We start from the raw sequence: 57,671 nt of genomic DNA on the forward strand, positions 1-57,671 counted from the left end.
TGGACCATCTGAGTTGAACTCTGTTACAATACGATAAATCCGGTCTGGATTTTTGTGGAATGTATCAAAGCTCAGATGATAGTAAACCAATGTAAAGATTAGCAGACTACAACAAATACCAAGTGCCAGCCCCAGCACATTGATGACTGTATAGGTACGATTTCGTTGCAGATTACGTAGCGCTATTTTGAAATAGTTGCGAATCATAGGAAAAGAGAGTAAATGTTGTATGAAGTACTAAAAAATAGCATGGTCTATTCTGTAAGACCATGCCTGACAATTATTCTGTACGTAATGATGTAACCGGATTTGCCAATGCTGCTTTGATTGCCTGAAAGCTGACCGTTAACAACGCTATTAGTAATGTAGTAACACCTGCTCCCACAACTATCCACCAGGACAAGTCTGTCCGGAATGCATATGTCTCCAGCCATCGATTGGTCGTATACCAGATAAAAGGAACAGATACAACAAAGGCGATCAGAATCAATATAGCAAACTCCTTATATAAAAGTTGGAGTATTTCAGGGATGGAAGCTCCCAGTACTTTTCGTATACCTATCTCTTTAGTACGTTGGACTGTTGTAAACATGGCTAGTCCAAACAATCCCAGACAGGCAACCAGTATAGCCAGAGAGGTGAAAAATCCAAATACCTGTCCAAACCGCTGATCAGCCTTGTATTGTTCATTGAAATGTTCATTCAGGAAAAAATACTCAAACGGATTACCTGGGAAAAATTGTTTCCAGCTACTTTGGATAGAGGCAATAGACGCATTGATCTGATTGGCCTCCAGCTTGATAGAGAAGTATCCACGTACATCCGGTATAAGGCGTATTACAAGCGGTTCATAGGTTTCGCGCAAAGATTGCTGATGGAAATTGTCTACTATACCTACAATGGTATATACCTCTCCCCAAAAGTCGATCTGATTTCCAATTGCTTGTTTAGGGTCCGTAAAGCCTAGTTGCTGGATACCCATTTTGTTGAGCATAACCGCTTTGGGATCTGTACCGAAGTCTTTGGCAAAGTTACGACCTGCTACTATTTTCAGATCATAGGTTTTCAGATAATCATAATCCACTCCAATGACCCGATATTGTTTACCTTGTTTTTCGTCTGCACCATGCAACTTTATTCCACCCGCATTCCAGTCGACAGGTTGACCTGGAATGGTAGTAGATGCCGTTATGCTCTTGATAGTGGACTGACGTAATAACTCATTCTTAAAGGCTTCCAGCTTACGCATATACGTAGAGTCTGTACCAATGATAGGAGGATTGATAACCAAGGTCTGATCAATGTTCATACCTAGTTTCTGCTCCCGCATAAACTGAATTTGCCGGAATACGGTAGCGGTACCTACCAGCAAAAACAGAGAAGCTGCAAATTGAAACACAACCAGGCCTTTTCGTAAGGCAATTCCCTGACGGGTAGTCACCATGCGACCTTTAAGAACGGCAACTGGTTTAAATGCTGAAAGCACAAAAGCAGGGTAAAGGCCAGAGAAGAATGTACCTACAACGAACAATATCAATAGAGAGAGCCAGAATGTACCGCTGATAAGCAATGAAATACTCAGATGTTGACCTGATAATGCATTAAATAAAGGTAGTACCAGAACAACCAGTCCCAGTGCCAGTATAACAGCCAAACCATTTAATAATGCAGATTCAAAAAGAAATTGTGTAACCAATTGAGATCGTTGTGATCCCACAGATTTGCGTACACCGACTTCTTTTGCCCGATTTATCGCTCTGGCAGTTGCCAAATTGATATAATTGACCCATGCAATCACAACTATAAAAAACGCGATACCCAATAGTAGATATACTGTAGTCCCATCTCCATTGGCCTCGGCTTCCATCATATAGTGAGAATAGAGGTGGATGTCTTTTAACGGCTGAAGCAGATAGATTGCCGCTGAATTGTATTTTTTATGATCTTCTCCTGCCAGTTTGTCTACTACACCCGGAAACTTTTTTTCTAAGGCTTTGGGATCTGTTCCTGGTTTCAGTAACAGGTAACTGAGACAACCGTCCCATTGCCAGGCTGTTTCGGGAGTATTGGGTTTAATCTGATTGATAAATGTTTCATAAGAAAGCAACATATCTGCTTTCAGGTGGGTATTATCCGGAAGATCTTTGAAAACCCCTGTAATTTTAAAGAGACGATCCTGATTCAATCTAAGATCCTTACCCATAGGATTGGTTGTACCGAATAATTTTTGAGCAAGAGACTCTGAAATGACAGCTGTATTGGGTTCTTGTAAGGCTGTCTTTGCATTACCGCTTAGTAATGGGTAAGAGAAAAGTTTAAAAAAAGACTTACTGGCAAAGTATACTCTTTCAATTTTAATGATATTCCCATCTCTATTTACAATTTTAGTCCCTGTTCTGACCAGCTTCACATAATCTTCTATTTCGGTGAATGCATCCTTAAAAGAGTTTGCTGCGGCAAAGGCTCCGGCAGCCCATTCAGTAGAAAGCTTTCCTTCATTGTAACGATCTTGCTTGATGCGATAGATACGATCTCCTTTGGTATGAAAGTTATCATAGCTTAACTCAAAGTCAACATATTGTAATATGAGCAGACAAGCGGCAATACCAATAGACAAGCCAATAACATTTATAAATGAAAATGCTTTGTGTCTGGATAGATTTCGGAATGCAATGGTAAGATAGTTCTTAATCATAAGTTGGTAAGTTGTAGTATGTTGGAAATTCTAAGATGTAGAATACTAACAATGTAAAATGAATGGGATTTGCTACTCTTATCTTACTATCCCAAAGACTTATTGTGAAAGATATTATTTCCCTGTCATGAGTTTTTGCTGAATGTGCAAATCATCCCGTTTTACAAAAGTGATAGGCACAAATTTCTGAGTTGGAGATCCAATGTAATAGAGGGTCCAGTCTTGGTCGTAATGCTGCAACATATGTCGTATACATTCTGCTCTGTCTATAACAGGTACATCACACTCATCCCAGTAGAATAATTCTATCCGATAATGAAGTTGTTGTTTCTGACCATTGATGCTTACTTCTATTTCAATCTCTTGTTTGCCTGGAGTGGAAGGGATAGGAATCGCTATATGTGCCATGTGAGGAGAGTATTTAATCTGGAAGAATTCATTGTATTTTGTCCAATATAAGTGCAGTGCTTATACTCCACTTATATTGGACTTAAGTTAATTTATATATAGGCTTGCTCTGGATGTTAATCAGCTATTATTCAGATCGAAGGCTTTTTATCGGATTAACGAGGGCAGCTTTGGCTGCACGATAGCTGAGTGTAATCCATGCAATCAACAGCGTAATAATGATGGCAATCACAAATGCTCCAACACCCATTGAAATACGATATACAAAATTGTCCAGCCAGTTGCTCATCAGATAATAGGCAACAGGAATAGCAAGGGCAAAGGCAATAGCGATTAGAATGATAAATTCTTTGGATAATAATCCAATGATATTAACTATTGAAGCTCCCAGCACTTTTCGGATACCGATTTCTTTTGTTTTCTGAACTGCGAGGAATGAGACAAGTCCATATAATCCCAGACAGGAAATAAAAATGGCTAGTGTAGCAAAAATTTTATAGGAAAGAGCCAATTGATTTTCCTGATGATAGTAGTGTTCAATAGTTTCATCAAAAAAATGTCCCTGAAACACATACGCACCAAAGTTCTTTTCCCAGGTAGCTTTTATCTGATCAACTGTCTGATGCAGGTGGTTTGGATGTATCTTAACACCGGCTGTATAGAAGTTTCGTTTGGAAGCTATGATAACCATAGGTTTCATCTCGTCTCTGGCTGAGTTGGCTTTAAAATCTTTTACAACTCCTACAATAGGTTTCCAGGATTCCCGACCCATACGTAAGGTTCTGCCAATGGCTTCCTGAGGGTCTTTTACTCCTAGTTTTCGGAGCAATGTTTCATTTACTACGATTTCTTTTGCTGTATCACTCTCAGAATATCCTTTTCCTGCTACAAACGTGAGCCCATAGGTTTTGAAGTAATCGTAGTCAGCATATTTAACGAAAGTATTAAAGTCTGCATCTGTAGCTGAATTGTTATAGGAAAAGTTACGTCCCCAGTTGTTATTGGATGAGGGGGGATCATTGGCAAGACTGACTGATACTACAGCTGGATTTTGAAGCAATTCTCTTTTAAATCCTTCAAAGTGAGTCCGATTCAGGCTATCATCCGGATTGATATTAACAACATAGACAGCTTCTTTGTTGAAACCAAGATCCAGATCCCGGATAAAATTCATTTGAGTAATGGCTATCAGGGTACCAATGATCAGAACCTGAGAGATGGAAAACTGTAGTACCACCAATCCTCTGCGTAATGGAATGCCACCAATGTTACGGGTGGTAATTTTATTTTTAAGTGCTTGAGATGGCTCAAAACCAGATAAAATAATAGCTGGGTAAATACCAGACAACAAGCTAACAATAATGGTTACCAGAATGATAAATGCAATGATGATAGGATTCTGAAGGAAAGGTATATTTTCTGGTACATTAGATATTTCACGTAGAAACGGAAGTGCCAGACGCGCCAGAATAATTGCCATCACCATTGCAAATACGACAATAAGAGTCGTTTCTCCCAGAAACTGTCCGATCAGTTGCAATCTGTTACTTCCCAATACTTTGCGTATTCCAACCTCTTTGGATCTGTTTACTGCCTGAGCGGTTGCCAGATTGATAAAGTTGATACAAGCCATTACCAGAATCAAAATACCAATAAACGAGAGTGTAAGTAATGTGCTTTTGCTGGTCATATGATCACCCAGATTTTCATACTGGGTATCAAAATGGTTTTCACTCAGTGGTAATAATCTGTGAATCGTTTTTGCATTGCCTGTATTAGAATAGTGTTTATCACTAAATTTCTGTAAAGCTTTCTCCAGATTGGTGGCTGAATATTTTTCAGGAAGCAGAAGAAATACTTGGTGACTGCTGCTGGTGCTACCCCAGTTATCTTTTACATAGCCATGAGTAGGGGACGTTTTAAACGTTTCAAAAGAGACTAATACTTTAAATGGAAAGTCTGTGTTTTGAGGAGCATCTTCTATAACACCTGTCACTTTCAGGGTTATTGCATTGTCAAGTTTTAAATAGTTACCTGGAGCATCCTGCCATCTGGTAAAATACTTTTCAGCCTGGGTACGGGTAAGAACCACTGTGTTTGGATCCTTTAAGCTTGTGTAAGCATTGCCTATAAGCCATTGTGAGTCAAAAATGTCAAAAAAGGCAGGTTCTATAAAAACAACTCCGATATCTTCTATAAATTTCTTTTGGGAAAGATTATCTTCTGGCTGATTGCCGAGTAGTGTGATCTGACTTCCATAGATACTGTTTATAGAAGCTATTTTTTCGATTTGAGGCATATCCAATCGTAAAGCATCAGGTGCTGGGGTAGGAGCGCCCGGATTACGTCCTATATCGCCACTTGGATATTTTTGATCTGTTGCCAGTCGGTAGATCCGGTGGAAGTTTTTGTGGAATGTATCATAGCTTACTTCAAACTGTACAATGGTAAAAATTAACAGACATGCAGCAATGCCGACAGCTAATCCCAATATATTGATAGTAGTATAGCCTTTACTGCGGAATATATTGCGTAGGCCAATGACGATGTAGTTTTTGAGCATAGGTTTGGAAATTGAAAGTGCACTCATCTCTACTTTGATAATGCCAATCCATATGCCAAAATGAAAAACGTACGTATTTTCTCTGTAAAGGGTACTATAAATAAAAACAGGTGTACGAATCTGAACGTAATTGTCCGTTTCCGTACACCTGAAAAATAAGGTTTTATATATTATTATCCGTTACTAGCAGCAGTTTCGCTTACTTTGATTTTATCTTCTTTCTTCACGCCGGATACTACCTCTATATTTATGCCATCTGAAATGCCTGTTTTAACAATGCGTTTTTCGAATTTCTGAGGAGCCGTTTCTACCTCTACAAACACACTGTCTTTCTTGAATTGTAACAGACTTTCTTTGATTGCCAGCACCTGATCTTTTTTGTCCAGAACAATATCTGCATTGGCACTATAGCCTGCACGAATGAATTCGTTTTCAGGTAATACGACCCGTGCTTTTATTTGAAACTTGATAGCGCCTTCTTTGGTAACCCCTTTCGGTGATATATAATACAGGTTAGCCTGGTATTTTTTGTCTTCAATAGCACCAATTGTCATAGCGAGTTCCATACCTTCTTTAAGCTTAGCTACTTCGGCTTCGTCTACTTCTCCTTCAAAGATCAGACTTTTCATGTCTGCTACAGTAGCAATAGTAGTACCTTCATTGAAGTTATTGCGTTCGATTACCGAAGTACCCACTTTCACAGGTACATCCAACAGCATACCGCTAATTGTTGAATAGATAATATTGGAAATCTCACTTTTACGCAATGAACTTCCACTTTTTAGAATATGTAACTGGTTAGCTGCTGCATCTACTGCCTGTTTTTTTAGGTTGTAATCTGATAGATAACGGCGATATTCCTGTTCGGCTACTACTTTCTGATCATATAGCTGCTGAAATCTGTCAAACTCTTTTTTAGCTTCATTCAACTGAATTTTAGCTTGTTCGAGTGTATTTTCAGCCTGGTTAATATTGGCAAGGTTAGGAACAATCTTAATCTTGGCAATAGGCTGGCCTGATTTAACAGTTTGTCCTGCCTCTACAAATAATTCCTCTACGATACCTGAAACCTGTGGCTTTATATTTACTTCTTTCAGAGGTACGATAGAACCTGTTGCTATTGTTTTCTTCGTAATGCTGGTTACAAACGGTTTTTCTGTTTTATAGACTGTTGGAGTGGTCTTGGATTTATTATAAAAATAAATTCCCAGCCAGACAGATCCACCTACCACTATTAAACCTAAGATACTGTAAATGATGCGTTTCATAGTCACTGAAAATAGTTAATGGCTTGTCAAAGTTATCAATGAAATGGGTTGTCGAAATGATTAATTGATGAGTGGTTGAATGGGTCAATGATCTATCTAAAATCAGGTCTTTACTCTGGAAGACCTGATTTTAGATAGTTGCTTATTCATCTCGTAACGCAACCACAGGATCTACCGCAGCAGCTTTGGTAGCTGGTACCATACCAATTAGGGCACCACCTATGATCAGAACAGCTGTAGCTGTAAGTGCCATAGTAAGATCAACTTCCGGATTAGCAAAAAATCCTCCTTCCGCATTATTCTTTTTAAGAAGGTAGTTAATACCTGCAATAATACCTGTACTGGCTAATAAACCCATATATCCGGCAACGGTGGTAATTACTATTGTTTCCTGTAAAATCATGCTGATGATTGAAAAAGGTGTGGCACCTAAGGCTTTTCGTATTCCGATTTCTTTTGTGCGTTCTTTGACAACTATCAACATAATGTTACCTACTCCAATGACACCTGCAATGATGGTGAATATACTTACAAACCAGCTGAAAGAGCGAATAATCATAAACAATCCCTGAACCTGCATGTATTCTTCCTCGACATTTGCTGAGCCGATTGCCCGAATATCATCTGGGTGTATACGATGTCTGCTCGCTAAAAGGCGTTTAATCTTTTGTTCTACACTTGCTGCCGGAACCCCTTGTTTGGGTACAAAGGCAAACCAGCCAATTTTATTAACCAGATTAAAGGTTTGCTGTAAAGCGGTATTACACACAAATATTTCTTTGGATGCTTGCATAACTTCTTCAGCCTGAGTGCTTCGCATGGTATAGACACCAATCACCAGGAAAGGAATACCTCTGATTTTAATATATTTACCCTCAGGATTTGCATCTTTTCCGAATAATACATCCCGTACTGTAGTACCAATCACAGCTACTTTACGTCTGTCCTGAATATCTTTTTCATTGATATATCGACCCTGTATCATACTGTAGGGACGTACTTTGAAAAAATCAGGATAATCACCATATACTTCATACGAAGCACTTTTTTGCTCATACACTACCGCAAAGCTACCTCCCAGATTCAATCGCGGTGCTACTACTGCCAGTTCAGGAATATTGTTGCGAATAGCATCTACATCGTCATTGTTAAACTGAACAAATCGACCTGGCTGAAGACCTTTGTAGGCCATACTGGTGCGTTGACCCCAAACAAAAATGGCATTTTTGGCTACATCAAATTGCCCTTCTATGCCATTTTCAAATCCACGGCCACTTCCAAGCAGAATTACCAGCATACCAATACCCCAGGCAACACCCAATCCGGTAAGTATAGTGCGTAGTTTATTTTTGCGGATGGTAGAATAAATTTCCTGCCATTTGTCAATATCAAACATAGCCAGCTCCTTTCTGTTCATTCCTATATAGGGAACGAGTTAACGCTGGTAAAAACACGTTTATCATTTTATTTCTGAATAGAAGGGTAAGGGTAGGAAAGATACTAATCTGCTCGTAAAGCTTCAATCGGTTTGATATTCGCTGCCTTCATGGCAGGAAATAGTCCTGCTAATGCACCTGCAATTACCAATACACCAATTGCAATAAAAATCAGATTGAGATTGACTACCGGATAGGTGAAATAACGAATCTCATTTTTAGCTTGTGTAATAAAATAACCTATGAGTTCAAGCATTCCAACACCAGCCAGAAAGCCAAGATAACCAGCTACAGAGGTGATAATGATTGATTCCTGAATTACCAGACTCACAATAGAAAAGGGTGTAGCACCTATTGCTTTTCGAATTCCGATCTCTTTTGTTCGTTCTTTGATAATAATGAGCATGATATTGCTAACCCCCACAATACCGGCAATCAGGGTACACATGCTGATAAACCATACAAAAGCTGCGATACCATCAAACAATCCCATAAAACGTTCAAAGTTTTCTTCGTTGTTGTTAAGGTTGACTGCTTCTTCATCCTTAACATCAAACTGATGTTTACCAGCAAGTAATTGCCTCACCTTTCCTTGTACTTCGCTTACCCGAACGCCTTTTTCAGTAGTAAGGGCCATGGTATGTACACGATTATATAAGTTGAACGTACTTTGCAGAGTTGTAATCGGCATAACTGAACGTTCTTCCAGTCTGCCTTGTTCGCCTTTATTGGTAAACACACCTACAACCTGAAAATAAATGCCTGCAACTTTATTAGAATCTGTTTTTTGGGTATTGGCAGTATTGGTTGTGGTGGTGGTAGTTGTCTCTTCTTTCTTCTTTTCTTTTAGTACCATCACTTTAACATACTTTCCTACTACCTCATCCAATGGCGCATCTGCTCCAAATAATACTTCTTTGACACGTTTGCCAATCACCATCACCTTTCGGCGTTCTTTCATATCCAAAGGATTGAGGTTGCGACCTGCTGCGATTTTAGAACCATTAATATCCAAGTAATCGCGATTTACCCCATGTATCTGGTATGAGCCATTTTTATCTTTGTAACTGATTGTGTATTCACCCCAGAAAAATGTTCGAGGGGCTAGTTTTTCAACTCCATCAACCTGATAATTGATAGATTGAGCGTCATCATTGGTGAATATTACCTCACGACCTGGCTTCATTCCTTTATATGGAAGGGATGTTTTGCCACCCCAGATCCAGAGACTGTTTTTGGCTTCATCGGCAAATTCACGTTCAATTCCATGCTGCATCCCATTGCCGGCACCCAGCAACACCACCAGCATAAATATCCCCCAGAACACACCAAATGCCGTCAATATCGTACGCAGTTTATTCTTGCTCATCGTCGCGAGAATTTCCTGCCATTTATCTAAATCAAACATAGAATACCTCCCTCTGACTCTTATGAAGGAAAGAGATTTTAAGATTTTTATATAGTAGTAGATTGAAGAATGTAGATTAATCTATCAGGAGCCTTTGCAGAGTTTGATAGATTCTTCGAATTTACGCACCATTTCCTGCACCAGCTTTTCATCCTTGGTGGACAGACTCAAGGAAGTATTGTCGTCGTCTTTTTTATTACCTTTTTCGTCTTTCATGTTGAAAGAACCTGAAATAGAATTGTCATTGCCAAAGCCCATATCCATCTTCATTTTGTCTGGGGGGACATTGAGCATCAAGGTGTAGTTACCATCTTTTTCTTTTTTGTAACTTACCTTAGTGACGTCTTTTAACAACCAGTTGAGATGAAATCCCATTGAAAAGTTATCTTCTTTGCTATCAGTTACCACATTCATTGCCATCTGGCAATTGGTAAATTTAAAATCAGGCTTGGTTTCTTTTTCACCCGATTTTTTGTTGTCTTCTTTTACTAATGTATTCAGCATTTTCTCCAGCCATTGTGTGTTTTTTTGTAAGGCAGGACTTTGTGCCTGAACAAATGAGGCTGATAAGAGAAAAAATGCAAATGTGAAGAGTGTCGGTTTCATAGATGTAGTGTTTGTGATAGAAAGGCTACAGGGTTTGTGAAGCCCTGTAGCTGGGTACAGATTATTTAATAGCGGTTTCGATCGCAATAGCAGGTTCGTGTGTACTCATTTCATGTGCTTTACCATCACTGAGAATAAGTCCGTCTTTGAGTCGGATAACTCTGTCTGTTTGCTCTGCAATGTCATGTTCGTGGGTTACAATAATGACGGTCATACCTTGTCGGTTTACGTCTTTAAACAACTCCATTACTTCATAGGATGTTTGTGTATCCAATGCCCCTGTAGGTTCGTCAGCCAGGATTACTTTCGGTTTGGAAATAAGGGCTCTGGCAATTGCAACCCGTTGACGTTGACCACCTGACATCTCATTAGGCATATGTTCAGCCCATTCCCGTAAACCTACTTTATCAAGGTATTCCAATGCCAGTTTGTTGCGTTGTTTGCGGCTGACTTTTTGATAGTACAAGGGCAATGCAACATTCTCCATTGCATTTTTGAACGAAAGCAGATTGAATGACTGAAATACAAATCCAATAAACTGATTGCGGTAGTAAGCGGCTTTGGCCTGTGATAAGTTTTTATCAATCAATTGTCCTGCTAATGAATAGGCTCCTTCATCATGGTTGTCCAGAATTCCCAGAATATTCAACATGGTGGATTTTCCGGAACCTGATGATCCCATTATTGATACGAGTTCTCCTTCCTCAATGGTTAGATCTATGCCTTTTAAGACATGCATTTTGTTCTGTGCCAGTGAGTAATACTTGTGGATGTTACGTAGTTTTATCATAGTCAGTAGTGTGATAAGACATGTATGTTAGACTATTTTTAGCTGCTGATTTATCCTTTATGGAAATAAAAAGCTATGGTAACCCATTTTTAGAATAAATATTATGTAATGCAAGGTAGTGGGTTTACAATAGTGATATTTTGTTTTTGTATGGACTGTTTTCTATTTGGATGACTGGTTAGAAAACAGGATGAAAAAACGATTGTGTTGGATGAGAACAGTATTTTATTGTCTGTTATTCCGATGAGATGCAAAAGCCACACTAAAGGTTGCACTAAAACCGAAAAATTTTTCAGAAAAGATGATGCTTGGTTGGAGAATATATGTGAGTGGAAGCTTCTACCCATATTTTATATTCTGACAGAGATATAGATAGAGGACAGCTTACTTATATCTAAGGAGAACGTTTGATTGAGTGAAAAAATATTTTTTTGGAATGCAGCTAATTACTGAAAAGAAGTGTCTGGAAAATACAATCTTACAATTTAGATTAAAGAGAGCTATTCACTAAAAATCCTTTTAACAAGAATGAGAACAATCACTACACTAATGCTTATCATTAGTAGCTTCCTTTTTGTCAATATGAGTTGTGAAAAGGAAAATGAATCTATGAATCCTAGCCATTGTGTCAGGGGAACTGTTATTTATGATGCTTGTGCAGGTTTACGATTTGTTCAAATGGAGGGACCTATCATTGGGACACCCTGGCGCAATGGGAATAAAGTATGGGATAACGTAATTGCTACAAATTTACCCGCTGATATCAGAACGGATTCAACCATTTCTTTTGTCATTGAAAGACAAGCAAAAACTTTTAAGGATGCTTGTACAAATGACGGGTGGGCTTGTAATATGAATATCAGTTTGCCCGAAAAAATATACTGTGTTAAGAATGTAAATGGCTGTAAATGATTTTAACAACAACCCTGCTGATTCTGTTTACCGTTCAGATTGACTTTGGTTTAATTGAGATCTGTTTCTAGGTGGATGATTAGAATATTTTATACTTTCCTTATGAATTGTATAAATAAAGAAGCCAGAGTACTAACCTGGCTTCTTTGTTATTATAATTACTTTAATTTAAACAGCACTTAAGTCGCGGTATTTTGCTTTCACAAACATGTATACTCCATAGGCTACCAAGCCTAACGCCACTATCACCAATAATATAGAGCCAAAAGGCGCTTGTTTTTCGATAAAGCTAAGTGCTTCTCCTGATCCTCCTGCTTCTTGTGGGTTAGCTTCGATAGCTGCTCTAAATAAAAAGTACGAAATAATACAGATCACAACCCCTCTGGCGGCATACCCAATTTTACCTGCTGTACGAAAGATTTCTTTTGCTCTGGCTGATAGTGCTCCATCTTTTACTTTCTTGGCAAATTTTTCAGTATAGGCTTTGTAAAACTGATGAATCGCTTTACCAAAGAAAATAATTGCTGCTAACATTACAATCCATTTTCCTGCAGGTACTTCCAGTGCTTTAGCTACCATACCTTGTTGTGATGAACCACTATCAGATGTATTTCCATTTATGATAATTCGAATAGTATAATAGCAAAGTGAGGCATAAAATAAACCACTGATAGCATAACCAACACGAGTGATCATTCGTTTACCTGAACGATCATTACTTTCCGGATCTTTTATAGCCTGATAGAGTCGCCAGAAAGAATACCCCAGCAAACCAATCGCTATAAGTCCTAATAGAATATAGCCATAAGGTTGACCTGCCAGAAATTTGATAGAATCTTTTGTGTCTGCTTTCTCTCCTCCCAGATTAAATGCTGAAAGTGTGGTTAATATACCCGCCAGGCAGTAAACAACTCCTTTTGTCGCAATTCCAGCACGAATAAGATTTTCTTTGATATCACGTGTGTGTTTCATTGCTGATCCGGACACTGAATGCATACCGATTGATTTTGTGTTAAACATAGTAGCTAAGTTTTAAAGTTTTCTTATGAGTTTGTGTATGAGATATTTATGATTTAGTGATGTGTACGAAAAAAGTGTACCTGTGCAATTAGACTGTGAAAGAGTGGTTATTTCTGTACCTTTTTACCCATAAACCTGTTTTTACAAGTTTATTGAGCATGAATGATCTGGTATGTTAAGACATGATTTCGTTGGAAGAAGTCCAAATCAGAATGAGATAAGGTAGGTAAAATTAAAAAGTTAGTAAGTCTATCGAATTGTCTTATTGGAGAGGCAAATGATTGAAGGAAGGTGCTAGGTAGATCTTTTGTTATATTTCTTTGTCGGCTAACTGAAAGTATGGTTGGCTGATAAATTGACTGGTATTCGGATATTTCTAAAAAGTGACTGGAACTCCAGTCACTGATGAATATGAACATATTTCCAGTCAAAGTTAAAAATGAACAGAGTTTGAATATTTTTGGAAAGTGACTAGTGTTCTGGTCAAAACAAAAAATGACTGGAATTCCAGTCATTTTTCAAAGTAATTTGATTTTTGTTCACTTCCCTTGTTGTGGTATTTTTTTCCGGTTGCTAATCTGTATATTACCAATCTGAATATAGTTCAGATATTTTCATCTTAGAGTAGTATACAAGAGGTGCATGATATGTATAGGCGTATTTTATCCTTCTTTCTGTTCTTTTTTATCTTTCTTGTCCTTCTTTTTGACAAAATTTCCCTGAGCATCAAATTTTAGTTCTTCTTTAAGCTGGTCTTTTTTAATTATGACTTCATATTCTTTTTTATTGTCTTTGCTCTCTTCCTGAAATTCTGTTTTGTCAATTTCGTAACCTGCATAATTTTTCTTCACATAATCACTGATTTTGGCAGGAACCTGTGCTTTACCAATGCGTTGTTTAGATTCTAACCAGGTACCTTCTGGTGAAAACTTTGCTTCTGCTTTTTTGTCTGATACCTTAAAGTCAGCTTCAAGTTTACCATTTTTAGTTTTCTTCCATTTGGTATCTGTAGCAGAAGGATATTTTTTCTTGAATGCTGTCATTACCGGAGCTGGAACATCTTTCTCTGTCAGGTCCTGAGCATTCGTAATTGTTATGCCGACAAATAGGGTAAATAGCAATAGGAAAATTGTCTTTTTCATGTGTTGTATTGGTTTATGTGTTGTACTTTTTAGAGGTAAAAAGATGAATCAGAAAAAAAACGTTTGCAAATATTTAATATCTTTTGGGCAATTACCTGTTTTAAAGACAAAAAAATCGTTGAGATAGTTTAAAAATCACTGCTCCTATAACCCCTATGAAAAAACAAGTATGTCTTCTTTTTTTCTTGCTTTTAGCTTCTGTTATTACTTATGGCCAGAGCCAGAAAATAATTGGTGGAGGAAATACAGTTACTCCCCGAATGCGTGTCATTGTTGACAATGATTTCAGTGGTGATCCGGATGGCTTATTTCAACTTGCTCATCTTGTACTATCACCGTCTGTGGAAATTCGAGGCATTATTGGCTCACACCTTAAAGTAGGAGACGGATTTGATAATTCCCAGACTCAGGCACAAAATGCATCGGCCAAAGCAAAAGAGCTACTGAGTGTAATGGGTGTAAAAAATAGATTTCCGATTGTAGCTGGATCTAATACTGCCATGCTTACGGATAGCACACCTGTAAAAAGTGAAGGAGTAGACTTGATTGTCAGAGAGGCTTTGCGAACAGATACAAAGCTACCCTTGTATGTACTTTGTGGAGCTGGTCTTACTGAAATTGCATCGGCCTTACTTACTTCTCCTCAGATATCGGAGAAGCTGACTCTTGTATGGATAGGAGGGTCAGAATACACAGATATTGCATTACCACCACCTAATTATTCCAGTCCGGAATATAATCTGAATATTGATATTGCTGCTGCACGAGTCGTTTTTAATCAATCACGTGTACCTATATGGCAAATACCCCGTAATGCCTATCGCCAGGCATTGCTTCCCTATTCACAATTGTTGCTCAAAGTAAAACCCCAGGGAAAAGTAGGAGGGTATCTGGCTGGTGTATTGGAAACTCTAATGGTTCGGATTCAGAAATATGTAAACATTGGCGAAACGTATGTTTTGGGAGATAGCCCATTGGTATTGCTTACTGCCTTGCAATCTTCTTTTGAGGCCGATCCTTCATCAAGCGAATATGTAGTACGTATGTCTCCTGCCATTACTACACAGGGTGCTTATCAGTTTAACCATCAGGGTCGAAATATCCGGGTTTATACCCGATTGGATATCAATCTGATGTTCAATGATTTCTTTGCAAAGCTGGAATGGAGTAAACTAAATGAGAAGTAGGTCTTTATTGTAGTATTATCAAAATTCTGATTGAAAGAAAAAAAATCAGAATTTTGATAATACTCTAAGTCTATGAGTTTTCTGATAATGGATGAACTCTACCAGAAAACTGATAATTATCAAAGCCAAACAAAATTCTGATCAAAATTTGTTTGGCTAATATATCTATTGAATAAAAATACTACTTATGGTAAAACAGATTTCGGATACATGTCTGTTTAATATCGAATCTGCAGATAAATGTAAAATGCCAGTATCGCTATCAGCAAACAAAGAGGAGAATAAAGACGTGTGTCGTAATAAGCAAATTGAGTATGTCTGATCTTTTTAAAAAATCCGACATACTTAAAATCTCCCATAGCCCGTACTCCAAATACTATTGCAATAGTCAGGTTGCCATAAATACACCACCGTTCAGAAACAAAAAATGGAGATGTACCTTTATAAATAGGTTGAATAGCCCAGATAGAGATAAACGAGGCTACCAATAGAGCCAATGCAACCAATAAGGTTGTTCCTATACCAGGTTTAAAAGCAAGTTCCTTATCAATTTCAGGAATAACCAGTGAAAGAAAAGATTGATTAGGTTGAAACAGGCCTTTTACTGCCCAGTAGATATGTAGTAAGGAAATAATAAGAAATAAAGAGGCATTTATAGTTTTAGCCAAACTAAAAAGATTTATACTAGACATACTACAGCGTTTTGTGAAAAGTGAGGGGTATTGAAAAATATTTCACATACCTTCTACATTATTTTTTGTGCGTTAATCCTGCAATTAAGCTGATTTGTAAAATATATTCGTAAAAAAACTGACTTTTTAGTATTATTTAGTCAGTAAGAATCCAGCATTGGATTTATTGAACTTGATTTTAGTTTTTGGTAGTTGAGTATCCGGAATGAAGAAGTTATATCCTCCATACTATTTTTTCATTGAATCGCATATCACTCTTACTTTTTCATAAACCCTAACCACCATGAAAACTATACTGATTGCATTGTTTTTTCTTCAGGCCACTTTTTCATTTGCTGAGACTCTTGCCGATGTCAAATTCAATAAGGGGTATGATAACATTACCGTTAGCAAATCGTCTAATCTTGTACTCAAGCTAAACCTTCAGAAGGGGGTACCTTACCAAGTCATTGTCTTACAACAGGGGATTGATGTAATGCTGATTCTGGCAGATGAAAAAAATCAAAAAATACAAGAGATGGACTCTCCCAATGGTCGGTTTGGATTGGAAATTCTGGAGTTTATACCCAAAGAGACGAAGCAGTTTACTGTGACAGTTCGTAAATTTGAGGAAGAGACTAATGCAGACAAGGGAGTGATAAGCTTTTATATTAAAAAGTTTACTCCCAAAGAAATAGCTCTGAAAAAGCAAACTGAAAAAGAACTTGCCATTGAAAATATCAAAAATGTACTAACACTGGATATAGATCACTTTTGGGAAGCTTTTGATAAACTTAAAACCTGCAAAAATCGTTGGGATAGTGTTATGTGTATCCAGAATCTATATCTGGACAGAGCAACTGATGGCCTAAAGGATTTCATAAGAGTCAGGAATTTTTCCGCTGAAGGATTCGTGAATACATTGGCAAAACTTCCCAAATACTATACTTCCGTACGTCCCTTTACCTATGAATCTAAAAAGTCAGAACCACTGATACAGGAAGTGTTTGATAAATTGAAGGATATCTATGGGAATTTTAAGTCTTTTAAGGTTTGTTTTGCTATAGGCATACACAATACGGGAGGAACTGTGTCAGATAGATTTATTCTGTTGGGAACGGAGATGATAACTGCCTGTAAATATGTGGATTTTTCAGAGCTGGGAGACAATTGGAAACCAAGTGATACACAGAAAGAACCTAACATTCCACTTAGTATAAAGGGAATTGTAGCACATGAATGTATTCATACGCAACAAAAGCACAAACTTAATTCCAATGCAATAGTATGTAATCAGCTTAATTCCTGTATTCATGAAGGGTCTGCCAATTTTATTGGAGAACTGCTTACTGGAACAACAAATTATTCTGCTGTCAACGAATATGGAGATTCCCATGAGAATATGTTATGGGATGAGTTTAAGTCAACTCTGTGCAATGGGAATGCGCATAATTGGTTGTACAATGGAAATACTGTGAAAGACAGACCAGCTGATCTGGGGTATTACATTGGGTATAGGATTTCTCAGGCTTATTATAATAATGCTTCTGATAAGCGACAAGCTATTATTGATATAATTGATATGGATGATCCACTCACATTTCTACAAAAGAGTGGATATGATCAACAAAAGAAAAACTAAAGCATAGCTTACTACTATCCTACTGATGTTTTGTGTGAGTGGATTGGTGCCTATACAGAGGCTTTTATCCACTCTTCAACTTTCAGGACTTCTGCTTGACGAGGAAAAATTTTTGTCATCAGAACCTGATGTACCTCAGCGTCTCGATCTTTACAAGCATCAGATAATACAGTTAACTGATAATCTTTATCAGCTGCTTCACGCACTGTTGACAACACAACGCCACTGGTAACTACTCCGGTGAGTACCAGATGCTGAATGCCTTGTGCACGTAATACAACCTCCAGATCACTACCTGTAAAAGCGCTGAAGCGGCGTTTGATTACTGTGATCTCTCCTGATAGCGGCGCAATAGATGGCTCTATTTTCAGCATATCTTCGGGATTAGTATTTGCCATTCGTTCTCTGGAAGCTGCAAAGCTTTTGTTCATCATGCTGATTTCAGGTGCTCCTGGCCGAAAGCCTACAACAACATAAATCACTGGAATAGTGTGCTGGCGAGCATGAGTAATGGCTTTGGCTACATTTGCAATCACAGGTTGTGAGTCTGGTAAGGAAGTAAGCAGCATTACCTGCATATCCATTACCAGAAGAGCTGTTTTGGAATTGACTTGTGTTGACATACAGATAGTAAATATTGGTTTAGAAATCTACAATATGGAGTCACGAATGCAAGGCTATCTCTGCAGAAGGTGCATCAACAGTTGGTGTAACGTCTGGTTTAAGCTTGGCTTTCTGCAACGAACGTATATGCAGTCCCCCAAGCAACAAAGCCAGAATGCCTTCTCCTAATACGGTTGCTTGTACACCAATATAATGAGAAATAGTTCCGATAAGTAATCCGCCAATAGGCAGAGCGCTGGAGTAAACCATTAGATACAGGCTGATTACACGTCCACGCATGGACGGAGTTACCTGAGTCTGTAAGATGGTATTGCTAATGGTCACCTGCGACATCATGCCAAAGGCCGCAAATGCAATGAAACAGAGTGCTAATGGATACCAGGGAGTATAGGCAAACAGAATCAGTCCGGCTCCCAGGATAAAAGTATTACGTGCCAGTATGGTATGGAGATCAGAGCCTGTCTTTAATGACGCCAGATAGAGAGCACCAATAAAAGCGCCAAGGCCAATTGCGCTATCTATCAGTCCAAAGGTAGAGGCTGTTCCTTGAAATATATCTTTCGCATATACAGGCATAAGTGTAGTAAAGGGTAATACCAGCAGGCTTACCAGTGCCAGCATCAGGAGAACAAAGCGAATGGCTGAAGTCTGATTAATATACTGAAATCCTTCTTTTAGCTCGCCCAGAATATTTTTTGTATGGGATTGGACTACATACGGTGGTAATTTCATCAATAGGAGTGAGGTGATTACTGCAATAAAACTAAATGCATTGAGGCCAAAACAAACTACTTCACCCAGATTTTCAATTGCAATCCCTGCAATGGCAGGCCCCAGTAGCTTGGATAAGTTGACCATAGATGAATTTAAAGCCACTGCATTGGACAGGTCTTTCTTGTCATCTACCATGTCATAAACCAGTGACTGGCGTGCTGGCATATCAAATCCATTGACGATACCCAGTATAACACTGAGAGATATGATTTCCCATACTGCATACTTCTGAAAATATACGACAAGAGTAAGCAGTATAGCTTGTATCATAGACAGAACCTGTGTAAGCAGCAGTACCCGATAGCGATTGTAACGATCTGAAACAACACCACCAATCGTAGAAAAAACAGCAGAAGGAAACAGCGTTGCAAACACACTGACCCCCAACATAAACTTTGACTGAGTTTGTGAGTAAACTATCCAACTGACGGCTGTCTTCTGCATCCATGTACCTAAAAGCGAAATAGATTGTCCTGTAAAATAAAGCCGGTAATTACGACTTCTGAAAGCATTAAAAGTACTTACGTTCATAGTTTATTAGTAGCTGGTTTGATTATTTATATAGATAATAATTAGTCATATTCCAGTAGTTTTTTCAAGGGGCCCAGTGCTTGGCGTAAAACTTCCTGTTCTTCGGAAGTACAGGTCGCTTGTAGTGCATGACTTAACCATTCATCTCTCTCATTTCGGCTGGCATTTAATAATGCTAGTCCTCCTTCTGATAGCGTTATGGTAATCTTCCTTTTGTCTGTTTCTGATGGAGTGCGGGTAATATAGCCCAGATCCGATAAATGATTCAGGATCTGTGACATTGACTGGGTAGTAACCTTTTCTATACGAGCGATTTCACTGGGCAATAATTCTTTATGTTCATCAAGTAACCGTATCACTGATCGTTCGGTAAGCGATAAGGTATCACGGCTAGGTGATTTGCTCCGTAACTTTTTCATAAGCCGGGTTACAACAGTTCGTAACTCGGTGGGGAGAGAACTCCCTTGTTGGGAAGAGACTAACGTAGGCATAGTAATAAAGTAAACTTGTTAAGTTACTTTACAAATTTAATGCCTGAACTCAATGAATTCAGGAAGATTTTTATAGTTTAGAAAAAGAGGTTGTTTAGGATAATTTATAAAAAAGCTCAATGAGCAGATTTTGTAGCGAGCCTCACTTTCCCACCATTCAGGTTGGCGTTATCAACAACCTGAATGATGGGAAAGTGGTCGTTGGTGATAACACCAACGATGGGAAAAGTGGCAGTACATGTATTTTTAGTTCTTATAGAACTCTATAATTATCTGCCTTTGCAACCTTATACAATTATCCTAAACAACTTCAAAGATAAACACTACAAGATAAATGGATTGGGAAGATTGATTTTAGAGAAAGAAAATAAAAAAGGGTTGTAAGTTTTTACTTACAACCCAATATTGAAATCTGCCTGCATCACAAGCTTGCCTTCTGTTTCTTCTTCTGATCCTGGAATCCTCAGACCTTTAATCTTGCCCGTTTTTCCTTTTGATAACAGGTCGTAGATATGTTTATCAGTTAGCTTCTTGCCTAACACTTCAAACGGTATCTTAAATCCACATACTTTAAAGTTCCCACATCCATAGGCACTATTACCCTTTTTCAGCAGATGCTCCTTGCATTTAGGGCATGTCAGGGCTTCAATGTTAATCTCTTCTTTGGGTTCTTTCGGCTTTTTAGGTTTGGCTTCTTTTTTTGCTGATTCTTCTTCCTCCACGAGAGCAGGTGTCGGAGTCGCCGCAATAGCAATCTGCCGGTACGCATTCCGTTTTACTTCATTGGTAAGGTCAATTACCATTTGGATCAACTCTGTTTTAAACGTTTCCAGTTCATAGTCTCCTTTCTCAATCTGACGCAGTTTTTTTTCCCATGTTCCTGTGAGCTCTGCACTTTTGAGAAGTTCGTTTTGAATTGTATCAATCAGGTCTATTCCCATCTGAGTTGCCAGCAGGGTTTTCTTTTTCTTCTCAACATAATTCCGTTTTATCAGTGTTTCAATAATGTTTGCCCGTGTAGAAGGTCGACCAATGCCGTTTTCTTTCAGAAGGTCACGCATTTCTTCGTTTTCTACCTGTTTTCCTGCTGTTTCCATTCCCCGAAGTAAGGTAGCTTCTGTATAGGGTTTGGGTGGTGATGTCTTTCCCTGGTGAATTCTGGGTGTATGTGGACCCGACTCCCCAACAGTAAATACAGGCATTACACGTTCTTCCTCCTCCTTTTTTTCATCTTTATCCTCTTCTTTCTTTTCTTCGTCTGTTTTCTTTGCTTTGGCTTCGTTTGCATATACCTCTCGCCAACCTGGTTCCAGAATTTGCTTACCAGTTGCTTTGAATTCCACTTTACCCACCACACCCAATACGGTAGTGTTCGAGATTTTACATTCTGGATAGAATACAGCAATAAATCGACGAGCTATCAGATCATACACGCGTTTCTCATCTGGGATCAACCCAGTAGGAAGCACATCTGTAGGAATGATAGCATGGTGGTCACTTACTTTGTTGTTATCAAATACAGTTTTAAGCTTAGGGATTGGACTGAGTAACAAGGGTGCTACAAGTGCCTGATAATATTGCATGCTGCGTAAAATACCTTCTACTTTGGGATGCAGATCTTCAGACAGATAGGTGGTATCTACCCGTGGGTAGGTAACAAATTTCTTCTCATACAGATTTTGAACGTGTTTGAGCGTAATCTCTGCAGAGAAACCATATTTCTTGTTAGCTTCCACCTGAAGGGCTGTAAGGTCAAATAAACGTGGATTGCCTTCCTTACCTTCTTTTTTCTCAAAAGATGTGACTGTAAAAATGGGATTAGCCAATAGGTATTCGAGGCCTTTCTGTGCCCTTTCCTGATTGTAGATACGTTCAATGGTAGCTGTAAATTCTACTTCACGATACAGCGTTTTCAGTTCCCAGTAATCAGCTGACTTAAAGGCATTGATCTCTTTTTGTCTCTGAACCAGCATGGCAAGGGTAGGAGTTTGTACCCGCCCTATAGATAAAACAGCTTTGCCATTACCGAACTTTGTTGTAAACAGGCGTGTCGCATTAATACCTAGTAGCCAGTCTCCAATAGCACGGGCACTACCGGCAGCATACAAATTGTCAAACTGACTGCTATCTTTCAGATTGGCAAAGCCATCTTTAATAGCTTGTTCTGTCAGAGATGATATCCACAGTCGTTTGACAGGGGCTTTGCATTTGGCTTTGTGTAGTACCCAGCGTTGTATCAGTTCTCCTTCCTGTCCGGCGTCACCACAGTTAATGACTTGTTCACAGTCCTTGAGAAGAGTTTCAATAACACCAAACTGTTTTTGAACTCCTGAATTATCAATGAGTTTAATTCCAAAATTGGATGGGATCATAGGCAGAGCTGACAGACGCCATGATTTCCATTCAGGGGTATAATCCTGGGGTTCTTTTAAGGTGCAGAAGTGTCCAAACGTCCAGGTTACCTGGTAGCCGTTGCCTTCATAGTATCCGTCTTTGCGTTGCTTGGCTCCTATAACTTCTGCAATATCTTTTGCTACACTGGGTTTTTCTGCAATGCAAACTTTCATTCAATCAATGTGGTTTTTCAAACACACAAAGGTCGCATTTTTTCAGGAAAAGGGGAAGTGGTGACTGAAATTAATCGATAGTATGAATAAATTTATTTGAGTTATGTTTAAACATAGTTTACCAAATATCTCTAACTGAAAGCTAGGGATATTTGGTTTTAGTTGGCTTAATCTGGAAGGGCAAACCCTGTTTGTACCCATTCAAATCCTTTTCCTTTTTTACGTACATGCCCTAATCCTGGCCAGGGTAAATGATAGGAAAACACCTGTTGTCGGCTCCTAGCAAGTTCTTCCAGTATGTTTTTACGGGTGGTTGCTGCAAGTCCAAAATCTGTGTCTCCATCAAATCCCCATTCCGGATGAGCAAATACCAGTACAGGAGAGTGTACCAGATCTGCTACATGTACAAGTTCTTGCCCCTCTGAAGATACTGTAGTAATTGTATGACCAGGGGTATGTCCAGGAGCAATTTTTAAAGTAAGGCAATCCAGTATTCGTGAACCATCTTCAAAAAGATGCAAATGAGGCTTTATTTTATCCAAAGTTTGTTTAGTCGTTTTTACAACCATAGTTTTCAATGCCTCATCTTTCATTTTACTTTTTGAGAAGTCAGGACTTGGAGATTGCCAGAATTCATATTCCAGTCGTGATAAATGGATGTTGGCTGATGGAAATGTTAGTTCGCCATTTTTACCCAACAGACCTCCCATATGGTCCGGATGACCGTGTGTAATGACAATATCTGTAATCTGACTGGGTTGAATACCTGTCTTAGGCAGATTTCGCAGTAACCATCCGGAAGAATCTCCCAAGATAGTACCACAGCCTGTATCCAGTAAAATAATCTTATCTACAGACTTGATAATCAAAATATTCACACCTAAATCAACACTATCTGGTAGGAAGTTTTCATCCAGTACCTGTTTTACCTGATTGGCTGGTACATCAGGGGCAAAGCTTGGCTGTACTTTCTTAAACAGAATATGTCCGTCTGTAACAACAAACAGTTCCAGTTTACCTAATGTAAAAGTATGAATACCATTGTTAACAGGTTGAGTAGCTCGTCTGATACCTGAGAATACAGATGATACGGGTAAGGTTGCATATAACCCCATCAAGAGTCCTTTTTTGAGAATCGTTCTTCGGTTCATGTTCTTTTTGAGTCAAAAGTATTTTCTTTGTATCCATTCGTCAAGTATGCACTTTTTGGGTACCTACATACTAATTGTATACTATTGTTGAAAATCAGAATGATATTTTTTTGATTAATTATGAAAGATTCCAAACGAGAGAGTATTTGTTCCGTTGATTATGGATTTCAACGCATTGGGGGTAAGTACAAGTGCCGGTTGATCTGGTATATTCATACACATGGAATTGTACGGTATGGTGTTTTGCGACGAATGGTAAAAGGCATTACACCTAAAATGCTGACACAGACATTACGAGAACTCGAGGAAGATAAACTGGTAATTCGGACAGTCTATCATGAAGTTCCACCTAAAGTAGAATATTCATTAACACCAATAGCAGAAGAACTCATTCCATTTATCCAGCATGTAAAAGAATGGGCTGACAGACGTTTAGAAGAATTAGATAAAGATATTGAGCCTATCAGCTGTGACTAAGAAGCAGGAGAGAGGATTGTAAGAGGATAGTACTGATACTAGGGTATCAATACTATCTTTCCTATACTCTGTCTGCTCTCCAGAAACTCATGGGCTTTTTTACCTTCAGAGAGTTTAAAAAGTGTGGGTGGGGAGATTTGCACATGTTTATTTTGTAACCATGCAAACAACTGCTTGGCTCTTCGAAGGCGTTCTTCTTTAGTAGTCAGATAGTTCCATAAATCTCCACCAATAATGGTCTGAGATTTCGCGATGATGTTTAATGGATTTCCTATTTCCAGTTTGCCACCTGCCAATCCAAAAAGCACTACTTTTCCCAATATGCGTGTCACCTGAAGGCTATCATCCAGGGTGGTTCCTATACTGTCATATACTACGTCCACACCTTGTGGAAATAGGTTCAATATTTTGGTCTTCCAGTTTTCTGAGTATAGAAAAGCTTCATCTGCACCCAATGAAAGCGAAATCTCTCGTTTGTTTTCTGATGAGGTCATTCCAATAACATTGGCACCTTGTAGTTTACAAGCCTGGAGTAACCATTGACCAACTCCACCCGCAGAGGCATGAATCAAAACGGTTTCGCCTGCTTTTATCAGATGGCTATCAGAGGTCAAATACTGAGCCGTGAGTCCTTGCAACATACTTGCTGCTGCTGTTTCGAAACTTACATCTTCTGGTAGAGGAATAATATGATCTACAGGGACAGCTACTAGCTCGGCATTGGCAAATGGAACATCAGCAAAGGCAACTCTGTCACCTGTCTTATAGTCAGGATGGTTATTGGCATCTACTATGATTCCTGCCCCTTCATATCCATTGATATAGGGGGCTTGGCCTCTTAGTGGATATGTTCCATTCCGACGCATCAGATCAGCAAAGTTCAGCCCGATGGCTTTCATTTCGACCAATACCTCATTGAATTTCGGACTGGGATTTGTAACTTCCTGATATACGAGAACATCAGGATTACCAAAAGTTGATAAAGTTAACGCTTTCATTATAACACATTCAAATGCTGATGTTTAATTCATCAGCCAGATTATTAAAAAAGAATAGAAAAGGAGTTGTTCTGTTGTATAGAGTGTATGGCTACTTCTGCTCGCTTATGTACATACATTGTGGTAAAAGGCCCCATACTAATGCGTTTCACGCCTAGTTTTTGCAAATCTTCAAAGCTGGGTAGCGTTGGCATACACATCACATTAACAGGAAGTGTAGTAGCTTTTACTACTTCTGAGATATCATTTGATTGTGTAATACAGGGAACAAAAATTCCATTAGCTCCTGCTTCTTCATAACATTTTAATCGGGAAAGTGTTTCCTTTAGAGCTGTTTCCATACCCAGGAGAAAACCATCTGTACGAATATTGAGGAATACTTTCATATTATTCCGGTTCAGATGATTGGCAATTGTGGAAAGAGTTTTTTGAAACTCATCAATGGATTGCAATTGACGGGTAGTCCCTGGAATGGAATCTTCCAGATTTATACCGGCTACGCCAATAGCATGGAGTTTGGTTATATTTTCAATGATACCATCAATCGTTCTACTATATCCACCTTCCAGATCAACAGAAAAAGGGATTTTAACTAACTCTGTGACTCTTTTTGCTATCAGGAAAAGTGTTTCAAATGGAATGTTTTCTCCATCTTCATAGCCAAATGTTTTAGCTATTGCCTGACTGGAATAGCTTTATATCCATTTGCTTCAAAGAGTAGTGCACTATGTACATCCCATATATTTCATAAAAGAAGAGGTGTAGAATTTTGATGTAGTTGTGAAAATGTGTCAAATGAGTTCATAAAAAACAGGTCTTTATTTTGAATTGATTTTTACAAAACTACAGTGGCTTGTATGCATAGAATTGTACAAATCGGAACTCCTGGTTTTTTCACTACATAGTACAGTCTATAATATAGTTTCTTAATTCAATAAGCTGTTTGGAAAATGACATCCAACAATGAGTTGGTTCCAGTTGCATCACCTGGTAGCTGCCAGATCATAATGCCAGAAGCTTTTTGTTTGGCTAGCTTTGTTTTCCGTTTTATTGTGTTTCGGCCATTGTAATAGATAGTTCTCTCATCCGGCATTTTCCACTCATCTTTTGTGTCTGATCCCGAAAAAGATGATTGAATTTCGCTATAGTTCATACTGATAGCAGTCATACCTTCACCGTATCCATAGCCATAAAATGGAACTCCCAATGTCATTTTTTCTTTGGCTATTCCTCTGGTTTTTCCAAAATAACTCAGATCTTCTTCTGCATGGGCATAGGTCGAATGAGGACCTGGTTTGTCCGGACTCCACGGTCCAGTACGATCATAACTCATTATGTTGACAAAATCGTATTGGGCTAGTGCTTTGTCTGTTAGTTGGTCTTTGTAATAGATTGCAATGGCAGCAGTAATGAGTTTGTTGTGTTTTCGTAAGGCAGTGGCCAGTTCTACTACAAATGGCTCATAGTTTTCGTCGATATCTGCTCCTTCCAGATCTACATCAATACCATCCAGTTGATAGGTAAGTGTCAAAGACACTAGTTTCTGAATAAGTAGACTTCTGTTAAGGGTAGCTAGCAGATGACGGTATTGAAGATGTCTGCTACCTCCTCCAATAGAAAATAATACTTTAACCTGTTTGGAATGGGCTTCATCAACAAAAGAGGACACTCCGGAAAAATCTTGAGTAAAGTTTCCCAGTGAATCCGGATTGATAAACCATAGGTTGATATGGGTTAATTTTTCGAAAGGTACCTGGAGGTTCAATTTTCCTGATGTATCTGTTTTATAGGTGGCTTGTAAGGGATAGTACCCAATGATTTTAAAGGCTGAATTGGATATTTTTTTTGAATTTTGAGCCAGTGAAACAACGTAAGTAAATAAAAGGAATACAAGGAATGATACTGTCAGCAGGCGAGGATATTTCATGTATTGTTTAGCAGATAATAATAGTTGAATAAGATAAGAGATATAAAGTTAAAATATGTTGTGATAATTGTGGCATCCTTGACAGGAAGATGTTTCTAGTTAGTCTGTTCATCTTTTGGTTTAACAGATAAGGTTTATGATTTTTTATATATTTGGCACTTGCTGATTTTAACAGTGAACGTGAACTATACATAGCTATATTAAAACAAATACATGAGTTTTCTGAATAATATTATTGATGCACAAAACGAAGTAACACAACAGTATGTTGACTTTTGGGATTGGTTTAAAAAACATGCAAAAACTTTTTTTTATGTTGTGAAACAACGGGAAAATATTGAAACAGATTTCTTTGAAAAACTTTCTGAACAACTAAATGTCTTTAATGAAAGTCTTTATTTTGTCGTTGGAATGCCTGATGAGGATACTGTCGAACTGATATTTACAGCAGATGGAATAATTAAGAATATCGTTTTTGTAGAGGAGCTAGTACAAGCTGCCCCTTCTATAAAAGGATGGATTTTCACTGCCCTTAAATCAGCGACTGATACTTCAAAAATTAATATCAAAATGGAAGGATTTGATTTTAATGAAGAAAATATCGGGTTTTATGCCAATGAGCACCCTGAGTTTCCAGATGAAATTGATATTACTGTTGTTTATCCTGATTTCGCTGAAGAAGATCGGCAGATGGTGGTTAACGGGATCTACATCTTTCTGGATAATGTGTTGGGTGAGTTAAACTTCGCCTGTATTATCGATCAGATAGATATTGTGAGAAAACAAGAATCTGAGCAGGAGATTGTCCCAATTTCCAAACTGAAAAGTTTTTTGATCTGGAGAGAAAAAGAATTTGTTGAGAGATATGAAGGGGTAAGACGTAATACAGATAAAGACAATTATAGCATGTTGCAGGCTAAACTTGAAAATGGTAATATGCTATTGGCTGCTATCAATACCGACTTGTTGAAATGGGATAGAAAGGCCTCTCATCCATGGATTATGAATGTGGAGATTAAATATGATGGCTCAGAACTTAATGGAATGCCGGATGAGGATGCTTATACACTAATGGAAGAGATTGAGGAAAATATTACAACCGAACTAAAAGATTCTGAGGGATACCTGAATATCGGCAGACAAACAGCCGAAGGGACACGAAATATTTATTTTGCCTGCAAGGACTTCAGAAAGCCATCAAAAGTGTTAGGTGCTATCGAACGACTATATGTTGATCAGACAGAGATTAGTTATGAGATTTACAAGGATAAATATTGGCAGTCATTTGAGCATTTTGTCAAACCCTGAGATGTACTCTGTAGAAAGAAAATATGTCGGCATTGTTTTTTTAGTATTCTAAGTGCCACATTACTGTGGCAGAATTTTGATCTCATACTTGTGTATAGAAACCCTGTGTTTACTGAACACAGGGTTTTTGTTTGTATCTATATTTCATCCAGTGTGAATGGTAGTTTGCGGATACGTTTGCCTGTCAGATCAAAGATGGCATTGCATAGGGCGGGAGCTAATGGAGGAAGGCCTGGTTCTCCAACACCCCCGGGTTTCTCATTATTTTCCATGATATGTACTTCTATATCTGGAATATCGAGCATACGAGGCATCAGATAGGTATCAAAGTTTTTCTCTACAGTCATTCCATACTGAAAGTGAATTGCATGAAATATAGCAGCTCCCAGACCCATAACAATACCACCTTCCACCTGTGCCTTAATGATATCCGGATTTACATACCATCCACAATCCATTAACGCGATTACTTTATCAATTTGTAGCTTTTTATCCGCATTTCGCGACACAATGACAATATGGGCAGCTATACTGCCAAAACATTCTGTAATGGCTACTCCCCAACCTTTATTCTTACGAGATTTCCAACCACTGACTGCTTCCAGTTTATCTATAAAGTTTTGGTAACGAGTTTCCTGAAGATGACTTCTCCGAAAATCCATCGGGTCTTGTTTAGCCTTGTATGCCAGTTCATCTATAAAGCTTTCGCAGGCAAAGCCATTCGTAGAAGCATCTACCGAACGCCACCACATGACAGGCATTGGTACCCGATTTCCTACACCTGCAAAGCTATAATGTGGAATTGATTTATAATAAGGATGCAACAACCCTTCGATCCTTCCCTTGTTGTATTCTGCCGGTTCCGGATCAGCATAAGGTGTTGCACTCCATTCCTGTCCAATCCACTGTGTAGAAGTAATGGTTTGGAATGCCATAATTTTTCCTTTTTTATCCAAGCCCCCTCGACAACTGAAAAATGCGCCTGGACGAAACGGTCCTGCTATCATATCGTCTTCCCGTGTCCATACTACCTGTACAGGTGCATTGAGCTCTTTTGATAACAAAGCGGCTTCATGAGGATAATCTGTAAATGCTTTTCGGCCAAAGCCACCACCCAGAAACGTCATGTGAACAGTCACATTTTCAATAGGTATGTTCATTCGCTGACTAAGATCTGCCTGTGTCCAGTTGGCTTCCTGCAAAGGGCCCCATACATCTATCCGGTTATCATGTACATGTACAGTACAGTTGAGCGGCTCCATGCAACTATGCGCCTGATAGGGTGTTTCATATTCTACTGACAATGTATCGGAAGCTTGTTTGACTGCTTTTTCAAACTGGGATGATGGAGCAGGTTTTTTGAGATTGTGACGCATTTGTTCATCCATTTGAGTGGTACTTACATGATCAAAACCTGTGTCATCCCATTCTACTCGCAGTACTTTGCGTCCCTGCATAGCAGCCCAAATTGAATTGGCAACTACGGCTACTCCTTCATATAAACTACCAAAAACAGCCCGTTGTACTTTGCAAACATGTTTTACTCCTGAAATTTTTCGGGCCTCTGTATCATCAAAACTTTTTACTTTCCCCCGAAACCGTGGATTGCGTTCAACGACAGCATAGAGCAGGCCTGGTAACTTTTTATCCAAACCAAAAACTGCTGTACCATTGACTTTAGAAGGAATATCTTTACGGGAAAGAGGTTTACCAATAATGGTATAGTCTTTTCGTTCTTTCAGAATTATATTGGAGGGAGGTTTTATTTTTGCAGCTTCTTCTACTAGTGAACCATAACCTGCTTTTTGGTTAGTCGGCTGGTGGTATACATATCCATTTTTAGCAGAACATTCGGTTACTGGCACATTCCATTTCTTTGCCGCAGCCATAACAAGCATTTGTCGTGCTGTAGCTCCCATCTGTAATAGTTGTTGATACCATCCTCTTACCGAGAAGCTTCCTTCCTGTGGTTGAGGGCCATACTTTTTAGGATTGGCTGAGGCTGATACTACAGTGATCTGATCCATACTTACCTCCAGTTCTTCTGCGAGGATTTGCGGAATAGTTTGCTGAGTACCTTGTCCCATCTCTGACCGATGGTTCATCAGCTTTATGACCCCATTTGTATCTATTGATATCCAGGCTACCAACTCAACTACTGAACTGGCGGTTTGTGAGTTTATCACTTTTACTGTGTGATCACAGCCTGAAGTGTAGTAGCCCAGTGTTAATGAAAGCGTTGAGAACCCTGATAAACGGATAAAATCTCTACGGGAAAGGGATTCTTTCTGATTTTTCATTCTGTAGGTAGTTTTTTGGCAAGACTAGCTGCTTTTTTGATAGCTTTGCGTATGCGTGTATAAGTACCACACCTACAAATGTGCCCCTGCATAGCCAGATTGATGTCCTGATCTGTAGGATTAGGGTTGTCTTTGAGAAATGCTGCTGCTGTCATGATTTGGCCACTTTGGCAATAACCACACTGAGGAACTTGCTCTTCAATCCATGCTTGTTGTACAGGATGGGAATTATCAAAAGATAAGCCTTCAATAGTAGTTACTGGCTGATTTGCTACTGCCGATACCGGAATGGAACAAGCTCGAACAGGAGTTCCATTCAAATGGACTGTACAGGCTCCGCATTGTGCTATACCACACCCAAACTTTGTTCCAGTCAAACCTACTAGATCTCGAATTACCCATAGAAGTGGCATTGCTTCCTCAGCCTCAACTGTATAACTTTTTTGATTAATCAAAAGTGTGTAAGAAGGCATAGTAGATAGTTATAAAAAGAATTTCTGAAAGTTGGATATAGTTTAATTAGCAGGTTCAAACACAAGATGACGCTCAAAAAATGGTAAGAGGCGCGAATAAAAGCGACCGTTTTCTGTCCAGGTTTTGTCCCAGGGATCACCCCGATATTCTTCTGCTTCGTGTTCTATGCCCAGATCTTCCAGCTTTCTGCTGAAGTCCTGGTTGGAGTATACATGTGCCTGAGTAGGATCGAATCGCCCCCAGTCAAACGCAATACCTCGCATTGAACGCAGGTTAGATGCAGATTCCTCAAGGGTAGCATCCAGTAAAAAGCCATCTTTTGTTTTCTTTGTGTTTGCTGTATGTAGTTTGGGTTCACCTTTTTCTGCTTCCATAAAGTAATCACAATAAAAGGGGGGACGATTAGGATTGGGCAAAAATGCCTGGCTAATGGTTATAAAGAGTTTTGAACGACCATCACCACCAAGCTCATCGACTGTTTTACACTGATATAACTTTTTCCAGTCCACCTGTACATAAGACCACGGAATCTGTCCTGATCCGGTTGCAACTGGATGTAATGCATATACCACGCTGAAAAGATCTGCATGTACCATTGCCAGTTTTAGTGCGCCCCGACCGCCCATAAAATCTCCTGCTAAGCCCCGGCTATTCCGATGTGGAAGCGTTCTGAACCGTTTGTCAATAAAGGGAACCAGTTCTTTGGTTATAAAATCCAGCCAACGGCCGGAAATAGGGGAGTTTTCATAAATACTTCCGGTGGTGGGTGTACTAAAGTCAGCAGCTACAAAAATAAAGTCCTGAATCATTCCACTGGTTATGCCACGATCAAGTAATTTAACCACATTACCATTCTCAAACATCTTTTCAACACTCCAGAAGATATTATGGAAGTAATAAATTACTGGATACGATTTTTTGGATGAAGCATAACCAGGGGGTAGATATACCTTGATAGTCCGGTTTGGATCTAGCCCAATTCGGTTTTCGAGAAGAATCACAGATGGAAGTTTTTCGGTTATCAGATTTCCTTGTTTCACTTCTGGAATCTGCAAAGAGGTGGTTTTAGCTTTTGATTGGGCAAGCCCACTGCTAATCAAATCTGTAAAGACTAATAACAAACATAAAAATTTCAGATGTGCCATGATATGGAGGATTAGATTGGAAAAAATCTTTGATGCGGCAATACTGATTATTCAGGGTATAATCAAACCTGATTTACTATATGCTGGTGCTGAATTGAAAGTACAAAGGAAAATAATCCGAAAAATAGAGGATTGACCACTTACGTGTGTGGGTATACCAAAGACTGTATTTTATTGATTAGTAGAAATTGGGATTACCAGCTTTATGATAATTTGAAAGCCACAGGAATTAGAGCATTAGATAATGAATCCTGCAAAGTGAGTATAGTAGAAGTAAACCTCTGCTATACTCACTATATCAGAAATACTGATAAGCAGGAGTAAATGGTGATGTTTGGTAGTAGATATTTTTGAATTAGGGAGGTCGACTTAGTTTGTGCCAATATAGTGGTCAAAATCCAAACCTTCCAGATAGGATATCTTCCAGACCGTATTTTCTTTCTTAGCTTGTACCTTGTAATAGAAATCATTTCCCCAGGTCCATTGAAATGATACCTGATCAGAAGAATGTTTTAGGTTAGTAATAACCAATTTCTTCCAGTACTCATCTGGATTATCCTGACAATTGCACCAGGCATTTACATCTGTTGAATAAGGAGACATATCGTCTTTAAGCCATTCTACTTTTCCTTGTTTCAGATCCTGGTCTATACGTGAGGCTATATTCTGGTAGTTTTTTAGGAAATCGTTTGAAAAGAATCCTGTTTGCTCCAGTGTTTTTATTCGTTTGTTCTGTGCATTCCAGTCGATACCGGAATAAATCGAGTCAGATGTGGTCTTCGTCATAGGAGTGAAATCTTCAGCGATACCTTCTTTTTCATACCACTCATAGGTCTTTCTGATAAGGGCTGTTAACTCAATACTATCTGTAGCAGTAGCTGTTGACTGATTTACAGATTGGTGTTCTTCAGAGTGTTCAGATTGATTACAACTACTAAAAACGAATAGGACGGAGATAAATGTTGCTAAATACAGACAGAGTTTCATTGGCAAAACAGGTTAAGTTTTGCAAGTACGGAATAGAAGTTGAAATGTAGGTAATCAGAGGTTGGAATTTTTTTCAATAGATAGCCAACTCAGATAGAGATGTAAAAACAAAGCCTTAGTTTAATAGTATATTGGACTAAGGCTTTGTTTTACGAATTGACAAAGGTTATTTAAACCTGGACTACTAAATAAGAGTTAACAGAGATCTGGTTATTTTGCTATCGTACTTATTTGGTCTCTGGAGACTCTATCTCGATTTCTACACGTCTGTTTTTTCTTCTGTTTTGATCAGACGTGTTAGGAACTAATGGCTGACTTTCTCCTGCAGAATCGACATCCATTCTGTTTCTGCCAACACCTTTTTGTGCAAGGTAATTAGCTACTAGGGTAGCACGTTTTTTTCCTACACGAAGATTTACTTCTTCTGTACCCAGATCACAGGTATGTCCCACAATAGAAACGCGTAGTTCCGGATGGGCTAGCAGAATCGCTGCCACACTATCCAAATGAGATTTCATACTTTCAGGAATCTCAGTTTGACCCAATTTGTCAAATTCCATAGGTTCTTCTACAACCTGCTTTTCTTTATTAGTTATGGTCTTTTGAGAAGTTGAAGTAGTACTGGTGGGCTGATTCTGCCTTGTTTCAACTTGTTGTTCTGTAGTTTCAGCTCTTTTAACTTCTTCTTGTGTCGTCTTCTTTGGTTCAGATGCCGGAACATCTGTAGTCACAGCTTGTGGCTTATCGGCTTCTGTATCTGCATCTTTGGATTTACGTTTACCAAAGGTCAAACGAACCTGTATCCCAAAACCTGTTAGTTTTGGATTGCTTGCATACCCAGTACTCAACACACTGAATGTTTTTATCGCGTTTACGTTGGTTGATTCGTAGGAAACTAATGGCTGGTTATGTCCTCCTTTTCTCATATTGGTAAGACCATAATCCACATAGATTCCAGTATACAAACGCAATACAGGAGAAAGTCTGAAACTAAGTCCGGTAGCAGCACTCAGTGTGGCCGTAGGTTTCAGGGATGTTTTGGTTGCACTTTGCCAGTTATTTACAGATCCAAATCCATGTTGTGGCAGATCGTGAACTTCTACATTAAAATCCGGATAATATCCGGTAGTAGTTATTTGTGCAGACTTTGTTTTAATAGTTACATTAAATGGAAATATAATACGTGTACCTGCATCGATATACCATTGCGTTTTCTCTCCATCTGTATGATATTGTAACATAACAGGTATACCTACAGCCCAGAAACGTTGATTCTCTTTGTATCCTATTGTACTGACATTGTATTGAAAGGCAGATCCTTCAGTATCCACCTGATAGGAAGAAAATACAGCACCCTCTCGTAAGGTTACTTTCGTAGAGTAATAACTACCTGAAATCCCTGTTAGCAGTCCCCACTTTGTTGCTAGCGGAAAAGTATAATTTACACCTAATGAGCCCCCCGGCTGTAAGCGGACCTGACTGTTTGGCAACGTATACTTCAAACCTTGCCACCCACCATTTAATTCTACTCCAAATTCCTGTGCACTGGCAGCAAAAGGGCTTGCCAGAAAAAATAACCAGGCTGATATCTTTATATATTTATATTTCATCGTTTTACTTTTTAGAGAATAGGAACTTTACTGATTTAGTTTACTATCACGTTTACAGTTGCTTTCTGGCCATCATTCAGTATCAGTGTAATGATGTAAATGCCACTTGCTAAAGGCATTGTTACCTGATTTTCCTGTTTTATAGAGGTTATCTGCTGAGCTACATTCCCTACAAGATTCGTGATAGTCAGTTTGGCTCCCTGTAACGCTGCATCTGTATAGTTGCAGGTAATGGTAACAGTTTCTCCTGGCCTGGATGGGTTTGGATAGACTTTAATACCACTCGCTACTGTACTGCTACCTGTTAAAACTAGGGCACAAGATTGTACTGTATTTCCATTTTTATCGGTGGCAAGCACATAGTAAGATCCATTCAGCGCAGATGTTTCACTATAGAAGTCTTCTGTTGCTCCCGACACTGCTGACCCGTTTTTATACCACTGCCATGAAACATAGTTTCCACCTGTATTATCAAAGAAGATTACATCATTCCAGTGTTGTCGTACCCGACCAAATAATTGGTAAGTAAAGGTATTTTCTATAGCCGTTGCCGGAAAATGGTTTGCATCACCAGGCTGAGTAGCAGTAATTATAGTAGAACCTTCATGTACAGGTGTCAGTATATCACCATTGCTAGTGGCAATAGTGGTATTAGTTACTATATAGTTTACAGGTAATCCACTGTTTGTAGTGGCTGTTAGCCGCATTGGAGCAGCTGAACCATCACAACCTACTGTTAGATCTTGTTGCCAGCTGATAAATTGTGGTGCTTTTGTGATAGTCAATACATTTCCAGTATAGGTAATGATGTAATTAGCTCCTGCACTGAGTGTATTCTGATTGATTGCATAGCTACCTGCATTTTCTCCTAGATCTCTGTTAAGGCTACCTGAGAGTACACTGTTGTTGTCCCCATTTTTAAATCCAGAAGTTATATAGGTGAGAGCCGGATCTGCAGTTCCATATACTTTGCTTTGTTCAACAGCTGTAATTAGCAGAGACGCCTGTGTAATAGTTAATGTATTATTTGTGAGTGAGATACTATAGTTAGTTCCAGCGGAAAGGTTGCCTTGTGTTAGTGTATATGTGCCAACGTTTTCTCCTGTTACACGTGACAATGTACCTGTAAGAATCGTAGCATCATCCCCACCAACAAATCCACTGGGAATATAGGTAAATAAAGGATCAACTTCCCCATATACTTTGGTCTGAACATCAGCTACAACCTGAAGTATGGCTTTGGTTATAGTTAAGGTGTTGGAAGTATAGGCAATAGTATAATTATTATTAGTTACATTCAGCGTATTTTGATTGATTGTATAACTTCCTGCATTTTCGCCAGCATCGCGGCTTAGTGATCCTGTAAGAATACTGCTATTGTCACTACCAACAAATCCGGAAGCTATATAGGTTAGTGTAGGATCAGATGTGCCATATACTTTGCTCTGCGAATTGGCGACAATAGTCACTGTTGCCTTTGTGATAGCCAGAGTCCCATTCTGATAAGTAATGTTGTAATTAGAAGACGTATAGCCATTGGGTGTAATATCATAGTTGCCTATCGTAATAGCTCCTTGTGAAGAACCTGTATAGAAAAGGCTACCAGAAAGATCTGTACTTGTATCCCCATTAACAAAACCACTGAATGCCACCCCATTGCCTCCCGTATAACCAGAACCGTTGTAGGTGCGTGTATCATTGTTTGCAGTAACGGTAAGTGGAGCCTTATTAATGGTTAGTGTAAATGTCACTTCCGGGGCTACATCATAGGTGTTATTTCCCTGTTGGCTACCTGTGATCGTTACAGTTCCTGCAGCTAGTATTCTTATTTTCCATTTGTTTCCATCTGTCGCATCCTGATAGGGGAGTGCTATACTGGTGTTACTGGAAGTATAGTCGACAACTAGTCCTGAAGTGGCTGTAGCACCTGGTTCAAAATCTACATCTCCATACGTTTTGATACTATTTGATGCACTAATTGTCTGTGCAATAGAACTTGTATTTTCATACGCTCCGATATCTATGAAGCTACCATCTGCAAAATGGGTAATCCGGCTATTGCCTGCAAGATCATTACTGGTCACATTTAATCCGGAATACAGACCATTCTTTCCTGCGTTTACCAGTGGGCTACCAATACTTACCTGATAGTTTCCTATTGCAAAAGGAGCTGTAGTAAAGGATGGCTCCAGGATAAATTGAGGATTAGTAGCACCATCCAGCATATGTGTACCAGAATTAGCAGTAATATCTTGAATTAAACTATATTCACTGGTAAGAGTACCTAGAGTAGTAACCCCAGAACTATTGCCATACACAACACTATTATAAATAGTCAAAGAAGAAGCATTATCTCCAAATAGAGTTCCTGCTGTGGTAGCATTATTACCAGCAATCGTGGAGTTGATCATAGAGACACTACTTCCAATCTCATATATGGCTCCACCTATACCCGTAGCATTATTTCCGGAAAATAGCACATCTCTGAAAGACCATGTTCCTTCACTAGCATAAATTCCACCACCATTTGTTCCGGAAGAGTTTCCTCTGAACTCCACCTTGTTTGCAGTAACACCTCCATTGTCACTACCATAAATAGCCCCACCAAACGAGGTAGCGTTATTGGAAATGAAACCAACATTAGTAAGGACAAGTGTTGAATTTGAAAAGTTATAGATAGCACCGCCTGAATCTGCGGTGTTATTTGTAAATGTAACAGATGTCAATGAGGGAGACGAGTCTGAATAGTTAGCCATACCTCCACCATTGGAGCTGCTGTTGCTGTCAATAACGACATTTGACAAAATAGGAGAGCTACTGAAAATGCAAAAAATACCTCCACCAAAATTGGATGCATTATTATTAGTAATAATTAGGTTACCTAATAGGGGAGAACCTACATCTGTCAGATACAAACCACCTCCCCCATTACAGTAAACATTTATATTGGAAACAGTAAGACTTATAGCATTATTTGCATTTCCGCCTGTGATAGTAAAACCATTTAATTCAGCATCACCCATAGTACTAACACCAAGAACAACGTGATAAGCATTGTCAGAGGCATCATTGGTTGTGCCAAGATCTCCACTTAGAATACTGGTATTTACTATATTGGTTAGATCACGGTTACTTACAGAGGTTTCGGTCCCTGCAAAGCCCCCATATATTTTTACATCTGCTGGAAGGCTAAATGTTTTGGCTCTATTGTCACCAGAAGCATCAGCGGTATATATGGGGTAATAGGTTCCCCCTGATACCCAGATTTGTTTTACAGTTCCAGCTGTAGTTGCATTCAATAGGGTGGCAGCCTGGATAGCATTCCCTAGTTCACCCATTGCATTGCTCCAACTGTCGCCAGTACCGGATGAACCTTTTTTAACATGCAAAATACCATTGGCATCAGGTGTCTGTGCCCATGTCACAGTAGTTAGGCTTAAAAAGGCAAGAAGACAACATATACGAAGTGTCGAGCTCCATAAGACAGATCGACCCTGTAAATAGAAAGATTGAATAAGTCGTTGGATAACAGATGGGTAGCTAAAAGACATAAGTAGAGTTTTTCTCATTAATCAGACCTGGAAAGTTTGTCGCAAATTATCTGACTGTTCAGCTAAAAAAAACGTAAAAATACCTATGATATAACTTTTACAGATTTAAGGAGAACAAAGGAGTAAAAATCTATTGTGCTTCTGATATAAAATCAGTATTGATTTGAATCTAAATGAAAGATGTGTCTTTGCCGGCTATGAGTAGTTTTGCTGGTATCACTCATAAATGGGTATAAAAGCCTTTTTTATGGATAAGTTATTTAAAATATGTAATAAATAAGAATGAAGTAAGCTCATAAATGGTAGGTTTCGGTATGAAGAAAAATATATAAACCTTGTGTGGAATTATTGATTGATTATATCAATAATGACGAATCTAAATACGACTTTTGAGTATATTCTTCTTAATATTACAACTTGTTGGATAATTGTAAATAACCATTACTGATTTAAAAATTCTGAACTCACTCTGATATACAATTGAAATTTTTAGAGATGATATTATTTTTACTATTTTGAATAATTAACATCATATTGACATATCGTTTACTAGAATGGGTAGGTATCAAAATATAGTTATCTGTTGCCACTAAACTCTACAGTTACTACATTACTATTTCTTCTCTTTAGCATTTTTGCTTCACTTAATGATAGATACTTTCAAATAAATTCCTTATACAATGTTCTCACACATAGGTAGAAAATTCATACTTTGCTTACTTTATGTTTTATTTTCAATTCATGTCTTCGGACAGTCTGATCATTTGCTTTGGTATAAACAACCGGCAGCGCATTTTGAAGAAAGTCTGGTACTTGGAAATGGCAGGGTAGGAGCTACTGTTTTTGGTGGTGTAACTACTGATAAGATTTACCTGAATGATGCTACATTATGGTCGGGAGAACCCATTCCTCCAAATAAAACCCCCGATGCTTACAAACACATTGCAGAGATTCGGCAAGCGCTTCAAAATGAAGATTATAGGCTTTCAGATCAGCTGCAACGGAAAGTCCAGGGTAAGTTTTCCGAATCTTTTTCTCCTCTGGGCACATTAACCATAAACTGGAAACATGATAACCAGTTTCATAACTATTCCCGTCAACTGGACATACAAACTGCTGTTGCCAAAACTGTCTATGATGTAGGGCAGACAAAGTTTACCCGTGAGTATTTGGTGTCTTATCCGGATAAAATCTTTGCTATAAAGCTAAAAAGCAGCCAGCCTGGAAAAATAAATTTCGACATTCAGTTCAGCAGCTTGCTTAAATACAAGCCAACAAGTAAAAATCAGATCTTACAGGTAGAAGGATATGCTCCTATCAAGGCAGAGCCAGGTTATCGGAATTTAAAAGATCCGATTCAATTTGTAGAGGGCAGAGGTACCCGTTTTTCGGTACTTGCAGGCTTGAAAACTGCTTCAGGCAAAGTTACCACCACAGATAGTACACTGGTTGTCCGAAATGCAACAGAAGTTGTTATCTATGTTTCTATCGCAACAAGCTTTAATGGCTTTGATAAGAATCCTTCCACAGAAGGCCTCAACAATCATGAGGTTGCTTTACAGCAACTTAATCAGGCAATGAAAAAGTCCTTTGCCCAAATCCAAAAAGACCATATTGCCGATTATCAACGTTTTTTTAACCGCGTTTCACTGGATCTGGGAGGTTCTACTATTTCTGAATTACCTACAGATGAACGATTGAAACGCTATGATACAGGTACAGAAGATAAAAAGTTAGAGGTTTTATATTTTCAGTATGGCCGATATCTGCTTATCAGTAGTTCTCGTACACCGGGTGTGCCGGCCAACCTCCAGGGTATATGGAATCCTTATATGCAGCCCCCTTGGAGCAGCAACTATACCACCAATATCAATGTACAGGAAAACTACTGGCTGGCAGAAAATACTAATCTCTCCGAAATGCATCAGCCTTTGATGGGTTTTATTAAAAATCTGGCAGTTACAGGAAAAATCACCGCTCAACAGTTCTATGGAGTAAAAGGTTGGTGTCTGGCACATAATTCGGATATCTGGGCGATGACTAATCCAGTAGGAGATTACGGACAGGGTGATCCGGGTTGGGCTAACTGGAATATGGGAGGTACCTGGATTGCTACTCATCTCTGGGAACATTATCAGTTTGGTAAGGACACGAATTTTCTTAAGAATGAGGCGTATCCATTGATGAAGGGGGCTGCTCAGTTTTGTCTTGACTGGCTGGTTTCGGATAAAAATGGAAAGCTGATTACTTCTCCTTCTACCTCTCCGGAGAATCTTTACCTTACCCCGGATGGGTATGCAGGGGCTACACTCTATGGTGGTACAGCTGATCTGGCTATGATTCGCGAATTATTTCAGCAAACGATTTCCGCCTCTGAGGAATTACATTCGGATGAGGAGTTTAGAAATAGTTTATCGAAGGCATTGTCTCAGTTATATCCCTATCAGATTGGTAAAAAAGGCAATCTACAGGAGTGGTATTACGATTGGGAAGATCAGGACCCTAAACATCGACATCAATCCCACCTGTTTGGACTTTTTCCCGGTCATCATATCAGTCCTTCTCTAACTCCTGAACTGGCTAAGGCTTGTCAGCGAAGTCTGGAAATCAAAGGAGATGAAACAACCGGATGGTCAAAAGGGTGGCGTATTAATCTTTGGGCTCGCCTAGGTGATGGAAACCATGCCTATCGAATGATTCGAGAATTGCTACATTACGTAGAGCCTGATGCCATACGCAGTCGTAGTTCCAATAAAGGAGGTACCTATCCTAATTTATTCGATGCACATCCTCCATTTCAGATTGATGGGAATTTTGGAGGTTCTGCTGCCTTTGCAGAAATGTTGCTTCAGTCCTCCAAAGATGAAATTCACCTTTTACCTGCTCTGCCTGATGCATGGAGTGCTGGATCTGTGGAAGGAATCTGTGCTAGAGGAGGTTTTGAAGTAGCTATTAGCTGGAAAGATAAACAACCTCAAACTGTAACCATTTTCTCTGGGAAAGGTGGTGCAACGACATTATTCTTTAAAAAACAAGCCAGAAGAGTTACTCTAAAGCCAGGTCAGAAGTTGGAGATAAACTGGTGATTGGTTGTTATAGAAAAATGAAAGTAAAAATAAGGTATTATAACTTGATTTTACAAAGAAGAGACTGGACTATTTTTTACAAAGTGTCCAGTCTCAACTAATACTTATTTTGAAAATGTTACTATTGTTTCATATTTAACCGTTTGTCCATCGGATGATTCAGTCATCAAGGTAGTTAATATCATTTTGCTAGCTGATATTTCTTTTAAGGTCGCAACTTCCTTATCATCTGCAGAGTATATAAAAGTCAATGTTTTGTCTCCATTTGATAACTCCCATTTGGCCGTTCCTGTATCTTTATTTCCCTCTGAATCAGTTGTAATTACTGTCACTGTTCCATCACTTTTAAATTCCCAGGTTTGAGTTCCTTCTGGTGTTTTTGTTTCATTACTCACCTCTTTTCCATCCACCGAATTGATAAACTGACGACTAACTGTTTTCCATATTCCAGTAGTAAGTTGTGCTTTTGTAGATACACTAGGCTCATCATCTTTTTTACAACCTGTAAAAACAATTGAAAACGCTACCAGTACCATTAAGAGCAAGAAATTGTAATTGTGCTTTTGCATAAAATAAAGTAATTGATTAATTGAGTTAAGTGTTGCAAAACTGAGAATTTTATATAATTCAGAAAAGTATGGAATGCTACCAGGATTACTTAAGTAATATTTATGGAAGTATATGTGGTTCGTGTGTTATATTATATTTTTAATGATGCCTATATTAGGGTTTATGTCAGTTTTTTGTGTGTTTTCTATTTGTAAGGTGTACTTTTTAGATGTTGTATAATGCGATTGTAATTCAAAGAATTAGAGCATTGAGGAGAATTTAGGCTCAAAACATATTTGTAAGGATTCAAAATATTTTTTTTCGATTGTTTTTATTTAAAGAAGAGGTTGTTTATTTTTAATTTGAATTATAAGTAGAATTTGTTCCCTGAAGATATTCTTTTTGTGTAGAATGATTGAATACTATACAGTAAATGTAGGCTGGGATAAGTAAAGAAACGAGTGGGAATCTTTTCAAAATTAATTAAAAAAATCTACTCGTAGATTTGAATTTTAAGAGGGATGGGGAGGTGTGTTAGAGACAAAAAGCTAAGAGATAAAGCTGCTATACTACTATTCTCATCTGAGGTCTAAATCGTTTATTGTTGAATGCAACCGAATTATTTAGTTACGTTTTTAAAACTATCTAATGAAAGCAGGAAGATATATATATATCTTCCTGTTCCTATACTAATTGTTATTTTGAAAATGTTGTTGTGTATTCGAATTTATAAGTTATGCCATTGGAAGAAGATGACTCTGATCCAGTTACTACTAACTTGTTAGATGAAATTTCTTTTATTATAACAACTTGTTTTTCATCATCAGAAAATGTAACAGTCAATGTTTTGTCTCCATTTGATAACTCCCATTTGGCCGTTTCTGTATCTTTATTTCCATCCGAATCAGTTGAAACCATTGTCACTGTTCCATCACTTTTGAATTCGTAAGTTTCAGTTCCTTCAGGAGTTTCTGTTTCTTTATCTGCTTCAACTCCATTGATAGAAGTAACATACTGGTAATTTACTACTTTCCATGTACCAGTAGTAAGTTGTGCTTTTGTAGATACACTAGGCTCATCATCTTTTTTACAACCTGTAAAAACAATTGAAAACGCTACCAGTACCATTAAGAGCAAGAAATTGTAATTGTGCTTTTGCATAAAATAAAGTAATTGATTAATTGAGTTAAGTGTTGCAAAACTGAGAATTTTATATAATTCAGAAAAGTATGGAACGCTACCAGGATTACTTAGGTAACATTTTTGCGGATATATAGTGTTTTTCTGTTATTTTAAATTGCTGAGAATATTTCTGTAAGCTGTGTTTTTTTCTCTTTTTTGTTTAGTTTCATCTGTACTTTGAATTTTTTAGATGTTTTTAACGTCTATTGATATACACAGGAGTCTGGAATTTTCGAGGAACTTATTATTAAAGGTTATCTGTAAACGAATGTTAAATGTAATTTTTAGAGAGAAGCTTAATATGAGTTGTAGCAAAATTACATTTAACTCTGTTTTTTAGATGTAAAAAGTATGGCTTCTTTTGTTTTTACGCTACTCATAAGTTTTGTTTTTCTGATGTTAGCTATCCTGATGGGTGTTGTTTTTTTTCTTATATACGATTTTCTCCAAATCAGATGTATTTTTGCTTGCAGACCGGATTTCCAGAATACTATTTATTTACTGCAAGCATAGCTACTAAAACTATAGATGCCGGTGATAGCTACTGCCTATAAAATTTCTATTTATGAGAATACTCTCTTTTTTGTACATTTTTGCCTTTATCTTTATTTACTGTGGGTGTACTCCAAAAGAGCAACAGAGTCCACCTTCCGGGTATGGCGCATTACCTTCTCAACAACAGGTTGAATGGCAGCAAATGGATATGTATGCCTTTGTCCATTTCACAATCAATACCTTTACCAATAAAGAATGGGGGTATGGTGATGAAGATCCTGCGTTATTTAATCCAGCTGAATTTAATGCTGACAGTATTGTCGCTGCTGCAAAATCTGCAGGACTGACAGGCTTGATCCTAACGTGTAAGCACCACGATGGCTTTTGTCTATGGCCTACCAAAACTACCACACACAATATCAGTAAAAGCAAGTGGAAAGATGGAAAGGGAGATCTGGTGAAAGAGTTTTCGGAAGCTTGTAAAAGAGGCGGAATACGATTTGGGGTATATCTTTCTCCCTGGGATAGAAACAATGCCAAATATGGTGAACCTGAATATCTGGAGATTTATCGTGCTCAAATGAATGAATTGTTGACACAGTATGGCCCTGTTTTTGAAATCTGGCATGATGGTGCGAATGGTGGTGACGGGTATTATGGAGGGTCTCGCAAAACAATTAAAATTGACCGTTCAACCTATTATAAGTGGACAGAAACATGGGGTATAGAGAAACAGTTGCAACCACAGGCTGTTATCATGAGTGACATCGGTCCGGATGTTCGGTGGGTAGGTACAGAAACAGGCTTCTCTGGAGATCCATGCTGGGAAACCTTTACTCCTGAGAGTGATAAAGATTCTTCTGAGCCAGCTCCCGGACAGGTACAATACTGGAAATCACTAAATGGTACCCGCAATGGCCGTTACTGGATACCAGCCGAAACAAACTTCTCTATTCGTCCGGGTTGGTTTTATCATACCAGTGAAGATGATAAGGTTAAAAGTTCCAATGAACTCCTGAACCATTATTTTGCGTCTATTGGTCACGGAACCACTATGTTGTTAAATATTCCGCCAACACCTAAGGGATTGGTACATCCTACAGATCAAGCTTCGCTGACAGGTTTTGGTAAGCTTATCAAAGAGATGTATGCTGTTAACTATGCCGATGGAGCAACCATAACTGCTAGTAGTGTCAGAAGTTCTACCAAGGACTATGCTCCAGAGAATGTATTGGATAATGATCCTTTTACATACTGGGGTACAGAAGATACAGTAACAACCGGAGAGTTAACACTTACCTTGAAAGCTCCTTCTATCTTTAGTGTTTTCCGGTTACGGGAAAATATCAAACTGGGACAGCGCATTGATGACTGGGCCGTAGATATCTGGGAAAATAATCAATGGAAAGAGGTTGGTAAAGGATCTGCTATTGGCTATTGCCGTTTGGTTCGATTGACTCAACCTGTGACTACACAAAAGGTACGTGTCCGAATCACAAAGTCATCAGCAAGTATTTGCTTGAGTGATGTAGCTTTATTTAAAGAGCCTGCACCTCTTGCAGAGGCAGTGGGGAAATCACAAAAAGGAATGGTTGATAAAAAGGGATGGACTACAGATGTAAAACTATCTGCTGCGATTGATAACAATGACCAGACAAATGTAAATCTGAGCATGGATGAGTGGAAAAAAATATCGCCACAAGGATTGGTTGTTGATATGAAGAAGACAGTGAAAATCAAAGCATTTACTTATCTGCCAGTAAGAGACAATGGTTATGTAGATAAATATAACTTCTATATCAGTCAGGATGGAAAACGCTGGGATTTACAAAAAGCAGGAGAGTTTTCAAACATTAAGGCCAATCCTATTTCACAGCGTGTTGATTTGGAGAAACCAGTTAGCGCCCGTTATTTCCGATTTGAGCCATTGCATGTGATTACTTCCTTCAATCAAAAAGAAGCGGTAGGAATTGCTGAGCTGGGAGTTATTGAGTAATTAAATTATCCCTTATACAATTGCCAGATCCTGTCTTCCTGCTAAAGGAATCATCGGTCTGGCAATTGTTTTTATCTCACTTCATTGTAGGAAATTATTCCTTTAGTTGAGTCTTAGCAAAGTAACTCATAGCTTTACTCAGAAATAATGCAAACTCGGGATTAGGTTTCCCGTTGATAACTGTATAGCGTTCATCTGTTACATACAACTTTCCCAACCCGCTATAGGCTTCTGCTTGTTTATCAGCTTTATTTACAGTTCCCCAAAATTTACGGATAATAGTATAATGTCTGGCAATCTGTTTTTGTACTGATTCACTTTCAGGGTCCATATAGAGCATACTCACCAATGTTTGGGTGATTTCTTCGCTCTCTACCTTTAATTGTGTAAAATCTGCTTTATTCATCTGACGCAATGTTTTTTCAGACTGTTCCACAGCTTGTGCACCCCATTTTTTTATAGCTTCATTTCGGTAGGCGTCTGCCTGTCCTTTGGCGAAGCCTGCGTATAACTCATCGTCTGTTATCATCTGTTGTTTATCTTTAAGTTTTACAATTGTTTTATCAATCGTCATGAGTAACTGAGTAAGACGGTTACGTCTGAACTCTAGAGATGATTTATGACCTTCAAGCGCTTGTACCAGGTCAAAATCAGGATCATCCAGGATAGTGCAGATTTCCTGCAGAGAGAAATCCAGCTCTTTGTAAAAGAGTATCTGCTGTAAGCGTAGTAATTCCTGTTCCCCATACAATCTGTACCTGGCCTCAGTACGGATTGACGGTTTGAGTAATCCTATTTCATCATACAGGTGTAGTGTGCGCACACTTACACCTGCCAGCTTTGCCAGTTTAGTAACCGAATATCGACTCATTTGCCACCTGATTTATTGACAGATACAAACATACAGTATGACGTAAGGTAAGAGTCAAGTGTTTTTTTACTTTTTTTGAGGAAGGTCTAGCAGACTTATCTCTGACTTTAGTAAAGTGAGTTCACCCAGAAGTTTGGTTTCTCTTACGAATGATTCTTTATTCAACGCTTGGGCGATTCGAACAATCTCAAAGTTCAGGGTATCTATCTCCGTTGGTCGGTTATTTTTAATATCCTGAAGAGTAGAAATAAGTTGTCCATCTGAAAACCGACTGATCTGAAGAAGGCCCTCTTCAACCTCATTGTATGGCAGATCTATTCCTTTTCCATTGGCAATCGCCAGACATTCCCTAATAACTCGCTGGGCTATTGCCAAGGCCTTTTCATTCCGGTGAAAAATACCATTATCAGTATCCAGCAGTGGACAAACAGAGTTGAATACGCTGTTAATTATTGCTTTTTTCCAGATAATAGGCTGAATATTGGCTTCGACTCTGAAAGGAAAATAAGTAGTAGTCAGTTGATCTACTATAGATGGTAAAGCACTGTCTGTATGCCGAATGATACCAATAGGAGAGACCGTAACAGGCTTGAAGCGAACTTGCCAGTCAGAAGTTACCTGGCTTGTAGCAAAAAGCACACAACGGTAGATGTCCGGAAAGCCATTGGCCTCAAAGGGATTTTCTACACCTAATCCATTCTGGAGAATGACAATGGGTGAGTTACCTGTTTTTCCTTTGAGTTTTTGTACCAGTTGCGTATTTCCATACGATTTGTTTGTCAGAACAATAATACCTTTCAGTTCAGATAGATTGGATAAAGTTTCCACTTCAACGGAAGCTTCTACAATTGTTTGATCACTCAAAGTTACCTGAATAGTTTCTGTTGACTGGGAGCCTGTATCCATACTTCCCCGTAGCAGAATGACTGTCTTTCCTTGTTTTTTCAGAAATACAGCAAGGGCTTTTCCAATTGCCCCTGCACCAATGATATAGATAGTCTGATTCATCTTTATCTGTTTAGGTACTTGTTTTCCTTTTTTCAGTTATCTCCTGAGCTCTCTGAGAAAAGCTTTTCTTCTTTAATTGTACTTCTACTTCTATAATTGCCTGCATTAGATTGTGCTGAGTGTCGGTAAGATCTGCAATAGCTGCCGTCATTATTGACCAGACGGGTTTCATCTGTTCCACCAGTTGCTTGCCCTTATTGCTCAACTGTATCAATCGTTTTCGCTCATCTGTTTTGTCCCGTTTGGATTGTATGAGTTTCTGCTTTTCCAGTTCTTTTAACAAACTGATTGTGGATGGATGAGTATAGCCGATTTCTGCTGCAATCTCAACTACACTTAGGATTGTTCGGCTATGTAAGGCATAAATAACAGGAAACCACTTAGGTTCAAAGTCAATCTGATGGGCTTTGTATATCTGTTGTCCATCTTTACGAATGAGTTCGCTGAGTCGTTGTAGTCTGCTGGCAATGGCTAATAAGCCTGCTTCATCTATGGTGCTCATAGTCAATCATGATTTAAATGCATGTGATAGAATAGGGTATCAACAGGCATAACCGGGAAATAGGAGGGAAGTGCTGATTTAGGTAATGGCTGAAATCCATTTCGTTCATAAAATCGTTGAGCAGCCCTTAGCACGTCTACTGTTCCAAGATAAAGATCCTCAATCTGGTGTTGTTTGCTATACACAAACAGAATTTCCAGTAAGCTTTGTGCTATACCGTACTCTCTGCCTCTGTATTCCTTTTTGACAAACATTTTTCGAATAGCTCCAGCCTGATGACCTGTGGCAATGAGTGCAATTGTACCCACTAGTTCGGTTTCATCAAATGCACCCCAGAATCCGCCACCTGTGCGGTGATAATGGGTTTCAATATCAAACAGGTCAGATTGTGCTTCCAGTGTGACAGGGACATTAAACTCAAGTTGCTGTATAGGAAGAATCAATTCCTGAATTTGTCTGCAATGCTCGTTTTGTAATGGTTTGATGATGAACTTGTTCATAGACCTTTGTTTTTATATAAATATATGTAGTTTCCTACGTATGTGTATACGTAGTTAGAAATATTTTTGTGAAACTTTCGGAAAACGGTCTATAGGATGGATATGAAGGTGTGAATATCTCTGGGAAGGATACTAGGGATAACTATGTTGAAGGCTTTTTTAGTTTTTTCGGTATTTAAACCTCAAAACCCATTTTTGCATTTGGCGTTCTGCCATTTTTGTTTTCCGGATATACAAAAAGTTACTGAAGCAATAATACCAGTTACCCATACTCTGAAGGTTCATGATTTCAGAGTATGGGTAATGTTTTGAAAAAAAGTTGGAGGATGCTCTTTCGTTATTTCAATACTACATCCATAATCTTTATCATAGCCTCCTTACTGGAAATCAACTTGTCTATCTTCCCATAATTTCCATTGGTCTGCCAGGAAATAGCTATATCTTTTTCTGGAAAGTACAGTGTAATGCCATAATACCCAATGGCATCTCCACTATGATATACAGCATACCCATACGGTGTTTGTATACGGAATATTCCCAGACCATATTCTATAGGAAAAAAATCATTATCCTTTTCAGACGGTGTTACCCATTGCTGCATTTGAGCCAGAGACGTAGGCGAAATCAACTCATGATGGTACAATGCCCGTATGAACACTGCCAGATCATACGGATTGGAAATAAGTCCGCCATCTGCTGTATAATAATCCCAGCCACTGTAATAGGTACTTTCGATCAGGTGAAAATCACTATACAGGTCTATATACCCTCGTACCAAACCAATAGGGATGGGAGTTGTACTATCAAAAGATGTATGTGACAGATGCAGGGGTTCTATAATCTTTTCCTTGAAAACAATAGAAAAGTGTTTGCCGGTCACTTTCTCGATAATCATACCCAGCAACACATAGTTGGTATTAGAATAACGAACATCTTTTCCTGGCTCAAAATAGGCTTTTTTAGTATGTGCATAGGATAGCAACTCATTCGGGTACCAGGTTTTATTGAATTCATTCAGAGAGGCTGTCTGAAACTTCAGATTCTGAATGTAATTGAAGATTCCACTACTATGATGTAGCAACTGGTGTATTGTTGCTTGTCGGGCGTTTTCAAGAGGTGCCAATATATTCTCAGGAAGATACTTACTAACCGGATCATCAAGACTTAATTTCTCTTCTTCGGCCAGCATCAGAATACACGTAGCGGTAAATAGTTTGGCAATGCTTCCTGCCCGGCTTATGTTGCAACTTTGCATAGGGACCTGATTGGCTATGTCTGCCATACCACTGGCACCTAACCATGTGCCTTGTTCTGCTGATTGAATACTCATAAGAACACCCGGTACTCCGTTGTATGTCATATCATCCAGGAGTGATTGATACGCAGTGTGTTGCGGATGGCGACTACTGCTATCCGGGAAGGATAGATTGCATTGGTAATAGGAGGTAGGTATAACTTCCGTTTGTTTACAGGAAATAAAGCCTGCAATGAATAAAAGAAAGAATGAAATATTGTTTTTCATAGTTGAGTATAACAGATAAGAGTAATTTGAAACGGAATAGACATCCTTTATTTGGAGAATGGATAGAATTTATATACCAGATGAAGGTTAGTATGAGGTAATAGTGGGATAAAGCCCGAGGAAAAAGGATATTCAACCCAGGGTTGGTAGCGTACAAAAATACGTCCGGATTGTATTTTTTTCGGTTTCAGGTAGAAACCTATGTCTACACTAGGAGCAATCATAAGGCGAGAACGCCCTATGCCTGAACTGGATGTGTATTTTCCATCTTGCAAACTATATTCGGGTTGATTCCGTATCACATGCAGGTAACCAACTCCCATTTGCACCAGACTGCTTATGCCAATTTTAGATCGGAATTCATACCCATATCCTATCTGCGCAAACAAAGCTTGATTCAGATATTTGTGAAAATAGTATCCAAGGTTTACAGACACCATTGTAGAAGACCAGGTACGTTGATGCGTTGGAATTTCGGTACCAACAGCCATGCCTGGATGTATAGGTGTGGGAAATCCCTGAGTAAACGGGATGGCTACACTCTCATTGAAGACACTGATTGTAATGGGGACAGAGGATTGAGCAATGCTAAAGCGTGTAATTAGAAAAAGAATGCAAGAAAAGATACTTATCCTTAGTGAAAAGGAGGTGAACGGTTTCATAGTCATAGTAGTGTGTGTAACAAAAGTATGACCCGAAGATAGAGGCTGAAAGTTGACTAAAAGGGAGGCTAAATGTGTGAAAATGACGAAACAGGCAAAAACAAAACTGAAACGGACAGCTATTGCTCAAACCAGTTCAAAAAAAGAGTTGCGCGTTCTTTGGAGACAAATATATCTTCGCCTATTGCTATGAAAAGATGGATTTTTAATTTGCGGGTAGGAGTATGTTCAATGGACTGAATGCTTTGACGATGTACAATTACCCATCTGTTTAACCGAAAAAAAATTTCAGGATCGAGTTTCTGAATTATCTCATCCAGCGATTCTTTGATAACAAATTTTTGAGCATCTGTTGTTACGAGGTATATGGTCTTGGATTCTGTAAAAAAACAGGCAATCTGATTTGAGGCAATAGGTCGTGTGGTATAACCTGCTGTTACTACATAGGTTGATAGATAGGAGGGGAGTTGAGTGATCGGATCGGTTAAACTTTCGGTAATAGTTTGTTGAGAAGCCGCTACTGTTGTGTTGAGTTGTAATAGGTAGTAAATACCATTAATAAAGAACAAAAAGATAGTACAAAGAGGAAGTTCATAATAAAAGATAGAACTTTCGTGTAAAGGGATACGAAGCCAGAACAAATAAAACCATTCTGCTAAAAACAGAAAGAACACAGGACAGATAATACCCAAAAACAATTGCCAGTAAAAACGTTTGTGAGGGACTGCTTGCCAGGTGAGGTTTGTATTGAGAACCCAATTTATTTTTCGGATATACAATCCAATCAGATAGGCAGTTCCCAGTGCAAAAAGAATATCCGTATAATAACTAGGCAGGATAATAAGCTGGCGTAGTGGGGTGTCATTGCCCATATGAACAACAGCCAATGCTAAGACCGGATATACATAGAGCCACAAAAAGGCATCGCGGACAGGTAAATGAGCAGGTGTATCCAATTGCTTCATTTGGTGACCCTGGTAAGATAGCTGATACTGAAGATTGAGACTACAACTCTTTCTGATAACTAGTAATTGAAATAGCTGTACAAACAGCTATTTCAATCAAAATCCAACTTTATCTGCCACCAGATAGTCATTCGCTTTCTGTGGGTTGGATGTGGTAAGCATTTCACCCAGAAAGCCTGCCAGAAAGGTTTGTGCACCTAAAATAATGGCTACCAGACCTACAAAAAATAACGGTTGATCAGTCACACTTCGTACTGTTTTATGGAGATATATATTATTGTACGCTTTGTCGATAATAAGCCAGATGGCTACAATAGCCCCAAACAGAAAGGAAAGAGAGCCAATAGTCCCAAAGAAGTGCATAGGACGTTTCCGGTAACGGGTTACAAATGAAATTGAAAGCAGATCCAGAAAACCAAAAACAAATCGTTCCAACCCAAATTTAGTATGGCCATATTTACGGGCACGATGTTCCACTACCTTTTCACCTATTTTTGAGAACCCACTCCATTTGGCTATCAATGGAATGTAGCGATGCATCTCTCCATATACTTCTATATTTTTGGTTACACGGCTGTTGTATGCTTTCAAACCACAGTTGAAGTCATGCAACTGAATACCAGAAATCCATCGGGTCACCCCATTAAATAGTTTGGTAGGAATAGTTTTGCTGATAGGATCATACCGCTTCTTTTTCCAGCCTGATACCAGATCATACTTTTGTTGGGTGATCATGGCATAGAGTTCAGGTATTTCGTCCGGACTATCCTGTAAGTCGGCATCCATAGTAATCACTACATGACCAGCTGCACTCCGGAAGCCTACATGCAATGCGGCAGATTTGCCATAGTTTCTGTTAAACTGTAGGCCTTTAACGGCAGGATTCTTTTGTGAAATTTGTTGTATCACATCCCAGGAATCATCTGTACTACCATCATCAATAACAATGACTTCATAAGTAAACGCATTCGCTTTCATTACCCTCGCTATCCATTCGCAAAGCTCGGGTAAAGATTCAGATTCGTCCTTGGCGGGTATTACTACCGAAATTTGAGGTTTTTCAGACATTAATGCTGTAAATAAATGAATAATGAGAGAGTATATACATAGTTAACGTATAAGCTCTCTCATTATAGAAAGAAATTATTGTAAAAATACATCACGATCTTTTTTCATGATAGCTCCAATAATAAGGGAGAAAATTACACCAATAATAGCATATAGTATTGGACTTATTATAAAGCTATAGGTAAACATAGCCTCTGTAAACGGACGAGATATTTCAATAGCCTTATCAACTTGTTCATCACTCATAGTTCCTTTTTCTTCCATTTGTCGTCTGGCATTATCAATTACTTTTTCCGCAAAGGAAGCGTCTATTACCTTAACATACAGAGTAGTAAAGAGTCCGGATATAAATCCCATAACTACACAAAGCAATGTCCCAAGACCAATTGACTGTCCCAGACTTAAATAACCACCATTGTTTTGTCTGAAATCTTTTAAAGCTAAAATAATGGCTACAATTGGTGCTCCCCAAAAAAGTAGAGTGGAGAGATAACCTATTGTTTGATTAAAAGATAGTTCCGTAATATTTAAAATCGCACCAATTATTGTAAGTACCAGGCCTGCGTATAAACCATAACGAAGTGCAAAAGGTACTGGAGATGGTTGTTGTGTTGTTTCCATAAAATCAGGGTAAGTGGTTTGTTTAGAAAATATATGTACTTACAAAGAAGTTAACTCTGCAAGGGTACGCTATTCTACAAACTTATTTTTTCTTTTTTACTTCTGTCTCCTGCTTTTGTGATAAATGGTTTACATTCTTTCGCATGATGGCTGCAATCATTCCTATTACCAAAATTTCAATCCCTATATTTTTGACAAATGCCCCTCCTGGAAAGAAAAGAGTATCAAATGGGGTAATTTGGGGGAGAGCTGCCAGTTGGGTTCGGATCATTTGCTGAAGTTGAGGACTTTTAGTAATCACATCGCTAGTGAGCCGTTGAGACATATCTTTTTGTAGATACAGAATAAAGTTTTTGAATACATTCGGATCCAGAAATACAACAATACCATAAATCACCAGACACATAAACAACGTACCAATGATGGCAGTTCCTATTCCTATTACAGCTCCTTCCCAGAAATGCAACACTCCATTTTGTTTTCGGTCTCTGAAATAGCCCATTGCATAAATTATACAAAGGAGGGTTATAATAATATCCAATGTACTTAAACGGGTTAAGGCAGGTTCCCCAACTTCATATTGGAGTACTAAAAAATAGGCTATTCCAGAAAGTCCGGCTACTGTACCAAATATTAATGCAATACGTAAATACGGATTCATTTATTTTGAATTACGAATTTCAGAATTCTGTCTGACAAGTTTGGCCTGTCCCTGATTAATCACTCCCCACACTTTCCCTTTAAAATTCTTGCCAATAAATGGAGTATTTTTAGATAAGGAACGAATGTCTTTCTCTGTAAATGTCCATTCGGTATCTGTATCAAAAAGAGTCAGATTGGCAGGTTGGTTTTCACTGATTGAGATAGCTGCTACCCCTAAGATATGGCGAGGTTGTTGGCTCAGAAGTCTTACAAGTTGCTCCGCAGAAAGTTTTGTATTATAGGTATTTAGAACCGCAAACGCTGTTTCCAGGCCAATAATTCCAAAAGATGCCAGGTCAAACTCAAGATTTTTTACTTCTACATCCAGCGGATGGTGATCAGATACAATAGCATCAATAGTTCCATCTGCCAGACCTACCCATAACGCATCTATATCACTTTGTCCACGGAAAGGAGGGTTTACCTTCAGGTTGGTATCAAACTCCATTAAATCGCCATCAGTAAAGGCAATCTGGTGTGCTGCGATATCGCAAGTTACCTGTAAGCCTTTTTGCTTGGCTTGACGGATTAATTCTACTGACTCAGCCGTTGAGATACAGGTAAAATGTATTTTGCCTCCTGTATATTCCAGAATACGCAAATCACGCATAATCATCATACTCTCAGCCATTCGTGGCATTCCCTTCATGCCTAACATAGTAGCTGGAACACCTTCGTTCATGGTTCCAAACTTAGTAAGCAAAGTATCTTCCGGACGGTTAATAAACAATCCCCCAAATGGCTGCATGTATTGCAACACTTTCAATACCATGTCAGAATTCTGGAGAGGTTCATGTCCATCTGAGAAAGCTATTACTCCGGCCTGATGTAAATCCATCATCTCTGTCAGATCTTTGCCATGTGCATCGATGGTTACTGCTGCAATCGGATGAATTTTTACTGCATGGTTACTTCCTGTATGAGTAAGATAACTTACAGACTCTTTGGTCTGAATAACTGGTTGTGTGTTGGGTAATAACGCGATCTCTGTAAAGCCTCCCGCTGCTGCTGCTTCCCGAACCGAACGCAACGATTCTCTATACTCATAGCCTGGATCTGGTGCAGAAACACGCATATCTACCCAGCCTGTTGAAACTTTCAAATTAGGCTGATCAATGGTAAGGTCTGCTTGTATACTGATCTGATCCGCAATCTGTGTAATGATTCCATTTTCAATAAGAATGCTTTTGGTCTGCCCATTAAAAGGCGAAGCTGAATCCAGAATTTGGGCTGATTGGATGAGAATTTTTGTCATTGGGAGGGATAACGTTTTTTCCGCTGCAAAAGTAATGAAGGAAAAGGAGTTTACAAGGATGTACTGGTTTTTGATTTTGGTATTAAGTATAAATCACTTGATAGTGAACAGCAAATGCAAAATCTTTCTGTTAAACTCAATTCATCCCAATAGCAGGATGGATAAAATATGCGAAGAAATATAGCTTTTCCACTCAAACAACGTTGATGTGTGTTGTTCGAGTGGAAGGGAGGGTTTATATTTATACAATTACATGAGGTATAAATCTGCTCGTATTGTTTGTTACCAGTGTTGTATTTTCACGAATACCAATACCCGCAGATTCCTGCCCGATGACCCACGAACCAATTACTGCATAGTTGCCTTCAAATTCAGGCAGTGGGTAAAACTCCTGAAAAATAAAGCCTTCTTCTCCATATTCTCCTTCTGTTTCCAGAATGGTGTTGCCATTTTCTACAATTTCCACATTAGCACCTTCACGGCTTAGTAAGGGCTTGGCTACATAGGTATCCCATGAGGCCGGTTTCTCAAAATAAGAGGGAAGCAGGTTGGGATGGTTAGGAAATAACTGCCAGAGAATAGGCAGAATCGCCTTATTGGACAATATCATTTTCCAGGCAGGTTCAATCCATAGCGTCTGATTTCTGTCTATAAGTAGATTTTGGCCAAACTCTTCATTTACCATCCATTCCCAAGGATACAGTTTAAAGATATTCTGCATGTCCACATCCTGATTGTCGACAAAGGTCTGTGTCTTTGAATCCCACCCAATCTCGTCTATATAGATAAACTCAGTCACTAATTCTGCTTCGAGTGCACAGGCCCGGATATATTCTACCGTTGTCAGGTCTTCCAGCGACTCTTTGATACAGGCAAAATAGATTTTTCCAGGCTTCAGATAGGGTTTTACTGAACGAAAATAATCTACCAGCTTCTCATGAATCGAATTGAACTGATCTACTCCACGACGTACCTCTTCTGACCAGAAATATTGTACAATACCTGCCTCATACAAAGAGGTAGGTGTGTCTGCATTGTATTCCAGCATTTTAGGAGGATGAATACCATCATAGGCAAGATCAAATCGTCCGTATAGTGAGGGTTCATCATTTTCCCAACTTCTTTCAATCAGAGGAATAACGGATGCCGGAATATGAAACAGATGATAGAGGTTATGATCCATTACATACTGCACTGCTTCCAGACACATCTCATGCAGGGTATTGGTAGCTTTCTCCAGTTGTTCAATCTGTGGATAGGTAAACTGATAATAAGCCGATTCGTCCCAGTATTTTATGCCTTCCAGCGAGTGAAAACCAAACCCCAATGTTTCAACCTTATTTTGCCAGAAATTTCGTGGAGTAATTGCAATGCGTTTCATGTAGTTGATGTATGGTGATATAACAGAACGATGGATTAACTTCTTCCCGAACCTACACTAAAAGCAGATCTTCCAAACCCACCTCGTGAAATAGACTGGCTTCTGGCTGTGCTGGAGTGAGGTGTGGAATAGGATTCGTACCCTGTAGAACGGTATACAGGACGACCTAATGTAGAAAGAAGATACAAACCTACAGGAGAAAATCCATGGTATCGATACGGATGGTAAACGTGCGTATAGTGTGCATTTGTATCAGAACGAAGATACAAATGCGAGTTTTTTGCTGCTTTGTCTTCTTTGTTCGAACAGGCCGAAGTGGAAAGTACAGCCACAACTAACGCTATATTGATAAATTGGCTCTTTTTCATTGAGATAACTCCTTAGCAGAAAATGCTGTTATTGGTTTTCTGGAAGCGGATTTCCTGGTTTTAATGTAACATAGATATTGTATTCAGTAGGAACCTGTACATTAATAACGTCCCCATCTGCATTTTCTGCCTCCTGTAATTGTAGACCTAATGCTGGAATCGTATCCCGAACAACCTTGGTTCCAATGGCAACATTGTCTTTCCATATCGTATATGTAATCACCAGTTCGTCTTTGTCTGCAGAAATGTGATTAACCTGTACAGGCATTTCAATG

49 protein-coding genes (2 of these 49 cut by a window edge) are annotated in these 57,671 nt (G+C 38.8%); 7 read left to right on the plus strand and 42 right to left on the minus strand.

Annotated elements, in window-relative coordinates; genetic code table 11:
• The 9 genes from QNI15_RS13785 to QNI15_RS13825 form a co-directional block, all read right to left on the minus strand.
• Positions 1 to 207, minus strand: partial view of an ABC transporter permease gene (locus QNI15_RS13785; RefSeq protein WP_314032180.1) — the beginning only. The gene continues 2,184 nt to the left of window position 1, outside the view; only the first 207 of its 2,391 coding nucleotides appear in the window; the start codon lies at positions 205 to 207; the stop codon falls past the left edge of the window.
• A gap of 73 nt (positions 208 to 280) precedes the next feature.
• Entirely contained in the window at positions 281 to 2,695 is a 2,415-nt protein-coding gene (locus QNI15_RS13790) for an ABC transporter permease (protein ID WP_314032182.1), read from the minus strand.
• Positions 2,696 to 2,809: 114 nt separating this feature from the next.
• Complete coding sequence (locus tag QNI15_RS13795) at positions 2,810 to 3,103, minus strand: hypothetical protein (protein ID WP_313992609.1); 294 nt, start codon at positions 3,101 to 3,103, stop codon at positions 2,810 to 2,812.
• A gap of 127 nt (positions 3,104 to 3,230) precedes the next feature.
• A complete protein-coding gene (locus QNI15_RS13800; RefSeq protein ID WP_313992611.1) occupies positions 3,231 to 5,666 on the minus strand; it encodes an ABC transporter permease in 2,436 nt (811 codons plus the stop codon).
• A 173-nt stretch (positions 5,667 to 5,839) separates the two neighbouring features.
• Entirely contained in the window at positions 5,840 to 6,934 is a 1,095-nt protein-coding gene (locus QNI15_RS13805) for an efflux RND transporter periplasmic adaptor subunit (protein ID WP_313992614.1), read from the minus strand.
• Positions 6,935 to 7,076: 142 nt separating this feature from the next.
• The gene (locus tag QNI15_RS13810; RefSeq protein WP_313992617.1) at positions 7,077 to 8,351 is read right to left on the minus strand and encodes an ABC transporter permease; all 1,275 of its coding nucleotides are present in this window, start codon (positions 8,349 to 8,351) and stop codon (positions 7,077 to 7,079) included.
• Between the two features lie 83 nt (positions 8,352 to 8,434).
• On the minus strand, positions 8,435 to 9,778 hold the full coding sequence (locus tag QNI15_RS13815; protein ID WP_314032184.1) for an ABC transporter permease: 1,344 nt from the start codon (positions 9,776 to 9,778) through the stop codon (positions 8,435 to 8,437).
• 84 nt (positions 9,779 to 9,862) lie between these two features.
• Entirely contained in the window at positions 9,863 to 10,384 is a 522-nt protein-coding gene (locus QNI15_RS13820; RefSeq protein WP_313992623.1) for a hypothetical protein, read from the minus strand.
• Positions 10,385 to 10,445: 61 nt separating this feature from the next.
• Complete coding sequence (locus QNI15_RS13825; protein ID WP_313980170.1) at positions 10,446 to 11,174, minus strand: ABC transporter ATP-binding protein; 729 nt, start codon at positions 11,172 to 11,174, stop codon at positions 10,446 to 10,448.
• A 528-nt stretch (positions 11,175 to 11,702) separates the two neighbouring features.
• On the opposite strand from QNI15_RS13825, the gene QNI15_RS13830 reads away from it, so the two are divergent.
• On the plus strand, positions 11,703 to 12,086 hold the full coding sequence (locus tag QNI15_RS13830; protein WP_313992628.1) for a hypothetical protein: 384 nt from the start codon (positions 11,703 to 11,705) through the stop codon (positions 12,084 to 12,086).
• Positions 12,087 to 12,254: 168 nt separating this feature from the next.
• On the opposite strand, the gene QNI15_RS13835 is transcribed toward QNI15_RS13830, so the two are convergent.
• Positions 12,255 to 13,106 (minus strand): DUF1206 domain-containing protein, encoded by an 852-nt coding sequence (locus QNI15_RS13835; protein WP_313992631.1) that lies wholly within the window; start codon positions 13,104 to 13,106, stop codon positions 12,255 to 12,257.
• Positions 13,107 to 13,768: 662 nt separating this feature from the next.
• Complete coding sequence (locus QNI15_RS13840; protein WP_313992633.1) at positions 13,769 to 14,248, minus strand: PepSY-like domain-containing protein; 480 nt, start codon at positions 14,246 to 14,248, stop codon at positions 13,769 to 13,771.
• A 155-nt stretch (positions 14,249 to 14,403) separates the two neighbouring features.
• On the opposite strand from QNI15_RS13840, the gene QNI15_RS13845 reads away from it, so the two are divergent.
• Positions 14,404 to 15,435 (plus strand): nucleoside hydrolase, encoded by a 1,032-nt coding sequence (locus QNI15_RS13845; RefSeq protein ID WP_313992636.1) that lies wholly within the window; start codon positions 14,404 to 14,406, stop codon positions 15,433 to 15,435.
• A 218-nt stretch (positions 15,436 to 15,653) separates the two neighbouring features.
• Here the strand turns inward: QNI15_RS13845 and QNI15_RS13850 are convergent, their stop codons facing one another.
• Entirely contained in the window at positions 15,654 to 16,127 is a 474-nt protein-coding gene (locus QNI15_RS13850) for a DUF3995 domain-containing protein (RefSeq protein ID WP_313992639.1), read from the minus strand.
• A gap of 283 nt (positions 16,128 to 16,410) precedes the next feature.
• Between QNI15_RS13850 and QNI15_RS13855 the strand changes: the two genes are divergently transcribed.
• Positions 16,411 to 17,748, plus strand: a complete 1,338-nt coding sequence (locus QNI15_RS13855) for a DUF2268 domain-containing putative Zn-dependent protease (protein ID WP_313992642.1) — start codon at positions 16,411 to 16,413, stop codon at positions 17,746 to 17,748.
• Positions 17,749 to 17,798: 50 nt separating this feature from the next.
• On the opposite strand, the gene QNI15_RS13860 is transcribed toward QNI15_RS13855, so the two are convergent.
• From QNI15_RS13860 to QNI15_RS13880, 5 genes are all read right to left on the minus strand, one after another.
• A complete protein-coding gene (locus QNI15_RS13860) occupies positions 17,799 to 18,371 on the minus strand; it encodes a cysteine hydrolase family protein (protein ID WP_313992644.1) in 573 nt (190 codons plus the stop codon).
• A gap of 40 nt (positions 18,372 to 18,411) precedes the next feature.
• Positions 18,412 to 19,677, minus strand: coding sequence for an MFS transporter (locus QNI15_RS13865; protein WP_313992646.1), 1,266 nt, complete (start codon positions 19,675 to 19,677; stop codon positions 18,412 to 18,414).
• Positions 19,678 to 19,718: 41 nt separating this feature from the next.
• Positions 19,719 to 20,168, minus strand: a complete 450-nt coding sequence (locus QNI15_RS13870; protein WP_313992648.1) for a MarR family winged helix-turn-helix transcriptional regulator — start codon at positions 20,166 to 20,168, stop codon at positions 19,719 to 19,721.
• Between the two features lie 392 nt (positions 20,169 to 20,560).
• Entirely contained in the window at positions 20,561 to 22,735 is a 2,175-nt protein-coding gene (locus QNI15_RS13875; RefSeq protein WP_313992651.1) for a type IA DNA topoisomerase, read from the minus strand.
• Between the two features lie 167 nt (positions 22,736 to 22,902).
• On the minus strand, positions 22,903 to 23,886 hold the full coding sequence (locus QNI15_RS13880) for an MBL fold metallo-hydrolase (RefSeq protein ID WP_314032185.1): 984 nt from the start codon (positions 23,884 to 23,886) through the stop codon (positions 22,903 to 22,905).
• A 120-nt stretch (positions 23,887 to 24,006) separates the two neighbouring features.
• Between QNI15_RS13880 and QNI15_RS13885 the strand changes: the two genes are divergently transcribed.
• Positions 24,007 to 24,363, plus strand: coding sequence for a winged helix-turn-helix transcriptional regulator (locus QNI15_RS13885; RefSeq protein WP_314032186.1), 357 nt, complete (start codon positions 24,007 to 24,009; stop codon positions 24,361 to 24,363).
• A 38-nt stretch (positions 24,364 to 24,401) separates the two neighbouring features.
• On the opposite strand, the gene QNI15_RS13890 is transcribed toward QNI15_RS13885, so the two are convergent.
• The 3 genes from QNI15_RS13890 to QNI15_RS13900 all read right to left on the minus strand — a co-directional run bounded on the left by QNI15_RS13890 (position 24,402) and on the right by QNI15_RS13900 (position 27,288).
• The gene (locus QNI15_RS13890; RefSeq protein ID WP_314032187.1) at positions 24,402 to 25,361 is read right to left on the minus strand and encodes a quinone oxidoreductase family protein; all 960 of its coding nucleotides are present in this window, start codon (positions 25,359 to 25,361) and stop codon (positions 24,402 to 24,404) included.
• Positions 25,362 to 25,405: 44 nt separating this feature from the next.
• A complete protein-coding gene (locus tag QNI15_RS13895; RefSeq protein ID WP_314032290.1) occupies positions 25,406 to 26,038 on the minus strand; it encodes an isocitrate lyase/PEP mutase family protein in 633 nt (210 codons plus the stop codon).
• 254 nt (positions 26,039 to 26,292) lie between these two features.
• Positions 26,293 to 27,288 (minus strand): glycosyl hydrolase family 18 protein, encoded by a 996-nt coding sequence (locus tag QNI15_RS13900; protein ID WP_314032188.1) that lies wholly within the window; start codon positions 27,286 to 27,288, stop codon positions 26,293 to 26,295.
• 213 nt (positions 27,289 to 27,501) lie between these two features.
• On the opposite strand from QNI15_RS13900, the gene QNI15_RS13905 reads away from it, so the two are divergent.
• A complete protein-coding gene (locus QNI15_RS13905) occupies positions 27,502 to 28,596 on the plus strand; it encodes a DUF695 domain-containing protein (RefSeq protein WP_314032189.1) in 1,095 nt (364 codons plus the stop codon).
• A gap of 137 nt (positions 28,597 to 28,733) precedes the next feature.
• Here the strand turns inward: QNI15_RS13905 and QNI15_RS13910 are convergent, their stop codons facing one another.
• From QNI15_RS13910 to QNI15_RS13935, 6 genes are all read right to left on the minus strand, one after another.
• Positions 28,734 to 30,896, minus strand: coding sequence for a xanthine dehydrogenase family protein molybdopterin-binding subunit (locus QNI15_RS13910; protein WP_313992670.1), 2,163 nt, complete (start codon positions 30,894 to 30,896; stop codon positions 28,734 to 28,736).
• Positions 30,893 to 31,369, minus strand: a complete 477-nt coding sequence (locus QNI15_RS13915) for a (2Fe-2S)-binding protein (protein ID WP_314032190.1) — start codon at positions 31,367 to 31,369, stop codon at positions 30,893 to 30,895. The genes QNI15_RS13910 and QNI15_RS13915 overlap by 4 nt, the downstream gene beginning before the upstream one ends.
• Positions 31,370 to 31,411: 42 nt before the next feature.
• Positions 31,412 to 32,515: an alpha/beta hydrolase gene (locus QNI15_RS13920; RefSeq protein ID WP_313992675.1), complete on the minus strand. Its 1,104-nt coding sequence runs from the start codon at positions 32,513 to 32,515 to the stop codon at positions 31,412 to 31,414.
• A gap of 369 nt (positions 32,516 to 32,884) precedes the next feature.
• Positions 32,885 to 33,502 carry a hypothetical protein gene (locus QNI15_RS13925; RefSeq protein ID WP_314032191.1) on the minus strand — a complete coding sequence of 206 codons (618 nt, stop codon included), beginning with the start codon at positions 33,500 to 33,502 and terminating at the stop codon, positions 32,885 to 32,887.
• Positions 33,503 to 33,729: 227 nt separating this feature from the next.
• Positions 33,730 to 35,112: an OmpA family protein gene (locus QNI15_RS13930; RefSeq protein ID WP_314032192.1), complete on the minus strand. Its 1,383-nt coding sequence runs from the start codon at positions 35,110 to 35,112 to the stop codon at positions 33,730 to 33,732.
• 35 nt (positions 35,113 to 35,147) lie between these two features.
• Positions 35,148 to 38,663, minus strand: coding sequence for an MBG domain-containing protein (locus tag QNI15_RS13935; protein ID WP_314032194.1), 3,516 nt, complete (start codon positions 38,661 to 38,663; stop codon positions 35,148 to 35,150).
• Between the two features lie 764 nt (positions 38,664 to 39,427).
• Between QNI15_RS13935 and QNI15_RS13940 the strand changes: the two genes are divergently transcribed.
• Positions 39,428 to 41,749, plus strand: a complete 2,322-nt coding sequence (locus tag QNI15_RS13940; protein ID WP_314032195.1) for a glycoside hydrolase family 95 protein — start codon at positions 39,428 to 39,430, stop codon at positions 41,747 to 41,749.
• A gap of 104 nt (positions 41,750 to 41,853) precedes the next feature.
• Here the strand turns inward: QNI15_RS13940 and QNI15_RS13945 are convergent, their stop codons facing one another.
• Both QNI15_RS13945 and QNI15_RS13950 read right to left on the minus strand, forming a co-directional pair.
• Entirely contained in the window at positions 41,854 to 42,318 is a 465-nt protein-coding gene (locus QNI15_RS13945) for a hypothetical protein (RefSeq protein WP_313992686.1), read from the minus strand.
• A 676-nt stretch (positions 42,319 to 42,994) separates the two neighbouring features.
• Positions 42,995 to 43,459 (minus strand): lipocalin family protein, encoded by a 465-nt coding sequence (locus tag QNI15_RS13950; protein ID WP_313992687.1) that lies wholly within the window; start codon positions 43,457 to 43,459, stop codon positions 42,995 to 42,997.
• 586 nt (positions 43,460 to 44,045) lie between these two features.
• Between QNI15_RS13950 and QNI15_RS13955 the strand changes: the two genes are divergently transcribed.
• The gene (locus tag QNI15_RS13955) at positions 44,046 to 45,971 is read left to right on the plus strand and encodes an alpha-L-fucosidase (RefSeq protein WP_313992689.1); all 1,926 of its coding nucleotides are present in this window, start codon (positions 44,046 to 44,048) and stop codon (positions 45,969 to 45,971) included.
• Positions 45,972 to 46,065: 94 nt separating this feature from the next.
• On the opposite strand, the gene QNI15_RS13960 is transcribed toward QNI15_RS13955, so the two are convergent.
• From QNI15_RS13960 to QNI15_RS14025, 14 genes are all read right to left on the minus strand, one after another.
• Positions 46,066 to 46,842: a MerR family transcriptional regulator gene (locus QNI15_RS13960; RefSeq protein WP_313992691.1), complete on the minus strand. Its 777-nt coding sequence runs from the start codon at positions 46,840 to 46,842 to the stop codon at positions 46,066 to 46,068.
• A 66-nt stretch (positions 46,843 to 46,908) separates the two neighbouring features.
• The gene (locus QNI15_RS13965; RefSeq protein WP_314032196.1) at positions 46,909 to 47,850 is read right to left on the minus strand and encodes a ketopantoate reductase family protein; all 942 of its coding nucleotides are present in this window, start codon (positions 47,848 to 47,850) and stop codon (positions 46,909 to 46,911) included.
• Positions 47,851 to 47,860: 10 nt separating this feature from the next.
• Positions 47,861 to 48,352 (minus strand): MarR family winged helix-turn-helix transcriptional regulator, encoded by a 492-nt coding sequence (locus QNI15_RS13970; protein WP_313992695.1) that lies wholly within the window; start codon positions 48,350 to 48,352, stop codon positions 47,861 to 47,863.
• Between the two features lie 2 nt (positions 48,353 to 48,354).
• On the minus strand, positions 48,355 to 48,852 hold the full coding sequence (locus tag QNI15_RS13975) for a GNAT family N-acetyltransferase (protein ID WP_313992697.1): 498 nt from the start codon (positions 48,850 to 48,852) through the stop codon (positions 48,355 to 48,357).
• A 337-nt stretch (positions 48,853 to 49,189) separates the two neighbouring features.
• Positions 49,190 to 50,374 carry a serine hydrolase domain-containing protein gene (locus QNI15_RS13980; protein ID WP_313992699.1) on the minus strand — a complete coding sequence of 395 codons (1,185 nt, stop codon included), beginning with the start codon at positions 50,372 to 50,374 and terminating at the stop codon, positions 49,190 to 49,192.
• A gap of 47 nt (positions 50,375 to 50,421) precedes the next feature.
• Positions 50,422 to 51,036, minus strand: coding sequence for a hypothetical protein (locus tag QNI15_RS13985; RefSeq protein ID WP_313992701.1), 615 nt, complete (start codon positions 51,034 to 51,036; stop codon positions 50,422 to 50,424).
• 119 nt (positions 51,037 to 51,155) lie between these two features.
• Positions 51,156 to 52,001, minus strand: a complete 846-nt coding sequence (locus QNI15_RS13990) for a LytR/AlgR family response regulator transcription factor (protein ID WP_314032197.1) — start codon at positions 51,999 to 52,001, stop codon at positions 51,156 to 51,158.
• Positions 52,002 to 52,097: 96 nt separating this feature from the next.
• On the minus strand, positions 52,098 to 53,069 hold the full coding sequence (locus QNI15_RS13995; protein WP_313992705.1) for a glycosyltransferase family 2 protein: 972 nt from the start codon (positions 53,067 to 53,069) through the stop codon (positions 52,098 to 52,100).
• A gap of 75 nt (positions 53,070 to 53,144) precedes the next feature.
• On the minus strand, positions 53,145 to 53,690 hold the full coding sequence (locus tag QNI15_RS14000; protein ID WP_313992707.1) for a DUF4199 domain-containing protein: 546 nt from the start codon (positions 53,688 to 53,690) through the stop codon (positions 53,145 to 53,147).
• 82 nt (positions 53,691 to 53,772) lie between these two features.
• Positions 53,773 to 54,351, minus strand: coding sequence for a DUF4199 domain-containing protein (locus tag QNI15_RS14005; protein WP_313992709.1), 579 nt, complete (start codon positions 54,349 to 54,351; stop codon positions 53,773 to 53,775).
• Positions 54,352 to 55,647 (minus strand): dihydroorotase, encoded by a 1,296-nt coding sequence (locus QNI15_RS14010; protein ID WP_313992710.1) that lies wholly within the window; start codon positions 55,645 to 55,647, stop codon positions 54,352 to 54,354.
• 241 nt (positions 55,648 to 55,888) lie between these two features.
• Positions 55,889 to 57,028 (minus strand): glutathionylspermidine synthase family protein, encoded by a 1,140-nt coding sequence (locus QNI15_RS14015; RefSeq protein ID WP_314032199.1) that lies wholly within the window; start codon positions 57,026 to 57,028, stop codon positions 55,889 to 55,891.
• Positions 57,029 to 57,063: 35 nt separating this feature from the next.
• Positions 57,064 to 57,396 carry a hypothetical protein gene (locus QNI15_RS14020; RefSeq protein WP_314032200.1) on the minus strand — a complete coding sequence of 111 codons (333 nt, stop codon included), beginning with the start codon at positions 57,394 to 57,396 and terminating at the stop codon, positions 57,064 to 57,066.
• A 28-nt stretch (positions 57,397 to 57,424) separates the two neighbouring features.
• Positions 57,425 to 57,671: the 3' portion of a hypothetical protein gene (locus QNI15_RS14025; RefSeq protein ID WP_314032201.1), read on the minus strand. It continues 128 nt past the right edge of the window; the window shows 247 of its 375 coding nt (coding positions 129-375); its start codon lies beyond the right edge, outside the window; its stop codon occupies positions 57,425 to 57,427.

This window comes from Xanthocytophaga flava (assembly GCF_030068545.1).
Lineage (GTDB): Bacteria > Bacteroidota > Bacteroidia > Cytophagales > 172606-1 > Xanthocytophaga > Xanthocytophaga flava.

Excerpts from the sequence above, each read along its gene's own strand:
- QNI15_RS13790 (WP_314032182.1), bottom strand. The coding sequence starts at position 2,695 with ATGATTAAGAACTATCTTACCATTGCATTCCGAAATCTATCCAGACAC.
- QNI15_RS13795 (WP_313992609.1), bottom strand. The coding sequence starts at position 3,103 with ATGGCACATATAGCGATTCCTATCCCTTCCACTCCAGGCAAACAAGAG.
- QNI15_RS13800 (WP_313992611.1), bottom strand. The coding sequence starts at position 5,666 with ATGCTCAAAAACTACATCGTCATTGGCCTACGCAATATATTCCGCAGT.
- QNI15_RS13805 (WP_313992614.1), bottom strand. The coding sequence starts at position 6,934 with ATGAAACGCATCATTTACAGTATCTTAGGTTTAATAGTGGTAGGTGGA.
- QNI15_RS13810 (WP_313992617.1), bottom strand. The coding sequence starts at position 8,351 with ATGAACAGAAAGGAGCTGGCTATGTTTGATATTGACAAATGGCAGGAA.
- QNI15_RS13815 (WP_314032184.1), bottom strand. The coding sequence starts at position 9,778 with ATGTTTGATTTAGATAAATGGCAGGAAATTCTCGCGACGATGAGCAAG.
- QNI15_RS13820 (WP_313992623.1), bottom strand. The coding sequence starts at position 10,384 with ATGAAACCGACACTCTTCACATTTGCATTTTTTCTCTTATCAGCCTCA.
- QNI15_RS13825 (WP_313980170.1), bottom strand. The coding sequence starts at position 11,174 with ATGATAAAACTACGTAACATCCACAAGTATTACTCACTGGCACAGAAC.
- QNI15_RS13830 (WP_313992628.1), top strand. The coding sequence starts at position 11,703 with ATGAGAACAATCACTACACTAATGCTTATCATTAGTAGCTTCCTTTTT.
- QNI15_RS13835 (WP_313992631.1), bottom strand. The coding sequence starts at position 13,106 with ATGTTTAACACAAAATCAATCGGTATGCATTCAGTGTCCGGATCAGCA.
- QNI15_RS13840 (WP_313992633.1), bottom strand. The coding sequence starts at position 14,248 with ATGAAAAAGACAATTTTCCTATTGCTATTTACCCTATTTGTCGGCATA.
- QNI15_RS13845 (WP_313992636.1), top strand. The coding sequence starts at position 14,404 with ATGAAAAAACAAGTATGTCTTCTTTTTTTCTTGCTTTTAGCTTCTGTT.
- QNI15_RS13850 (WP_313992639.1), bottom strand. The coding sequence starts at position 16,127 with ATGTCTAGTATAAATCTTTTTAGTTTGGCTAAAACTATAAATGCCTCT.
- QNI15_RS13855 (WP_313992642.1), top strand. The coding sequence starts at position 16,411 with ATGAAAACTATACTGATTGCATTGTTTTTTCTTCAGGCCACTTTTTCA.
- QNI15_RS13860 (WP_313992644.1), bottom strand. The coding sequence starts at position 18,371 with ATGTCAACACAAGTCAATTCCAAAACAGCTCTTCTGGTAATGGATATG.
- QNI15_RS13865 (WP_313992646.1), bottom strand. The coding sequence starts at position 19,677 with ATGAACGTAAGTACTTTTAATGCTTTCAGAAGTCGTAATTACCGGCTT.
- QNI15_RS13870 (WP_313992648.1), bottom strand. The coding sequence starts at position 20,168 with ATGCCTACGTTAGTCTCTTCCCAACAAGGGAGTTCTCTCCCCACCGAG.
- QNI15_RS13875 (WP_313992651.1), bottom strand. The coding sequence starts at position 22,735 with ATGAAAGTTTGCATTGCAGAAAAACCCAGTGTAGCAAAAGATATTGCA.
- QNI15_RS13880 (WP_314032185.1), bottom strand. The coding sequence starts at position 23,886 with ATGAACCGAAGAACGATTCTCAAAAAAGGACTCTTGATGGGGTTATAT.
- QNI15_RS13885 (WP_314032186.1), top strand. The coding sequence starts at position 24,007 with ATGAAAGATTCCAAACGAGAGAGTATTTGTTCCGTTGATTATGGATTT.
- QNI15_RS13890 (WP_314032187.1), bottom strand. The coding sequence starts at position 25,361 with ATGAAAGCGTTAACTTTATCAACTTTTGGTAATCCTGATGTTCTCGTA.
- QNI15_RS13900 (WP_314032188.1), bottom strand. The coding sequence starts at position 27,288 with ATGAAATATCCTCGCCTGCTGACAGTATCATTCCTTGTATTCCTTTTA.
- QNI15_RS13905 (WP_314032189.1), top strand. The coding sequence starts at position 27,502 with ATGAGTTTTCTGAATAATATTATTGATGCACAAAACGAAGTAACACAA.
- QNI15_RS13910 (WP_313992670.1), bottom strand. The coding sequence starts at position 30,896 with ATGAAAAATCAGAAAGAATCCCTTTCCCGTAGAGATTTTATCCGTTTA.
- QNI15_RS13915 (WP_314032190.1), bottom strand. The coding sequence starts at position 31,369 with ATGCCTTCTTACACACTTTTGATTAATCAAAAAAGTTATACAGTTGAG.
- QNI15_RS13920 (WP_313992675.1), bottom strand. The coding sequence starts at position 32,515 with ATGGCACATCTGAAATTTTTATGTTTGTTATTAGTCTTTACAGATTTG.
- QNI15_RS13925 (WP_314032191.1), bottom strand. The coding sequence starts at position 33,502 with ATGAAACTCTGTCTGTATTTAGCAACATTTATCTCCGTCCTATTCGTT.
- QNI15_RS13930 (WP_314032192.1), bottom strand. The coding sequence starts at position 35,112 with ATGAAATATAAATATATAAAGATATCAGCCTGGTTATTTTTTCTGGCA.
- QNI15_RS13935 (WP_314032194.1), bottom strand. The coding sequence starts at position 38,663 with ATGTCTTTTAGCTACCCATCTGTTATCCAACGACTTATTCAATCTTTC.
- QNI15_RS13945 (WP_313992686.1), bottom strand. The coding sequence starts at position 42,318 with ATGCAAAAGCACAATTACAATTTCTTGCTCTTAATGGTACTGGTAGCG.
- QNI15_RS13950 (WP_313992687.1), bottom strand. The coding sequence starts at position 43,459 with ATGCAAAAGCACAATTACAATTTCTTGCTCTTAATGGTACTGGTAGCG.
- QNI15_RS13955 (WP_313992689.1), top strand. The coding sequence starts at position 44,046 with ATGAGAATACTCTCTTTTTTGTACATTTTTGCCTTTATCTTTATTTAC.
- QNI15_RS13960 (WP_313992691.1), bottom strand. The coding sequence starts at position 46,842 with ATGAGTCGATATTCGGTTACTAAACTGGCAAAGCTGGCAGGTGTAAGT.
- QNI15_RS13965 (WP_314032196.1), bottom strand. The coding sequence starts at position 47,850 with ATGAATCAGACTATCTATATCATTGGTGCAGGGGCAATTGGAAAAGCC.
- QNI15_RS13970 (WP_313992695.1), bottom strand. The coding sequence starts at position 48,352 with ATGAGCACCATAGATGAAGCAGGCTTATTAGCCATTGCCAGCAGACTA.
- QNI15_RS13975 (WP_313992697.1), bottom strand. The coding sequence starts at position 48,852 with ATGAACAAGTTCATCATCAAACCATTACAAAACGAGCATTGCAGACAA.
- QNI15_RS13980 (WP_313992699.1), bottom strand. The coding sequence starts at position 50,374 with ATGAAAAACAATATTTCATTCTTTCTTTTATTCATTGCAGGCTTTATT.
- QNI15_RS13985 (WP_313992701.1), bottom strand. The coding sequence starts at position 51,036 with ATGAAACCGTTCACCTCCTTTTCACTAAGGATAAGTATCTTTTCTTGC.
- QNI15_RS13990 (WP_314032197.1), bottom strand. The coding sequence starts at position 52,001 with ATGAAGCAATTGGATACACCTGCTCATTTACCTGTCCGCGATGCCTTT.
- QNI15_RS13995 (WP_313992705.1), bottom strand. The coding sequence starts at position 53,069 with ATGTCTGAAAAACCTCAAATTTCGGTAGTAATACCCGCCAAGGACGAA.
- QNI15_RS14000 (WP_313992707.1), bottom strand. The coding sequence starts at position 53,690 with ATGGAAACAACACAACAACCATCTCCAGTACCTTTTGCACTTCGTTAT.
- QNI15_RS14005 (WP_313992709.1), bottom strand. The coding sequence starts at position 54,351 with ATGAATCCGTATTTACGTATTGCATTAATATTTGGTACAGTAGCCGGA.
- QNI15_RS14010 (WP_313992710.1), bottom strand. The coding sequence starts at position 55,647 with ATGACAAAAATTCTCATCCAATCAGCCCAAATTCTGGATTCAGCTTCG.
- QNI15_RS14015 (WP_314032199.1), bottom strand. The coding sequence starts at position 57,028 with ATGAAACGCATTGCAATTACTCCACGAAATTTCTGGCAAAATAAGGTT.
- QNI15_RS14020 (WP_314032200.1), bottom strand. The coding sequence starts at position 57,396 with ATGAAAAAGAGCCAATTTATCAATATAGCGTTAGTTGTGGCTGTACTT.